Origin of the sequence: Phyllobacterium sp. 628 (genome assembly GCF_014189505.1) — a bacterium.
Taxonomy (GTDB): Bacteria; Pseudomonadota; Alphaproteobacteria; order Rhizobiales; family Rhizobiaceae; genus Phyllobacterium.
In genome coordinates this window covers 231,824-286,857 of the sequence record NZ_CP050301.1, presented here as the reverse complement: position 1 = coordinate 286,857, position 55,034 = coordinate 231,824, and the positions used below count along the sequence as shown (strand labels likewise).

General features: G+C 56.7%; 59 protein-coding genes, 2 pseudogenes and 1 riboswitch (2 of these 62 running past the window's edge). Of the genes and pseudogenes, 41 read left to right on the top strand and 20 right to left on the bottom strand.

Annotated features, from left to right (window positions below):
• On the top strand, positions 1-603 hold the 3' portion of the coding sequence (locus tag HB779_RS02965; protein WP_188345751.1) for an MFS transporter. Its footprint begins 570 nt before the window's first position; only the last 603 of its 1,173 coding nucleotides appear in the window; the start codon falls outside the window, past its left edge; the stop codon is at positions 601-603.
• Between the two features lie 132 nt (positions 604-735).
• Here HB779_RS02965 and HB779_RS02960 read toward each other — a convergent pair whose 3' ends face one another.
• Positions 736-1,854 (bottom strand): patatin-like phospholipase family protein, encoded by a 1,119-nt coding sequence (locus HB779_RS02960; RefSeq protein ID WP_188344328.1) that lies wholly within the window; start codon positions 1,852-1,854, stop codon positions 736-738.
• Positions 1,854-2,633 (bottom strand): 3-hydroxybutyrate dehydrogenase, encoded by a 780-nt coding sequence (locus tag HB779_RS02955; RefSeq protein WP_188344327.1) that lies wholly within the window; start codon positions 2,631-2,633, stop codon positions 1,854-1,856. Before HB779_RS02955 ends, HB779_RS02960 begins: the two co-directional genes overlap by 1 nt.
• 254 nt (positions 2,634-2,887) lie before the next feature.
• Between HB779_RS02955 and ispG the strand changes: the two genes are divergently transcribed.
• Complete coding sequence (gene ispG, locus HB779_RS02950) at positions 2,888-4,144, top strand: flavodoxin-dependent (E)-4-hydroxy-3-methylbut-2-enyl-diphosphate synthase (RefSeq protein WP_188344326.1); 1,257 nt, start codon at positions 2,888-2,890, stop codon at positions 4,142-4,144.
• A gap of 6 nt (positions 4,145-4,150) precedes the next feature.
• On the opposite strand, the gene HB779_RS02945 is transcribed toward ispG, so the two are convergent.
• Positions 4,151-5,068 carry a polyprenyl synthetase family protein gene (locus HB779_RS02945; RefSeq protein ID WP_371823907.1) on the bottom strand — a complete coding sequence of 306 codons (918 nt, stop codon included), beginning with the start codon at positions 5,066-5,068 and terminating at the stop codon, positions 4,151-4,153.
• A gap of 247 nt (positions 5,069-5,315) precedes the next feature.
• Between HB779_RS02945 and mtgA the strand changes: the two genes are divergently transcribed.
• The 3 genes from mtgA to HB779_RS02930 all read left to right on the top strand — a co-directional run bounded on the left by mtgA (position 5,316) and on the right by HB779_RS02930 (position 6,812).
• Complete coding sequence (gene mtgA, locus HB779_RS02940) at positions 5,316-5,975, top strand: monofunctional biosynthetic peptidoglycan transglycosylase (RefSeq protein ID WP_244642537.1); 660 nt, start codon at positions 5,316-5,318, stop codon at positions 5,973-5,975.
• Positions 5,976-6,143: 168 nt separating this feature from the next.
• A complete protein-coding gene (rpmF, locus tag HB779_RS02935; RefSeq protein ID WP_188344324.1) occupies positions 6,144-6,326 on the top strand; it encodes a 50S ribosomal protein L32 in 183 nt (60 codons plus the stop codon).
• 81 nt (positions 6,327-6,407) lie between these two features.
• Positions 6,408-6,812, top strand: a complete 405-nt coding sequence (locus tag HB779_RS02930; RefSeq protein WP_188344323.1) for a hypothetical protein — start codon at positions 6,408-6,410, stop codon at positions 6,810-6,812.
• Between the two features lie 55 nt (positions 6,813-6,867).
• On the opposite strand, the gene HB779_RS02925 is transcribed toward HB779_RS02930, so the two are convergent.
• Positions 6,868-8,382: an MFS transporter gene (locus tag HB779_RS02925; RefSeq protein WP_188344322.1), complete on the bottom strand. Its 1,515-nt coding sequence runs from the start codon at positions 8,380-8,382 to the stop codon at positions 6,868-6,870.
• A 124-nt stretch (positions 8,383-8,506) separates the two neighbouring features.
• Between HB779_RS02925 and HB779_RS02920 the strand changes: the two genes are divergently transcribed.
• A complete protein-coding gene (locus HB779_RS02920; RefSeq protein ID WP_188344321.1) occupies positions 8,507-9,406 on the top strand; it encodes a LysR family transcriptional regulator in 900 nt (299 codons plus the stop codon).
• A 48-nt stretch (positions 9,407-9,454) separates the two neighbouring features.
• Here HB779_RS02920 and HB779_RS02915 read toward each other — a convergent pair whose 3' ends face one another.
• Complete coding sequence (locus HB779_RS02915; RefSeq protein ID WP_188344320.1) at positions 9,455-9,892, bottom strand: heme-binding protein; 438 nt, start codon at positions 9,890-9,892, stop codon at positions 9,455-9,457.
• A gap of 93 nt (positions 9,893-9,985) precedes the next feature.
• Positions 9,986-10,597 (bottom strand): polyhydroxyalkanoate synthesis repressor PhaR, encoded by a 612-nt coding sequence (gene phaR, locus HB779_RS02910; RefSeq protein ID WP_188344319.1) that lies wholly within the window; start codon positions 10,595-10,597, stop codon positions 9,986-9,988.
• 270 nt (positions 10,598-10,867) lie between these two features.
• Between phaR and HB779_RS02905 the strand changes: the two genes are divergently transcribed.
• From HB779_RS02905 to HB779_RS02880, 6 genes are all read left to right on the top strand, one after another.
• Positions 10,868-12,052: an acetyl-CoA C-acetyltransferase gene (locus HB779_RS02905; RefSeq protein WP_188344318.1), complete on the top strand. Its 1,185-nt coding sequence runs from the start codon at positions 10,868-10,870 to the stop codon at positions 12,050-12,052.
• Positions 12,053-12,183: 131 nt separating this feature from the next.
• On the top strand, positions 12,184-12,909 hold the full coding sequence (locus tag HB779_RS02900) for a beta-ketoacyl-ACP reductase (RefSeq protein ID WP_188344317.1): 726 nt from the start codon (positions 12,184-12,186) through the stop codon (positions 12,907-12,909).
• A gap of 684 nt (positions 12,910-13,593) precedes the next feature.
• Positions 13,594-16,683 (top strand): helicase-related protein, encoded by a 3,090-nt coding sequence (locus tag HB779_RS02895; RefSeq protein ID WP_188344316.1) that lies wholly within the window; start codon positions 13,594-13,596, stop codon positions 16,681-16,683.
• A 2-nt stretch (positions 16,684-16,685) separates the two neighbouring features.
• On the top strand, positions 16,686-17,087 hold the full coding sequence (locus HB779_RS02890) for an RNA-binding S4 domain-containing protein (protein ID WP_188344315.1): 402 nt from the start codon (positions 16,686-16,688) through the stop codon (positions 17,085-17,087).
• Between the two features lie 527 nt (positions 17,088-17,614).
• On the top strand, positions 17,615-17,953 hold the full coding sequence (fdxA, locus tag HB779_RS02885; protein WP_188344314.1) for a ferredoxin FdxA: 339 nt from the start codon (positions 17,615-17,617) through the stop codon (positions 17,951-17,953).
• Between the two features lie 361 nt (positions 17,954-18,314).
• Entirely contained in the window at positions 18,315-18,929 is a 615-nt protein-coding gene (locus HB779_RS02880; RefSeq protein WP_188344313.1) for a CarD family transcriptional regulator, read from the top strand.
• A 67-nt stretch (positions 18,930-18,996) separates the two neighbouring features.
• Here the strand turns inward: HB779_RS02880 and HB779_RS02875 are convergent, their stop codons facing one another.
• From HB779_RS02875 to thiB, 4 genes and pseudogenes are all read right to left on the bottom strand, one after another.
• A complete protein-coding gene (locus tag HB779_RS02875) occupies positions 18,997-20,424 on the bottom strand; it encodes a M48 family metalloprotease (RefSeq protein ID WP_244642536.1) in 1,428 nt (475 codons plus the stop codon).
• Positions 20,425-20,660: 236 nt separating this feature from the next.
• The gene (thiQ, locus tag HB779_RS02870) at positions 20,661-21,413 is read right to left on the bottom strand and encodes a thiamine ABC transporter ATP-binding protein (RefSeq protein ID WP_188344311.1); all 753 of its coding nucleotides are present in this window, start codon (positions 21,411-21,413) and stop codon (positions 20,661-20,663) included.
• A complete protein-coding gene (gene thiP, locus HB779_RS02865; RefSeq protein WP_210302602.1) occupies positions 21,406-23,040 on the bottom strand; it encodes a thiamine/thiamine pyrophosphate ABC transporter permease in 1,635 nt (544 codons plus the stop codon). The genes thiQ and thiP overlap by 8 nt, the downstream gene beginning before the upstream one ends.
• 3 nt (positions 23,041-23,043) lie before the next feature.
• A pseudogene (gene thiB / locus HB779_RS02860) lies at positions 23,044-24,058 on the bottom strand (thiamine ABC transporter substrate binding subunit).
• 45 nt (positions 24,059-24,103) lie between these two features.
• A riboswitch (TPP riboswitch) is annotated at positions 24,104-24,219 on the bottom strand.
• 157 nt (positions 24,220-24,376) lie between these two features.
• Between thiB and HB779_RS02855 the strand changes: the two are divergent.
• The 5 genes from HB779_RS02855 to HB779_RS02835 all read left to right on the top strand — a co-directional run bounded on the left by HB779_RS02855 (position 24,377) and on the right by HB779_RS02835 (position 28,127).
• Positions 24,377-24,574 (top strand): hypothetical protein, encoded by a 198-nt coding sequence (locus HB779_RS02855; RefSeq protein WP_188344310.1) that lies wholly within the window; start codon positions 24,377-24,379, stop codon positions 24,572-24,574.
• Positions 24,575-24,628: 54 nt separating this feature from the next.
• Complete coding sequence (locus tag HB779_RS02850; protein WP_188344309.1) at positions 24,629-25,255, top strand: thiamine diphosphokinase; 627 nt, start codon at positions 24,629-24,631, stop codon at positions 25,253-25,255.
• 104 nt (positions 25,256-25,359) lie between these two features.
• On the top strand, positions 25,360-25,653 hold the full coding sequence (locus tag HB779_RS02845) for a hypothetical protein (protein ID WP_188344308.1): 294 nt from the start codon (positions 25,360-25,362) through the stop codon (positions 25,651-25,653).
• 132 nt (positions 25,654-25,785) lie between these two features.
• Positions 25,786-26,151 (top strand): YMGG-like glycine zipper-containing protein, encoded by a 366-nt coding sequence (locus tag HB779_RS02840; protein ID WP_188344307.1) that lies wholly within the window; start codon positions 25,786-25,788, stop codon positions 26,149-26,151.
• Positions 26,152-26,309: 158 nt separating this feature from the next.
• Positions 26,310-28,127 carry an ABC-F family ATP-binding cassette domain-containing protein gene (locus HB779_RS02835; protein ID WP_188344306.1) on the top strand — a complete coding sequence of 606 codons (1,818 nt, stop codon included), beginning with the start codon at positions 26,310-26,312 and terminating at the stop codon, positions 28,125-28,127.
• A 37-nt stretch (positions 28,128-28,164) separates the two neighbouring features.
• Here HB779_RS02835 and HB779_RS02830 read toward each other — a convergent pair.
• Positions 28,165-28,531: pseudogene (locus HB779_RS02830) on the bottom strand (cell division protein ZapA).
• 27 nt (positions 28,532-28,558) lie between these two features.
• Complete coding sequence (locus HB779_RS02825) at positions 28,559-28,831, bottom strand: DUF4164 domain-containing protein (protein WP_188344305.1); 273 nt, start codon at positions 28,829-28,831, stop codon at positions 28,559-28,561.
• 307 nt (positions 28,832-29,138) lie between these two features.
• Between HB779_RS02825 and tkt the strand changes: the two genes are divergently transcribed.
• The 5 genes from tkt to HB779_RS02800 all read left to right on the top strand — a co-directional run bounded on the left by tkt (position 29,139) and on the right by HB779_RS02800 (position 35,690).
• Complete coding sequence (gene tkt, locus HB779_RS02820; RefSeq protein ID WP_188344304.1) at positions 29,139-31,124, top strand: transketolase; 1,986 nt, start codon at positions 29,139-29,141, stop codon at positions 31,122-31,124.
• A gap of 56 nt (positions 31,125-31,180) precedes the next feature.
• Positions 31,181-32,188 (top strand): type I glyceraldehyde-3-phosphate dehydrogenase, encoded by a 1,008-nt coding sequence (gene gap, locus HB779_RS02815; protein WP_188344303.1) that lies wholly within the window; start codon positions 31,181-31,183, stop codon positions 32,186-32,188.
• Between the two features lie 225 nt (positions 32,189-32,413).
• Positions 32,414-33,607: a phosphoglycerate kinase gene (gene pgk / locus HB779_RS02810; RefSeq protein WP_188344302.1), complete on the top strand. Its 1,194-nt coding sequence runs from the start codon at positions 32,414-32,416 to the stop codon at positions 33,605-33,607.
• 231 nt (positions 33,608-33,838) lie between these two features.
• Positions 33,839-34,864 (top strand): class I fructose-bisphosphate aldolase, encoded by a 1,026-nt coding sequence (locus HB779_RS02805; protein ID WP_188344301.1) that lies wholly within the window; start codon positions 33,839-33,841, stop codon positions 34,862-34,864.
• A 79-nt stretch (positions 34,865-34,943) separates the two neighbouring features.
• Entirely contained in the window at positions 34,944-35,690 is a 747-nt protein-coding gene (locus HB779_RS02800; protein ID WP_188344300.1) for an SGNH/GDSL hydrolase family protein, read from the top strand.
• A 276-nt stretch (positions 35,691-35,966) separates the two neighbouring features.
• Here the strand turns inward: HB779_RS02800 and HB779_RS02795 are convergent, their stop codons facing one another.
• Positions 35,967-36,131 carry a hypothetical protein gene (locus HB779_RS02795; protein WP_188344299.1) on the bottom strand — a complete coding sequence of 55 codons (165 nt, stop codon included), beginning with the start codon at positions 36,129-36,131 and terminating at the stop codon, positions 35,967-35,969.
• 137 nt (positions 36,132-36,268) lie between these two features.
• Here HB779_RS02795 and HB779_RS02790 point away from each other — a divergent pair, with 137 nt between their 5' ends.
• The 6 genes from HB779_RS02790 (at position 36,269) to HB779_RS02765 (ending at position 41,164) form a co-directional block, all read left to right on the top strand.
• On the top strand, positions 36,269-38,185 hold the full coding sequence (locus HB779_RS02790) for a propionyl-CoA synthetase (RefSeq protein ID WP_188344298.1): 1,917 nt from the start codon (positions 36,269-36,271) through the stop codon (positions 38,183-38,185).
• A 43-nt stretch (positions 38,186-38,228) separates the two neighbouring features.
• Complete coding sequence (locus HB779_RS02785; RefSeq protein WP_188344297.1) at positions 38,229-39,014, top strand: SDR family NAD(P)-dependent oxidoreductase; 786 nt, start codon at positions 38,229-38,231, stop codon at positions 39,012-39,014.
• A 93-nt stretch (positions 39,015-39,107) separates the two neighbouring features.
• A complete protein-coding gene (locus HB779_RS02780) occupies positions 39,108-39,407 on the top strand; it encodes a DUF1127 domain-containing protein (protein ID WP_188346035.1) in 300 nt (99 codons plus the stop codon).
• Between the two features lie 27 nt (positions 39,408-39,434).
• Positions 39,435-40,013, top strand: a complete 579-nt coding sequence (locus HB779_RS02775) for a DJ-1/PfpI family protein (RefSeq protein WP_188344296.1) — start codon at positions 39,435-39,437, stop codon at positions 40,011-40,013.
• Positions 40,014-40,035: 22 nt separating this feature from the next.
• The gene (locus tag HB779_RS02770) at positions 40,036-40,443 is read left to right on the top strand and encodes a hypothetical protein (RefSeq protein WP_188344295.1); all 408 of its coding nucleotides are present in this window, start codon (positions 40,036-40,038) and stop codon (positions 40,441-40,443) included.
• 13 nt (positions 40,444-40,456) lie between these two features.
• Positions 40,457-41,164 carry a YafY family protein gene (locus tag HB779_RS02765; RefSeq protein ID WP_188344294.1) on the top strand — a complete coding sequence of 236 codons (708 nt, stop codon included), beginning with the start codon at positions 40,457-40,459 and terminating at the stop codon, positions 41,162-41,164.
• Here HB779_RS02765 and HB779_RS25355 read toward each other — a convergent pair.
• The 4 genes from HB779_RS25355 to HB779_RS02745 form a co-directional block, all read right to left on the bottom strand.
• Positions 41,161-41,451, bottom strand: a complete 291-nt coding sequence (locus HB779_RS25355; protein ID WP_244642447.1) for a hypothetical protein — start codon at positions 41,449-41,451, stop codon at positions 41,161-41,163. The genes HB779_RS02765 and HB779_RS25355 overlap by 4 nt on opposite strands.
• A gap of 370 nt (positions 41,452-41,821) precedes the next feature.
• A complete protein-coding gene (locus HB779_RS02755; protein WP_188344293.1) occupies positions 41,822-42,361 on the bottom strand; it encodes a GNAT family N-acetyltransferase in 540 nt (179 codons plus the stop codon).
• Positions 42,362-42,454: 93 nt separating this feature from the next.
• Positions 42,455-43,150 (bottom strand): DUF1013 domain-containing protein, encoded by a 696-nt coding sequence (locus tag HB779_RS02750; RefSeq protein WP_188344292.1) that lies wholly within the window; start codon positions 43,148-43,150, stop codon positions 42,455-42,457.
• Positions 43,151-43,335: 185 nt separating this feature from the next.
• Positions 43,336-44,340, bottom strand: coding sequence for an NAD(P)H-quinone oxidoreductase (locus tag HB779_RS02745; RefSeq protein WP_188344291.1), 1,005 nt, complete (start codon positions 44,338-44,340; stop codon positions 43,336-43,338).
• Positions 44,341-44,434: 94 nt separating this feature from the next.
• Here HB779_RS02745 and HB779_RS02740 point away from each other — a divergent pair, with 94 nt between their 5' ends.
• From HB779_RS02740 to HB779_RS02730, 3 genes are all read left to right on the top strand, one after another.
• Positions 44,435-44,620 carry a DUF1192 domain-containing protein gene (locus tag HB779_RS02740; RefSeq protein ID WP_188344290.1) on the top strand — a complete coding sequence of 62 codons (186 nt, stop codon included), beginning with the start codon at positions 44,435-44,437 and terminating at the stop codon, positions 44,618-44,620.
• Between the two features lie 107 nt (positions 44,621-44,727).
• A complete protein-coding gene (locus HB779_RS02735) occupies positions 44,728-45,969 on the top strand; it encodes an MFS transporter (protein WP_188344289.1) in 1,242 nt (413 codons plus the stop codon).
• Positions 45,970-46,085: 116 nt separating this feature from the next.
• The gene (locus HB779_RS02730) at positions 46,086-46,349 is read left to right on the top strand and encodes a helix-turn-helix transcriptional regulator (RefSeq protein ID WP_188344288.1); all 264 of its coding nucleotides are present in this window, start codon (positions 46,086-46,088) and stop codon (positions 46,347-46,349) included.
• Positions 46,350-46,483: 134 nt separating this feature from the next.
• On the opposite strand, the gene HB779_RS02725 is transcribed toward HB779_RS02730, so the two are convergent.
• Positions 46,484-46,663, bottom strand: coding sequence for a YdcH family protein (locus HB779_RS02725; RefSeq protein ID WP_188344287.1), 180 nt, complete (start codon positions 46,661-46,663; stop codon positions 46,484-46,486).
• Positions 46,664-46,889: 226 nt separating this feature from the next.
• On the opposite strand from HB779_RS02725, the gene HB779_RS02720 reads away from it, so the two are divergent.
• From HB779_RS02720 to HB779_RS02695, 6 genes are all read left to right on the top strand, one after another.
• Positions 46,890-47,093, top strand: coding sequence for a YdcH family protein (locus HB779_RS02720; RefSeq protein ID WP_188344286.1), 204 nt, complete (start codon positions 46,890-46,892; stop codon positions 47,091-47,093).
• Positions 47,094-47,196: 103 nt separating this feature from the next.
• A complete protein-coding gene (purE, locus tag HB779_RS02715; RefSeq protein WP_188344285.1) occupies positions 47,197-47,694 on the top strand; it encodes a 5-(carboxyamino)imidazole ribonucleotide mutase in 498 nt (165 codons plus the stop codon).
• 2 nt (positions 47,695-47,696) lie between these two features.
• On the top strand, positions 47,697-48,770 hold the full coding sequence (locus tag HB779_RS02710) for a 5-(carboxyamino)imidazole ribonucleotide synthase (protein ID WP_188344284.1): 1,074 nt from the start codon (positions 47,697-47,699) through the stop codon (positions 48,768-48,770).
• 169 nt (positions 48,771-48,939) lie between these two features.
• The gene (gene ykgO, locus HB779_RS02705; RefSeq protein ID WP_027231189.1) at positions 48,940-49,065 is read left to right on the top strand and encodes a type B 50S ribosomal protein L36; all 126 of its coding nucleotides are present in this window, start codon (positions 48,940-48,942) and stop codon (positions 49,063-49,065) included.
• A 60-nt stretch (positions 49,066-49,125) separates the two neighbouring features.
• On the top strand, positions 49,126-49,770 hold the full coding sequence (locus HB779_RS02700; RefSeq protein ID WP_188344283.1) for a hypothetical protein: 645 nt from the start codon (positions 49,126-49,128) through the stop codon (positions 49,768-49,770).
• Between the two features lie 44 nt (positions 49,771-49,814).
• A complete protein-coding gene (locus HB779_RS02695; RefSeq protein WP_188344282.1) occupies positions 49,815-50,855 on the top strand; it encodes an alpha/beta fold hydrolase in 1,041 nt (346 codons plus the stop codon).
• A gap of 9 nt (positions 50,856-50,864) precedes the next feature.
• On the opposite strand, the gene pyk is transcribed toward HB779_RS02695, so the two are convergent.
• Positions 50,865-52,301 carry a pyruvate kinase gene (gene pyk / locus HB779_RS02690; RefSeq protein ID WP_188344281.1) on the bottom strand — a complete coding sequence of 479 codons (1,437 nt, stop codon included), beginning with the start codon at positions 52,299-52,301 and terminating at the stop codon, positions 50,865-50,867.
• Complete coding sequence (locus tag HB779_RS02685; RefSeq protein ID WP_188345748.1) at positions 52,298-52,723, bottom strand: DUF1036 domain-containing protein; 426 nt, start codon at positions 52,721-52,723, stop codon at positions 52,298-52,300. The genes pyk and HB779_RS02685 overlap by 4 nt, the downstream gene beginning before the upstream one ends.
• A 390-nt stretch (positions 52,724-53,113) precedes the next feature.
• On the opposite strand from HB779_RS02685, the gene HB779_RS02680 reads away from it, so the two are divergent.
• The 4 genes from HB779_RS02680 to HB779_RS02665 all read left to right on the top strand — a co-directional run.
• Positions 53,114-53,917, top strand: a complete 804-nt coding sequence (locus HB779_RS02680) for an N-formylglutamate amidohydrolase (protein ID WP_188344280.1) — start codon at positions 53,114-53,116, stop codon at positions 53,915-53,917.
• Positions 53,910-54,215, top strand: a complete 306-nt coding sequence (locus HB779_RS02675) for a DUF1244 domain-containing protein (protein WP_188344279.1) — start codon at positions 53,910-53,912, stop codon at positions 54,213-54,215. The genes HB779_RS02680 and HB779_RS02675 overlap by 8 nt, the downstream gene beginning before the upstream one ends.
• A 114-nt stretch (positions 54,216-54,329) precedes the next feature.
• Positions 54,330-54,599 carry a DUF2312 domain-containing protein gene (locus tag HB779_RS02670; RefSeq protein WP_188344278.1) on the top strand — a complete coding sequence of 90 codons (270 nt, stop codon included), beginning with the start codon at positions 54,330-54,332 and terminating at the stop codon, positions 54,597-54,599.
• Positions 54,600-54,822: 223 nt separating this feature from the next.
• Positions 54,823-55,034 carry the beginning of an MFS transporter gene (locus HB779_RS02665; protein ID WP_188344277.1) on the top strand. The gene runs 1,129 nt beyond the window's last position, so only the first 212 of its 1,341 coding nucleotides appear in the window; the start codon lies at positions 54,823-54,825; its stop codon lies beyond the right edge, outside the window.

Sequence of the window (55,034 nt, the reverse complement as noted above, 5' to 3'; positions counted from 1 at the left end):
GCGCCTGTTGTGCATGAGAAGAAGCAGAAACTGGCTTTCCCGACCGATCCACTGATCTACCTGATCGGTATCATGGCGCTGTTTTCCATGGTGCCGGAGGGTTCGGTTCTCGATTGGGCGGCCTTGTATCTCAAGCAGGAGCGCGGCGCGGATATTGCCACCGCAGGCTTCGCCTTTGCCGCCTTCTCCGGTACCATGTCGGTTATGCGATTTCTCGGCGATGGCGTGCGCAACCGGTTTGGCGCGGTCAAAACCCTGCGGGTTTCTGCTTTGATCGGTGCGTCCGGCATGCTGGTCGCCAGCCTCGCCCCGACGCCGTGGATCGCCATTCTCGCCTTTGCGTTTTCGGGGCTCGGCATTGCCAATATGGTGCCAATTGCTTTCTCGGCGGCGGGCAACCAGAAGGGAACATCCTCGGGCGTCGCGCTCAGTCTCGTTACGCTGATGGGCTATTCCGGCATTCTCGTTGCGCCTTCAGCCATCGGCTTCGTTGGCGGGCGAACAGGATTTGGCCCGGTCTATCTGGTGCTTGCCGGCCTGCTCGTCGTGGTTTTCCTGATGGCTAATCTCGCATCAAGCGCCGACCGCAACGAGAACACCTGAGCCAGCGGTTGCTTTCAACCTCATGGCCAATAAGCCCGGTTATATTCGTGGTCCAGTCGAGATCGTCAAGAACTAAGTCGGCTATCGATCTCGCGATGTGACAACGGGCGAGCCTTGCGCCCGCCCGTTTTTTCAGGCCCGGCGTGCCCCGACACCCGGCTTCTTGCGATGGATAAGAAAGTCCGTAACGCGTCTGCCGGTCTTCTTGGTTCTTTCACCAAAGTTCATTTCCGGCGCCAGCTCGCCTGATAGATCCAGCGTGGCGTGTTCGCCGATGGCATCGAAATGTTCTTCCAGCCAGTCGTCGGCTGCCGCCTGACCCAAATCTCGCAGATATTCGAGGAAGGCCCATTCGGCATTGATCTTGGACGAGGCGGAAAGCCCTGCCAAAGCAACGTCCGCATCAATGCGATGCATGCGGATATGCTTGTATTCGGTGTGCTCGATCCGGCCGGAATCCAGCAGTGAATTGACGAAGGCAATCGAGCGGAATTCCCGAAGCAATGCGGCGTTGAAGGTGATCTCATCGATCCGGTCGGTGATTTCGCGGGCAGTCTTGGGTGCGCCGCGCCGCTCAATCGGATTGATCTGGATCAGCAGTACATCCTTGCTGATTGTCGAATAAAAGAACGGATAAAGCGCCGGATTGCCGCCATACCCGCCATCCCAATAGGGCTCGCCCTCAATTTCGACCGCCTGAAAAATATAGGGCAGGCACGCGGACGCCATGACGACATCTGCATTGAGTTCGGACTGCGAGAAGACACGCAGACGTCCGCTCTCGACATTGGTGGCCGAGATGAACAGTTTGAGATCAGAGCAGGCCTTTACGCGGTCGAAATCGATTTCCCTGTCCACCACATCCCGCAAGGGGTTGAGATTGAGCGGATTGATTTCATAGGGTGAGAACATCCGCGACATCTGCTCGAAGAAATTGTAACCGATGCCGTTTTCCACCGACCAGTTGCCGAAAAAACGGTCCCATGGCGTGCGCTGCACCGGGCTGAACTGCCCGCTGCGCGCCACGGCCCGCCAGAACTCCTGCAGCTTTTCGCGGGCGCCTTCGCGGCCGTTGCGGCTCCAGCCATCGGCCAGAGCAACGGCGTTCATGGCGCCGGCACTGGTGCCGGAAATGCCTTCAATGGTCAGCCGCCCGTCCTCAAGGATGCGGTCCAGCACGCCCCAGGTGAACGCGCCGTGGGAACCGCCGCCCTGAAGCGCGATGTTGATGACCTTGGGTTTGTGGTTCATCACTGAGCCGTCCAGCCGCCATCGACAGAAATGGACGTTCCGGTGATCTGCGCGGCAGCATCGCTGGCGAGGAAGACAACCGTTGCGCCGATCTGGTCAACCGTGGCGAATTCCTTCGTCGCTTGCCTGTCGAGCATGACTTCGCGAATGACCGTTTCGCGGTCCATGTTGTGTGCCTTCATCTGATCCGGGATCTGCGCCTCCACCAGGGGCGTCAGCACATAGCCTGGGCAGATGGCGTTGCTGGTGATGTGCTTTTCCGCCACTTCCAGTGCCACGGTTTTGGTCAGACCGAGAACGCCGTGCTTGGCGGCAACATAGGCGGATTTAAACGGCGATGCGCGCAGGCCATGGGCGGAGGCGATATTGATGATGCGGCCCCATCCGGCTTTTTTCATATAGGGAAGCGCTGCGGCAGTGGTGTGGAACGCCGAGGTGAGATTAATGGCGATGATCGCATCCCATTTTTCCGTCGGGAATTCGTCAACCGGCGCGACGAACTGGATGCCGGCATTGTTGACCAGCACATCGACGCTGCCGAACGTGGCTGCAGCCTGATCGATCAGTGCGCGGCATTCATCGCCCTTCGACATGTCGGCCTTGATATAGGCGCAGCCGGTGCCATGCTTGGCGGCGATTTCCTTGGCAAGGTTGTGATCCTCCGGCCGGTCGGTGAAGGAGTTGATCACCACATTGTAGCCCGCCGCTGCAAGGGCGTGAGCGGAACCCAGTCCAATGCCGGAGTTGGAACCTGTAACGACTGCGGTCTTCTTAGCCATGAGTTACTTCCTTTGGATTAGGGTCTGGACCCTATTAACCGTGTTGAAGGCGAGGGGAATATATTGCATTGCAGCAAAATTACCAGCTTTGGAACGTGAACACTTCGTCATGTGCTTCACTCTGCCGTGATCGAAATGCGCATTTGCTTTGAATTTGCCCTATTCATTTGTTTTGAATTTGCCGTGTTAATGTCACATGGTGTTGACACAGAGCATGCGCTGCGCCACGTGAAGGGAATATCTGGAGCTCGACGATGTCTGACTATTATTCGCAACCTTTTGCCCGCCGTCCGTCTGTTGGCGTCGATGTGGGTGGTGTCATGGTTGGCGGAGGCGCGCCCGTCGTTGTGCAGTCGATGACCAATACGGATACTGCCGATATTGACGGGACCGTTGCACAGGTTGCGGCGCTGTCGCGCGCCGGGTCGCAGATCGTGCGTATCACGGTTGATCGCGACGAGTCGGCAGCTGCCGTCCCGAAAATTCGTGAACGGCTGGACAGACTGGGATTGAACGTGCCGCTGGTCGGCGATTTCCATTATATCGGACACAAACTGCTGGCCGATCATCCGGCCTGCGCTGAAGCTCTGGCGAAATACCGCATCAATCCCGGCAATGTGGGCTTCAAGGACAAGAAGGACGCGCAATTCGGTGCGATCATCGAAATGGCGATCCGCTATGACAAGCCGGTACGCATTGGCGTCAATTGGGGTTCGCTCGATCAGGAATTGCTGACGGCGCTGATGGATCAGAACCATGCGGCTGGTGCGCCATTGACGGCTGAGCAAGTCACCCGCGAAGCCATTGTCCAGTCGGCGCTGATTTCCTCGCAGTTGGCGGAAGAAATCGGCCTGCCGCGCTCGAAAATCATCCTTTCCGCGAAGGTCAGTCAGGTGCAGGACCTGATTGCCGTCTATGCAGAACTGGCACGGCGCTGCGACCATGCGTTGCATCTGGGCCTGACTGAGGCCGGTATGGGCTCCAAGGGCATTGTTGCCTCATCGGCAGCGCTCGGCATTCTTCTGCAACAGGGAATTGGCGATACGATCCGTATTTCACTGACGCCGGAGCCGAATGGCGACCGAACCCGCGAAGTACAAGTGGCGCAGGAATTGCTGCAGACCATGGGGTTCCGCCAGTTTATCCCGATCGTTGCGGCTTGCCCCGGTTGCGGGCGCACCACATCAACGGTGTTTCAGGAGTTGGCGCAGTCGATCCAGACCGATATTCGCGACAATATGCCAATCTGGCGGGAGAAATATCCCGGTGTTGAAGCGCTGAACGTCGCGGTGATGGGCTGCATCGTCAATGGACCGGGCGAGTCGAAAATGGCCGATATCGGCATTTCACTGCCGGGTACCGGCGAAACCCCGACAGCGCCGGTTTTTGTTGATGGCAAGAAAGTTGCGACCTTGCGCGGTGCCGGTATCGCCCAGGAATTCCAGAAAATGGTTGCCGATTACATCGAGAACCGTTTTGGCCAGGGCGTGGACTCACACGCGGCGGAATAGACTGTTTTAGCTTTGCCTTTCGGCGATAAACCGTGCGGCTTCCTTAAGCAGTGATGCCTGTGGGCCAAAGGGTGCGAGCAGGTCTTCCGCTTGCGCAACCAATCCGCTCAGCTGCTGCCTTGTCCAGTCAATGCCGTGCATCGAGACCAGTGTGGCCTTGCCTGCTGCTGCGTCTTTGCCGGTTGCCTTGCCCATATGGCTGGCATCGGCGGTGACATCCAGTAAATCATCAGCCAGCTGGAAGGCGAGACCGATGGCCGAGCCATATTCGGCCAACCGTTCGCGGTCTTCGGGGTTGGCATTGCCGATAATCGCTCCGGCTTCGCAGGCAAAACGGATCAGGGCGCCGGTTTTCATGGCTTGCAGGCGGATAATACCTGCCTCATCTGGTTTGACCTTCTCGGCTTCCAGATCAAGGGCCTGTCCGCCGGTCATCCCGCCGACACCGGCAGCGCGGGCAAGGGCGGTGATCAGCGCGACCTTGGCCATGGCATCCAGTTCCGTTGCCTCCGAGGCGATCAATTCGAATGCATAGGTCAACAGACTGTCGCCAGCGAGAATGGCAGCGGCCTCGTCGAACTTACGGTGAACGGTGGGCTGACCACGCCGCAAATCGTCATTGTCCATGGCTGGCAGATCATCGTGGACCAGCGAATAGCTGTGAATGCATTCGAGCGCTGCGGCCACACGCAACGCTGCCAGACTGTCAGCCCCGAACAAAGCTGCGCTTTCCATGACAAGGAAAGGCCGCAGACGCTTGCCGCCATTGAGAACACCGTGGCGCATCGCGGCCATCAGGCGCGTCGGGCGGCTGATCTCACCACTATGCGGTTGATCAGAAAGCAGATCAGTCAGCAGCAGCTCGACCGAAGCGGCGCGCTGCTGCAAGGTCATCTGGAACAGGGAGGAGCCTTGGTCTGTCATCATGGAACTGGCAATGAACGAAAAAATCACCTTGGGTCAATGGCTAGATGTGAATAGCGGGCGATTTTGCATCTCTGTGGTTGCGGATACACAGAAGTACACGGAAACGGTTCCATTTGCGTGGCCGTTGCTCTATGTCCATGATGGGCTTTCAATGCAGGCGGTGGGTGTGACACGGGTTCTGGTCAGAAACAGAAAAGGCGGAGGGTATCTGGTTGATCCAGGCGGCTCGTTTTTGGGCCGGGCCATGCGCTATCTCATTCTTATCGGCATTGTCCTGATCATGCTGCCCATCATTCTGCTCAGCCTCTACCGTCTGCCTTTTGTGCATCCGGTTTCCACATTGATGGTGAAGGACCTCGTGACATTCTCCGGCTATGACCGGCGCTGGGTGTCGCTGGATGAGGTTTCGCCGGTGCTGGTGCATTCAGTTATGATGTCGGAAGATGCACGCTTCTGCTTCCATTCGGGTGTCGATTGGGATGCGATGAATTCGGTTGTTTCGGATGCCATGGATGGAGAGCAAACGCGCGGCGCATCGACGATTACGATGCAGACAGCGAAGAACCTGTTTCTATGGAACAGCCGCTCCTTTATCCGCAAGGGACTGGAAATGCCGCTGGCCTTTCTGTCAGAACTGATTCTGTCAAAACGCCGAGTGATGGAAATCTACCTTAACATAGCCGAGTGGGGACCGGGCATTTATGGCATCGAGGCGGCTGCTCAACACCATTTCAAAGTGAGCGCCTCAAGGCTTTCGCCGCGACAGGCCGCCTTTCTGGCGGTCACATTGCCCAATCCGATTGTGCGCAATCCGGCCAAACCGGGACGCGGTTTGCAGACACTGGCGCGGCTCAACGAGCGCCGTGCACGCGGGGCGGGTGCCTATATCGGTTGTGTGAAATAGACCTGATTCCGGTATTCCCGGCAGTTGCGACAAAAATATATGTGACTCATGCTGGTCAAAAGCTCTCAAGACGTGTATAGCCCCAGCCGAACTTTCCGGAATTTTGTCCATTGTGACAGGCTCGATCGGGCCACTGCCGGATTTTGACTGATTACTGGAGCAGGAACAATGGCTGTACCTAAAAGAAAAACTTCTCCGTCGAAGCGCGGCATGCGCCGCTCCGCCGATGCGTTGAAGGCCCCGACTTACGTCGAAGACAAGAATTCAGGCGAACTGCGCCGTCCACACCATGTCGATCTGAAGACCGGCATGTATCGTGGCCGTCAGGTTCTGACCGTCAAAGAAGGCTAATCCCTTCCTGGATTTCGTGATAAAGAGGACCGGCCTTGTGCCGGTCTTTTTTGTTTCGCTGCCGAGGAGGAGACTAACGCCGTGATTTCCAACATTCCATTGATGATCGTACCGCTGGTTGTGTTCAATCTGGTGATTGCCGGGTTGACGGGAATTGGTGGTGCTGACCCGTGGGCGGCCGAGCTCTACTCTATGCAGATGCTGTCAGGCGGGGTCTGGCGCATGACGCTGGGCGATCTGATGATCGTGCTGTCGCTGGCGCTGCTGTTCTTCGAGATCATGAAATCGACCCGAACCAGCAATGCCTCGGTGGTTGACCATCTGTTGTCGACCTTCGTCTTTGTGGCGTTTCTGGTGGAGTTTCTGCTGGTACCCAGTGCCTCGCATTCGCTGTTCTTCATTCTGATGGCAATGGCATTTTTCGATATTCTGGCCGGGTTTACCGTCTCGCTGCGTTCCGCAGGGCGCGACGTCAATTTCCGCTAGAAACGAAAAATCCCGGCAGAGGCGAACCTTTGCCGGGATTTTCTTTTGCCTGGAATCAGGCGGTAACGACGGACTTGTCCGGCATGCGCATGACCACAAAGATGGCAAGCGCTGTAACAACAGTGATCTCCGACAGAATTTCCAAGAGATGCCCAAAGGCATTGCCGTAAGCTTGCAGAATCACATCGCGGCCGACCGGACCGAGCTGCGTCATGGCTGAAGCTAGATTGCCTGTGGCAACCTCCTGCGCGGCCTGCGTGACGCCGGAACCGATTGGCAGGACAGCGCTGAGTTTCCAGCCAAGGAGCGCTGTCAGCAAAGCGCTGACAATGGCAAGGGCAATGCCTTCACCGGCAATGCGCGTGGTGCTGAAAATACCTGTGGCCATGCCTGCGCGTTCCTTCGGCACGACGCTGACGGCCAGACCGTCCATCAATCCCCACGGCAGGCTGATGCCGAAACCGATCAGGAACAGCGCGGGAAGTGTCAGTTCAACCGGCTGGCCGGGCATGCAGCGGCTGAGCCAGTACAGGCCGACGGCGGATATAAGCAGTCCGGCGCTGCACAGCACTGCGGCAGAGAACCAGCGGGTGAGCAATGCTGCAAGGAAAGGCACAATCAGCAACGGGCCCGACAGGGCGATCATCATCTGGCCGGTCTGTACCTCGCTGAAGCCTTCGACGCCGATATAACGGATGGGCAGGAGAATCAGCAACACCACGAAAGAATAGGCCGGTGCTGCGGCGAGAAGCTGGACGCCGACAAAGCGCGGATAGCGGAAGAGTGTCAGGTCCAGCATGGGGCGGGCAACGCGGCGTTCAATCGCCGTGAAGAGGCTGAAGATCAGCACGGAGCCAACCAGCATGCTGATAACAAGCGGATGGGTCCAGCCGGCTTGCGGCGCTTGCAGGATGCCACATGTGAGCAAGGTAAGCGCTACGGTGAAGCTGATCGCGCCGGGCCAGTCGATGCCGCTAGCATCCGGATCACGGGATTCGCTCATACATACGGCACCGAAGCAGAATGCGGTGAATGTTATCGGCACGACGAAGAGGATGGCAGCCTGCCAGCCGAAATGACTGATCAGAACGCCCGATAGGATCGGTCCGAAGGAAAGGCCGACCCCAAAGGTGATGCCGATCAGACTGAAGGCCCTTGTGCGGGCCTGGCCATCGAATTCCTGGGCAAGAGCCGCCATGCCACCGGAAAAGGCCAGTGCGCTGGATAGGCCCTGCGCGGCCCGGAGGATATCGAACCAGAACAGATTGGAGACGAGAGACAGCGCCAGCGAGAATACGGCAAAGAGTGCAAGGCCTGTCAGGAAGATACGCTTGCGACCGTAATTATCCGCAAGAGCACCGGCGGCCATGAGGCTGCTGCCGAAAGCCAGCATGAAGGCATTGGTGACCCAGTTGAGCTCAACCGGGGTGCCGCCAAGTGCGCGGGCGATGGCGGGAAGGGCTACAGCCGGACCGGTAAAGCTGATCGGCATGGCCAGTGCTGCCAAGCAGACGGCGGCCAAAATCATCAGCTTTTCCGCAGCGCTGTGCGGACGTGGAGAAGCAGTCATTTTTCACCTGCAATATCAAAATGTGGGAGGGAATGAACACTATTCATGATACAGAGGCTCTAATTGTTGGGAATAAGGGCGATTGTCCCGACATAGCGGACATTATTTCTCGAATGGACGAAGCATGGATAATCTCAACGGGCTGTTTGCCTTTGTCCGGGCTGCTGAAACATTAAGCTTTGCGGCGGCTGGGCGTTCGTTTGGCGTCTCTGCTTCGGCTGTGGGCAAAACAATTGCGCGGCTGGAACAACGGCTGGATGTGCGGCTGTTCCAGCGCAGCACGCGGCGCATCAGCCTGACGGCGGAAGGCGAGCTGTTTTACGAACGGTGCCGCCGTATCATCGACGATCTGGATGACGCGGAATCAATGCTGTCCCAGACCAAGGAAACGCCGCGCGGGCGTTTGCGGGTTAGTCTGCCGACCATCGGCTATCGTTTTCTGCTGCCATACCTGCCGGAGTTCGAACGGCTTTACCCCGATATCGAGCTTGATCTCGATTTCAACGATCAGATGGTCAATGTCATTGAAGAAGGCTTTGATGCGGTTATCCGCAGTGGAGACTTGCCCGATTCCACGTTGATGGCGCGGCGGCTCGGGCCGTTCCGGCAGGTGCTTGTGGCATCCTCGGCCTATCTCAAGCGCAAAGGCACACCCAATAATATACGCGATCTGCAGCAACATGCATGCCTGCGTTACCGCTTTCCGACCAGTGGCAAACTGCAGGACTGGGTGTTGGCGGGGACCGCGATGGGCGCTGACCCGCGGCTGCCCTCGGTGCTGACATGCAACAATATGGAAGCCCTGTTCGGCGCAACAATGAGAGGCCTCGGGATTGCCTATATGCCGGACTTCCTGGTGGCCGATGCGGTAAAGTCAGGGGAACTGCAGACCTTGCTGGATGAATGTCTGGTTCAGACCGGCCAGTTCTGGGTGTTGTGGCCATCCAACCGGCACCTGTCGCCGAAACTGCGGGTGTTTGTGGATTTTATCGTGCCCAGGTTGTTTATCGGGCCGAGTTTATAAGCAGGTATTCCCGGACCAGCCGGGAATACCATTGGCTTTTAAAGTTGATCAGCTCTGACCGCCATCCGCGACGAAGCCAGCGGCTTCGATGCCCGCGATGGCAGCGATCTCGTCATTGTCGGATGTATCGCCGGTAACGCCGACAGCGCCAAGGATTTCACCTTTTGCATTCTTGATCAGAACGCCACCGGCAACCGGGATGACCCGGCCGCCGGACGCGGCAACCAGACCTTCAACGAAATGCGGACGGTCCTTGGCAAACTTCTCGACGGTGCGCGAGCCGGTACCGATGGTCAGACCGCCAAATGCCTTGCCGAAGGCGATTTCAAAACGCAGCATGGACGCGCCATCCTGCTTCTGGAACGCCTTGAGGTGGCCGCCCGCATCGAGGACTGCAACGGAAAGCGGGCGCATGCCTGCATCGGTGCCCTTGGCGAGAGCGGCTTTGATAATCGTGTTGGCTTTGGAAAGTGTGAGTAGGGGCATGATATCCTCTTTGGGGCTTGTGTGGATTTTAGAATAGAAAAGCCTATCCGCGCGAATGCCGGATGCTTGAGCCTTGGCTGAAACTGGCTTGGATTATTTGTCGAGAGAGTCCAGCTTGCGCTGCATGGCTGCGATTTGCTCTTTCAGCTCATCCAGCCCGGTATCCTTTTTAGCGGTTTCGGCAGCGGGTGCTTCAGCCGCCTCGGCTGCTCCGGCTGTCTTGTTGAGCGGGAAGGGCGTGAACATGCGCATGGCATGCTGCAGCATTTCCGTGTTGCGGCGCACCTGTTCCTCGACAAGCTTCATCGGCGAATTGATGTTCATCATGTCGATGGGCGATTTGCCGAACGCCGTGGACAGCTGCTCGCGCATACGCTCCTGTTCCTTGACGAAGGCGCTCATCGACTGCTCTAGGAATGTCGGCAGCACCACCTGCATCTGGTCGCCATAATAGGCAATGAGTTGGCGCAGGAACGGGATTGGCAGCATGGTCTGGCCGTCCTTGTTTTCCAGCTCGAAAATGATCTGGGTCAGGACGGAGTGGGTGATATCTTCGCCGGTCTTGGCATCCTGTACGGTGAAATCCTCATTCCGCTTTACCATTTCGGCCAGGTCTTCCAGCGTCACATAGGTGCTTGTGCCGGTATTATAGAGACGCCGGTTGGCATATTTTTTAATGACGATGTCACCGGTTTTTGCTGCCATCTGAAAACTCCCCACCTCTTAATTACCAGACTCGAAAGGCGTGAATTAGCCTGCCTGCTTCCTGATAGACCTGTGAAGATAGGGGCAAAGCGACACAATTCAAAGTGATTTGTGCAGCGCATCCAGTGCGCAGATTATTCTGTTCCCCTCGTAGCGCTGACGATAAATTTGCGTTCGTGGCAAATGCCCCTTGTCAAACCGTCGCAGGGAGGGAATTCTGTTCAGGAAGCGTGCTGACGAAATCAGCAAACAAAATTTGAGGAGACGTCTATGACCCAATCCATCGTTATCGCCAGTGCGGCACGGACCGCTGTCGGTTCGTTCAACGGCGCCTTTGCCAATGTTCCGGCACACGAGCTTGGCGCGGCTGTGATCAAGGAAGTCCTGAGCCGTGCCGGAGTTGATGGAGCCGATGTCGATGAAGTGATCATGGGTCAGGTGCTGAGTGCAGGCGAGGGTCAGAACCCGGCGCGTCAGGCCGCCATGGAAGCCGGCATTCCCCAGGAAGCCACTGCCTGGGGTCTCAACCAGCTCTGTGGTTCCGGCCTGCGCGCGGTAGCGCTGGGCATGCAGCAAATCGCAACCGGCGATGCGGATATCATTGTTGCAGGTGGTCAGGAATCCATGTCGATGGCGCCGCATTGCGCACATCTGCGCGGCGGCGTGAAAATGGGCGACTTCAAGATGGTCGATACCATGATCAAGGATGGTCTGACCGACGCGTTCAACGGCTATCACATGGGCAATACCGCTGAAAACATTGCCCGCAAGTGGCAGTTTACCCGCGATGATCAGGACAAATTTGCGCTCGGTTCGCAGAACAAGGCGGAAGCCGCGCAGAAGGCGGGAAAATTCAAGGACGAAATCGTTCCTTTCACCATCAAGACCCGCAAGGGCGATGTGATCGTTGCTGACGATGAATATATCCGTCACGGCGCAACGCTGGATTCCCTTGCCAAACTGAAGCCGGCCTTCGACAAGGAAGGCACAGTCACCGCAGGCAATGCATCGGGTCTGAATGACGGTGCAGCCGCCGTTGTTCTAATGAGCGAAGACGAAGCCAAGCGCCGCAATGTCAAGCCGCTGGCTCGCATCGTGTCATGGGCAACCGCCGGTGTTGATCCGGCAATCATGGGTACGGGTCCTATTCCTGCATCGCGCAAGGCATTGGAAAAAGCCGGATGGAAGGTGGAGGACCTCGATCTGGTGGAAGCCAATGAAGCGTTTGCGGCGCAGGCGCTTTCGGTCAACAAGGATCTCGGGCTCAATCCTGACATCGTCAACGTCAATGGCGGTGCCATTGCCATCGGACATCCGATCGGTGCGTCGGGCGCCCGCGTGCTCAACACGCTGCTGTTCGAACTGAAGCGCCGTAACGGTACCAAGGGTCTTGCCACGCTGTGCATCGGTGGCGGCATGGGCATTGCGCTCTGCGTCGAGCGCATCAAGGATTAGTCCTGTAAAACAGGGCGCCGGTTCAGTTTTATTGAGCCGGCGTTCCGGCGGCACTAAATTTCACAGGTGCTGCCACGTCTCTTTTTCAACAAACCTTACTTTGAATCCAACATGCATTAGGGAGGGGAAATATGACCAAAACGGCAATCGTTACGGGTGGAACACGTGGTATTGGCGCAGCCATCTCCGTGGCTCTGAAAGCGGCAGGTTACAAGGTCGCGGCAAATTATGCCGGCAATGATGATGCGGCAAAAAAATTCACGGAAAAAACCGGCATTGCTACCTACAAATGGGACGTTTCCAATTATGAGGAATGCACCGCCGGTATTGCTAAAGTTGAAGCAGATCTTGGGCCTGTTGCAGTGCTGGTCAACAATGCGGGTATCACCCGCGATGCCATGTTCCATAAGATGACTCCGGGTCAGTGGGGTGAGGTGGTCAATACCAACCTCACCGGTTTGTTCAATATGACCCATCCGGTATGGACCGGTATGCGTGACCGCAAATTCGGCCGTGTGATCAATATATCCTCAATCAACGGGCAGAAGGGTCAGGCCGGGCAGGCCAATTATTCCGCCGCCAAGGCGGGTGATATCGGCTTTACCAAGGCGCTTGCCCAGGAAGGTGCCCGTGCGGGCATTACCGTCAATGCCATCTGCCCCGGTTATATCGGGACGGAAATGGTTCGGGCCATTGATGAGAAGGTTCTCAACGAACGTATCATTCCGCAGATTCCGGTCGGCCGTTTGGGTGAGCCGGAAGAAGTGGCACGCTGCGTTGTGTTTCTCGCCTCCGACGATGCCGGTTTCATCACCGGATCGACTCTATCGGCCAATGGCGGACAGTATTTCAGCTGATCCGAGCCCTATTCAGCGGCGACGCGGTTCCAGAAATGGACCGCGGCGTCCGCTTTTATGGCCTGCTGATTCCCGTGATTTTTGGCCAAAAGTTAACAGCCCCGCCTGAATCTTGTCCTATTCTGATACCCCGTTCCGGACGATTGGTGCGACTCGTGTGTTCTTCGCACAAGATGTAGCGGTGAACAAAACGGGAAAGCACATAAAGCGCTGATTCGTCGCTGATTCGTTCTGCCTTTGATCGGAGTGTTAACGAAAACGGTGGTTGGAGCGCTTTACTGCTTAACTAAGTGTAAGGAAATATTACGATTTTCTTAAAGTGACGTGAGGTGGTGACCCGTCGCTTGACTCCTCAAACGCCGGAAATGGCAAAGGTTAACGCCGGGACGAAGATTCGAATGAATCCTTTCATCGCTGATTCAGCATGTAGTGCGACTCAGGCAGCAGAAAGCTAGATATGGCCGTGAACAAAGCAGGAATCTGGTCCTATAGCTGATTCGTCGCTGATTCGTTCTGCTCGCGTTCTATTTCTTAATGGAACACTCCGTGAATCCATGCATGATTGTTTATCTTGAGGTCGCCGCATACTTTCTGTCTGATACCGATAATGCTATCGGATCATGCATGCCCGGCATGCCTTGCTGGTTTTGGTAAGGCCGTCGTGCCGGTGTTGGATTTTATTTGATGAATGTTATGCCCACTCCCGAACTTCCTCTGATCTTGAGCGGCCGTGATGTCACGGCTGTGCTGGGGCCGACGAATACGGGCAAGACCCACCTCGCCATCGAGCGGATGCTTGCGCACCAGAGCGGCATGATCGGCTTGCCGCTGCGTCTGCTGGCACGGGAGGTGTATAACCGTGTGGTCGCGCGGGCAGGGCTGGCCAATGTTTCGCTGATTACCGGCGAGGAAAAGATCATGCCCCCCGGCGCGCGCTACGCGGTGTGCACAGTCGAGGCAATGCCGCGCCAGACCGACATGGATTTTGTCGCCATTGACGAAGCGCAGCTCGCCAATGATCTGGAACGCGGCCATATCTTCACCGACCGCATCCTGCATCTGCGGGGACGTCAGGAAACCCTGCTGCTTGGCGCCGCCACCATGCGCGGCATTCTCGAAAAGCTGCTGCGCGGCATTTCCGTTGTCACCCGGCCGCGCCTGTCAAACCTCACCTATGCGGGTTCCAAGAAGATCACGCGCCTGCCGCCACGCACGGCCATCGTCGCCTTCGCGGCTGAAGAGGTCTATTCCATAGCCGAACTGATCCGCCGTCAGAATGGTGGTGCTGCTGTGGTCATGGGCGCATTGAGCCCCCGCACCCGCAATGCACAGGTTGAACTTTATCAGTCGGGCGATGTGGATTATCTGGTGGCAACCGATGCTATCGGCATGGGCCTTAATCTTGATGTCGATCATGTGGCCTTTGCCCAGGACCGGAAATTTGACGGCTATCAGTTCCGCGACCTGTCGCCCGGCGAAATCGGCCAGATTGCCGGCCGCGCGGGGCGGCATTTGCGCGACGGAACGTTTGGCGTCACCGGGCAGATTTCCGGTTTCTCCGAGGAACTGGTGCAGCGGGTGGAATCGCATGCTTTCGATCCGGTCAAAATCCTGCAATGGCGCACGGCGCGATTTGATTTTGCCAGCATCGATGCCCTGAAGCGCTCGATTGACACGCCAGCACCGGTTGAAGGTCTGACACGGGCGCTGCCTGCGGTTGATCAGCAGGCGCTCGACTCCTTGTCAAAGGATCCGGACGTTGCGCGGTTGGTGACGACGCCGGAGCGTGTGGCACTTTTATGGGATGCATGTGCCCTGCCGGACTATCGAAAGATTGCGCCGGCGCAACATGCGGATATTATCGCGTCGATTTATTCCGACCTTGTCAAACATGGTCATGTTGACGAAACCTATATGGGTGAACAGGTCCAGCGGGCCGACACGACAGACGGCGATATTGATGCCTTGTCGCGACGGATCGCCCAGATCAGAACCTGGACTTTTGTGTCTCATCGGCCCGGTTGGCTGGCAGATCAGGCACATTGGCAAGAAAAGACGCGTGAAATTGAGGACAGATTATCCGATGCACTGCATGAACGGTTGACGAAACGCTTCGTAGGCCGCAGGACAAGCGTGCTTATGAGGCGCCTGAGAGAGAATACAATGCTAGAAGCCGAAATTAGCCCTGCCGGGGACGTCGTCGTCGAAGGGCACCATGTTGGACGTTTGGATGGATTCCGTTTTACCACGGACAGCCAGATTGATGGAACCGATGCCAAAGCCGTAAAGGCCGCCGCGCAAAAAGCCTTGGCGACGGAGTTCGAAAATCGCGCCGAGCGTTTTTCCGCTTCGGCGAATGGCGACTTTGCACTCGCATCGGACGGAACGTTGCGCTGGATCGGCGCGACGATCGCCTCTGTCGTTTCGGGTGAACAACCCCTGAAGCCCCGTGCGGTGCTTCTGGCCGACGAACAATTGACCGGTCCGGCACGCGACAAGGTCGCGGCCCGTGTCGACCGTTTCTTAGCCCATCACGTCGATACGGTTCTGAAGCCGCTGGTCGATCTTGCCAATGCCGACGCGCTGGTGGGGATCACCCGCGGACTGGCATTCCAGCTGGTCGAAAACTTCGGTGTGCTGCAGCGGCGGGATGTAGCCGAGGACGTGCGCGGTCTCGATCAGGATTCGCGCGCTGCCCTGCGCCGTCTGGGCGTGCGTTTCGGCGCCTATCACGTCTTCCTGCCCGCATTGCTCAAACCCGCGCCTGCGGGGCTGTTGACCCTGCTGTGGGCTCTTAAGGAAGATGCCAAGGACCGTCCGGGTTATGGCGATGTGGTTCAGGTGCTTTCGGCAGGACGTACATCGGTTGTTACTGACGCAACGTTCGATCCGGCCTTCTATCGCCTTGGCGGTTACCGATTGCTCGGACGCCGCGCAGTGCGCATCGACATTCTCGAGCGTCTGGCCGACCTTATTCGTCCGGCACTGGCATGGAAGCCAGGGACCGGTACACGGCCTGATGGCGCTTATGATGGCACACGGTTCGTTGTCACACCGGCAATGATGTCCATTCTCGGCGCAACCGCCGACGATATGGAAGAGATCCTGAAGAACCTAGGCTATCGTTCGGAAGCCACAGATGTGGCTGTTGTGACAGCAAAGGTTGCGGAACTCGATGCCGCCGCACAGGCTCCTGCACCAGAGGCTGTTGAAGCTGTAGCAGCCGAAACGGTTGAGGCGGCACCCGAAGCCACTGAAACCGAAGCTGCGGCAGAGCCGGTTGCTGAAACCGCTGTCGAGCCAGCCACCGAGGCTGTGGAAGTGGTTGCTGCGCCTGTGGTTGAAGAGGTTTCCGAACCCGTGGTTGAGACGCCAGCAGCGCCCGCTGCAGCCGAAGAAGCACCCAAGCCGGTTCTTCTCTGGCGTCAGGCTCCGCGTTTTGAAGGGCGTAACAACAATCGCCGTCCGGAACGCCGTGACAACCAGCGCGCACCACAGGCCAACAATGGCAATAGTGAGGGTGAAGCCCGCCGCCCGCGTCCGGAAGGCCGTCCTGATCGCAATGCAGGCCAGCAGAACGAGCGGGGCGAGCGCAAGGATTTCCGTGGCAAGGGCAAGCCGGGGGGTAATGACCGGTTCAAGCAGGATGGCGGCAAGCCATCAGGCAACAAGCCCGAGCACAAGCGGCCGGAACGCGAAGAACGCCCGGTCAAGATCGACATGGACTCTCCCTTCGCCAAATTGCTGGCGCTCAAGGAGCAAATGAAAAAGTAGTCATGACGGGAACGGACCGGCAGCGCATCGATAAATGGCTGTTCTTCGCACGGGTTGTCAAATCCCGTTCCCTGGCGGCAAAACTGGCATCGGGCGGCAATGTCCGGGTCAACAAGGACAAGATCGATCAAGCGTCACACGGGGTCAAACCCGGTGACGTGCTGACGATTACACTGGACAGGCGCATCCTCATTTACAAAGTACTGGCTGGTGGTACCCGGCGTGGCCCGGCTGAAGAAGCCCGCATGCTTTATGAGGACATTTCTCCACCCCCTCCACCCAAGGATGCCTTGAGCCGGCTGGATACGCTGCCGCGCCGTGACGCGGGCAGTGGCCGCCCCACCAAACGCGAGCGGCGGCAAGTAGACAGGCTGATGCAGGGCGACGGCGAGCGGGAAGATTAAAATATTCTCTCTGTTCTATGGCATTAGCAATGTTCGTGGTTCGACAAGCTCACCATGAGGGAGAGGGTTTGATTGCAGGGCACTAAATATTTCGATCGGTCTTGCAGCCACCGTTTCCCTCATGGTGAGCTTGTCGAACCATGCGCAGCTGTGTCAGCCACTGTCTCGTTTGATTTGAGAGTTCATTCCGCCCAAATTCAAAGGTCCAAATTCTCGTTTTGACGGTGAAATCACTGAACCGGCGAATTTATCTCCCATTTTTACCAGAGGACTAAAATACTATTCCGCTATAGCCTATATGAGGAGAGTATCGTTGCTTGCTGGCGGGTCATCGCGATGCGATGAATGGCACTCTGCGGACTTGAACATTGGCTCCGGTCCTGATGTGATGAAGACAAACCTTTGCACGCCGGGATTTTTCGGGCCGCGTTCTGGTGCCGCAGTCCGTTTTTCCCCTCTTGTCAGCCCGCTGCCAAATCGTTACCTCAACCGCTGACACGCTGCTATGGTGTCTCAGGAGCCAGTAAATGACATATGTTGTGACCGACAATTGCATCCGCTGCAAATATATGGATTGCGTTGAGGTCTGTCCCGTCGATTGTTTTTACGAAGGTGAGAACATGCTCGTCATCCATCCGGATGAGTGCATCGACTGTGGCGTTTGTGAACCGGAATGCCCTGCAGAAGCCATCAAGCCGGATACCGAGCCGGGGCTGGATAGCTGGTTGCAGCTGAATTCCGAATATTCCGAGAAATGGCCAAACATTTCTGCCAAGAAAGATGCGCCTGCCGATGCCAAGGATATGGATGGCGTGACAGGCAAACTGGAAAAGTTCTTTTCACCGGAGCCCGGCGAAGGCGATTAAAGAACGGAAGATGATTATCGGGTCTGACCCATGGGCGGCGAGACTGATTTGCTCTGAAAATCAAGTCTTGTAATGCGTCTATTTTGAGCATGTGCAGCAAAAAGTTGATTCTGATCACTTTTCGTGTTATGGTGACGGAATATGATGATCATTGGACGTCAACTTCGTGGCGCTAAAGCTTAAATCACCAATTGGCTAGATTTTTTCCGAACTTAACAACGCAGGTTAAGGTTATCGTACTGTGACCCTGTCCTGCTGTTGGTTCGGATTGCTTTGCGTGAAAAATTGACGGCCGACAAACCGGGGTCCCGGTTTCCAGTGGTTGGTTTAACCGGTGCGTTGCCGGGCGCAGCAGGGAGTAATGAAGCGTATGACAGCAGTTCCGCAGAAGAAGACCGCCCAGCGTATCGGATTTAAGACGGGCGAGTTTATTGTATATCCGGCTCATGGTGTAGGACAGATCGTCAATATCGAAGAACAGGAAGTTGCAGGCCACAAGCTTGAACTGTTTGTTATTGATTTTCAAAAAGACAAGATGCGCCTCAAGGTTCCGGTTGCCAAGGCAACCGCTATTGGTATGCGCAAGCTCTCTGAAACTGATTATGTCGAACGTGCTCTGAAAGTTGTTCAGGGACGTGCCCGTATCAAGCGCACCATGTGGTCCCGCCGTGCGCAGGAATATGATGCGAAGATCAACTCGGGTGACTTGATCTCGATCGCAGAAGTTGTTCGCGATCTTTTCCGCGCTGACAATCAACCGGAACAATCCTATTCAGAACGTCAGCTCTATGAAGCCGCACTCGACCGCATGGCGCGCGAGATTTCTGCCGTCAACAAGATGTCTGAAACCGAAGCTGTTCGCCTGATCGAGGTCAATCTCGCCAAGGGTCCAAAGCGCGGTGCGAAGACTGAAGAAGCGGAAGCTGATGCTGACGCAGATCTGGTTGTTGAAGACGAACAGGAAGAAGCCGCATAAGAGCGGGTTTATTCTTTCCAGCAAAAAGCCCGGCATTGCCGGGCTTTTTTGTGACGTCGCTCCGGTGTTATTCGGCGATGATCTTGACTTTGTCCCCGGCAGAGACAGTACCGCCGGGCGGCAGCGCGTTGATCAGGCGGAAGAGATCGAGCTTGCGGTCCGTGCCGATAATCTGGCTTGACAGACTTGCCAGCGTCTCACCCGGTTTGACCGTGACAACGCGGATTCGCAGCGGTTTGATATCGGCCTTTTCCTGTGGCGTCAGCAGATGGAAACTCTGGGTGACGGTCTGTGAAGCGGGCATCAATGCGGTGCTGCCAGTTGGCGCTGCCGTTAGGAAGCGGTAGATACGGTCGCCGGAATTCACGACAAAAATATCGAATTCCCAACGGTCGGCTTTGGCTTTTGCCGTGGCTGCGGGCATGCCATTGAAGGTTGTCGCCTTGACACTGGCATCATCAAGGCCGGTGACCCAGCCGCTGCGCATATAATCCGTCATCGACGTCTTGCCGGAGATCTGCGTGCCGTCAAAACGGATTGCAACTTCGCCGGGGCCTGTCGCCATGACGGCGGCGGCTGAGTTGTCGATGGTAAAGCCGTCGGGCACGGTGAAGCTGACGCCGAGCAATGGATGCACGAAGGTGCGGCCGCGCACATAGCCTTCTTCCGGCGTGTCGCCATAGAGCAGACCGTCAACGCCCTGCAGGAATGAATCGCGATCGGTGGTGCCGACACCCGGCGCGCCGATCTTGCGGGCGTGGCCGCGCGCCAACTCAATACGCTGCGGCGCCGATGGGTGGCTCGCAAGGAAGTCGAGGCTGGCGTCGGTGGCGCCGGAGACATTGCGGAAATCCGCATAGGCGGCCATGGATTGCAGCAAGCGTGCGGCGGCAAAAGGGTCGTACCCTGCTTCGCCGATCATTTTGATGCCGATCGCGTCCGCCTGCAATTCCTGATTGCGCGAGAACTGGGCCATACGCAACTTGCCGCGAATAAGCGCTTCGCGTCCGGCCACATCATCCTGCAGCACCTCAGAGACAACACGTCCGGCAATCTGCGCTTCCTGCTCGCGCTGCTGACGCTCAATACCGTGATTGGCGATAACGTGGCCCATTTCGTGGGCAATAACCGCCGCAAGTTCTGCACTGTCATTGGCCAGCGCCAGAAGTCCGCGCGTGACGTAGAGATAACCACCCGGCAGCGCAAAAGCATTGATATTGGGCGAGTTCAAAATGGTGATGCGGTAGGTATGCGTCGGGTTATCCGACACTGTTGTCAGTTTGCCGACAACCTTGGCCACCATGCGCTCCAGCTTGGCATCCTTGTATTCACCACCATAGGTGGCAAGAATACGCGGATGCTGTTCGGCGCTGAGCTTGGCAAGCCGGTCATTCTTTGAGACGTTATCGACGATCACCGGGCTTGATGAAGGCCCAAGCGCATCTTCCTTGGTCACGTTCAGAACCTGGCATCCGGACAGAAAGGCGAGCAGCAGCGTTGCCGATACCAGACCTGTACGCCGGGTTGCCGGATAAAGCCGCGTTGTGCCAATCGGGAGTACGTGTGAGCCCAGAATCATGTCCTCATGTCATCTGACGCCATCGCTAAAACCAAGTTCTCACTCGTCTTTTGCCTGCGGAATCGGCATCGTTGCTTTCTAGCTAACCCGTTGAGCAGGCTTGAGCAAGAATTTCATTGATTTCTTATGAGGGGCATTGAGTACAAAATATGTCAAACCGATAAGTCTTGCGAGCCGAGATATTTTCGCAACAGCGAGGGGCTTTTATCCGAGAGCAGTTCGCGCGCCGGACCAGAGGCCGCAACCCGGCCATTTTCAAGAAAAAACAGCGTGGATGGCAGACGTAGGGCATCTTCCGGATGATGCGTGACCATGACAATGGTCATGCCGGTATCGTTTTGCAGCTGACCGACAAGATCGAGCATTTCATGGCGCAGGGCAGGTCCGAGCGATGCGAAGGCTTCATCGAGCAAAAGGACGGGCCGGTTGCGCACCAGGGCGCGGGCGATGGCCACGCGCTGACGCTCGCCGCCCGACAGAGCTGCCGGTTTGCGCTGTTCCTTGCCTGCAAGACCGACCTTGGCAATCGCATCATTGACGGCCGCACGATCAGCCTGGGTGAGGCGCAGGTTGGGTTTGCGGCCAAGACCAACATTGGCGACCACATCGAGGTGAGCGAAGAGGTTGTTTTCCTGAAATACCATCGATACCGGGCGCTGCGATGGTGCGACCCCGGTTATATCATCGCCGTCGATCAGAATTTTGCCGGACAATGGCGTCTCAAAGCCAGCTATGAGGTTGAGCACAGTGGATTTGCCCGCGCCGCTTGGGCCAATGATGGCCGCGACGGATGAGGGCTCGATGGTAAAATCGAACAGCATGGCCATATCGCCATAATCAAAACGAACGGTATCGAGCAGAATCGCCGCGCCGCCTCTTGCTGATTGTTTCACGCGTTCAGTCATCCGCTCCATTGTCCTGTCTTGCCAGACTTGCTGCCCCGCGATCCGCTGCAAACATCAACAGCAGGCACAATGCGCCAAGAATAAGCGCCAATCCTGCCGCATCCTGTGTGCGGTAACTTCCCATACGCTGCAAGAGGAGGAACGGCAGGGTCTGGATGGAATCATTGCCATAGAGCGCTATGGTTCCAAGATCGCCAAGCGAGAGAGCCATGGCAAAGGCAAATGCCACGCCGATGGAAAGGCGCAGCACCGGCCAGTCAATGAGATGCAGGCGGCTCCAGCCGGAGACGCCAAGCTGCAGGCACAGCCGGTTGTGATTGCTGGCCGCCGTATCCCAGACCGGGCGGAGAATGCGGAAGGCAAAGGGCACGGCCATGGCGGCATTGACGCAGATCACCATGACAGGCGCGAGACTGAACGGATCAACGGCGTGGCGCGAAAGGATGAACCAGCCTGCGCCGATGACAATGGGTGGCACCACCATGATCAGGCTTGCACCAAGATCGAGCGCGCGTTCGAACAGGCCGGCATTGGCCGTTTGACGTTGGCTTTGCATATATTCGCGTGCCATGACCAGCGAGAGTGAGATCGTAACGGAGAATGCAGCGGCGCTGGCGCCAAGCACGATGCTGGTGAGAATAGCGCGCCAGACCAGATATTCTGCGAGCAGTCGTGAGAGATCGGCACCAAGGCCGGATACGACGATGCCAGCCATGGGCAGACCGACGAACAGCACGCCTGCAATGATCAAAGCAATATTGGCAAATTTTTCCATACCTGCCGGCCTGTCAAACCGGCGTGTTGTCGTTTGCAGACTGAAACCTTCTTCCGCCGGCCTGCCGGTCAAGCTGAGCAAAAGCAGTATGGCCACGGTGAGTCCGAGTTGCAGCAGTGTCAGCGACACGGCACGGGCAATGTCGAAATCAAAATGCAGGGCCTGATAGATTGCCACTTCCAGCGTCGTCGCGCGCGGACCGCCACCAAGGGTGAGCACGATGGTGAAGGACGTGATGCACAGCATAAAGATCAACCCGGCGATCCCGGAAAGATTGCGCAGGATCACCGGCCACTCAATCAACCGGAAGCGTGCCCAGCCGCCCATGCCAAGCTGTGACGACAATTTCCAATAGTCTGCGGGGATGGAATCAAGGCTGGACAGAATGAGCCGTGTTGCCAACGGCAGATTGAAAAAGACGTGGGCAAGCAGAATGCCGGTCAGGCCATAGATATTGGGCGCGACATCAATGCCGACTGCACTGAACCCGAAGGCGAGCAACCCGTTGCGGCCATAAATACTGGTAATGCCAAGCACCGCAACAAGTGCTGGCAATGCCAGCGGCAAGGCAAACAGGCGCAGAATGAACGCGCGGCCTAGAAAAGCTGGATGAGAATGCAGCGCGCGGGCCAGAGGAATGGCAAAAACCACGGCGAGCAGCATAGAGAGCAGAGCCTGCATAAGAGTGAAGCGCGCGACCCGCCAGAGATAGCTGTCAAAGGCTGCAAAACCTGCCGCACTGCCGCGCAGCGCCTCAAAGGCGAGACTGAACAATGCGCCGCCCGCAAGCACCACCAGAAATGCGAGGGCCAAGGCCCCAGCCCATGGTTTGAGCGTGCGAACGGCGATCACCGATTATAGGCTCATGGCCGCAAGCCATTCATCGATCCACGCCTTGCGGTTCTTGGCAACATCTTCCGCCGGGAAGATCAGAGTCTTCACGGGCTGCACCAGCGTTTCAAACGCAGGATTGAGCGCATCAGTGGTTTTCGCGGCCGGGTACATCCAGTTATTTTCCGGGATGGCATCCTGAAACGCCGGACTGGTCATGAAGGTCAGAAACTGTGCCGAGAGCGGGTTTTTTGCGCCGCTCACGGTCTGTGCTGCCACTTCCACCTGCAGGTAATGGCCTTCACTGAATGAAGCGGCCTTGTAACGGTCCACCCGCTCCGCAATCAGATGATAGGCAGGCGACGTGGTGTAGGACAGGACGAGCGGCGCTTCACCTTTGGTAAAGAGGCCATAGGCTTCCGACCAGCCGGGTGTGACAGTCAAGACGCGGTCTTTGAGCTTGGCCCAGGCCTCGCTTGCCTTGTCGCCATAAACGGACTTGACCCAGAGCAAGAGGCCCAGACCCGGCGTTGAGGTGCGCGGGTCTTCGATGACGATTTTTTGCTTCGGGTCACCCTCCACCAGCTCTTTCAGACTTGTGGGCGGGGTCTTCAGCTTGTCGGAATCATAGACAACAGCGAAATAGCCGTAGTCATAGGGAACGAAGATATCGTCCTTATATCCGCCGGGAATGGTGATGGCGCTGCTATCAATACCGTGCGGAGCAAACAGGCCGGTTTCTTTCGCCTCATAGGTGAGGTTCGTATCGAGGCCAAGAACCACATCAGCCTTGGTCGATCTCGCCCTCAAGCTTGATGCGGTTGAGCAGGGCAACGCCGTCGGCAACGGCGACAAATTCCACGGTGCAGGCGCACTGCTTTTCAAAGGCCTGCTTGACCTTTGGTCCCGGACCCCACTCGGCTGTGAAGCTCTCATAGGTGTAAACGGTCAGTTTGCCTTCCGCCTGCGCGGCGCTGGCGAAGCCCACGATCAGAGCAAGAACAGCTGTTGTTTTCAAAAGTGTAGAAAATGGCCGCATCGGCGCCTCCTATTCTTCATTGTTCAAAAGGATCGGTGCGCCGGCAGGTGTGCCGCGTCTAATCCCTCCGCCGGTACAAACCGGATCAGGTTCCGCGGGTTGGCAGGATTTCTCCTTGTGCCTCTCAGCCGGTTCGAAGACCGGCACCCCGTTAGAGCGGTTCGAGAATAGAGGTTCGGCTGGAGCGGCGCAAGCGGCCGATGCTTATGAAATCTTTATGTTTTGCCGTCTTTGCCAAATCGAAAGCTGACTTTTGTCCAATTATCTTCCGCCGCGAAAACATCCGGTGCGGGTGGTTTCCAAAGAAAGGATCAAACAATGTTTCGCGGTCAGGGCTTTTATCATTCGAGCGTCAGGTTGCAGGAGAACAGGTCTGCACGGGTTTCCCGTCATAGTCCGTTGCGTTTGCGGCCACGCCGCCAAAAATTCATTCCGACAATGTATCCAAGCCTGTTTCTCGCCATGGGTGTGGCGATCGCCGGTATTGCCGCGATTGCACTTGGACGTCTCGTGTAATTTCAAATCAGAGATACTCTGTGCGACCGGCTTTGGGCATGCTATGGCCGGTCCATGAGCAAATTCGTTCTTCTTCTTGGCGGAACCGTTCACGTCACCGAGCGCCTGCGGCATCTGGTGGCCGGAGCGCGCGTTCTGGCGGCTGATGGCGGCATGGCCCATGCCGAACCCTTGGGTCTGGAACCGGAACTGTGGCTGGGTGACTTCGATTCGACATCGCCTGAACTTGCCGAGCGCTATGCCCATGTGCCGCGTTCGGTCTTTCCCGCCGCCAAAGATATGACCGATGGCGAACTGGCGCTGAATGAAGCTTATCGCCTCGGCGCAACGGAAGTCATCCTGTGCGGCGCTTTCGGCGGCGAACGCACCGATCACACCCTGCTGCATCTGACCATGGCGACCCGATACGCTGCCGAGGGCAAGAAGCTTATTTTGTCGAGCGGGACCGAAGAAGCACACCCCTTGGTTGAGGGAACGTATGCGTTCGATTTTGCCGATGGAACTGTCTTCAGCATTATTGCATTTACGACACTGCGCGGATTATTTATCCATGGTGCGCGGTGGCCGTTAGAAAATATGGAACTTTCTTTCGGTTCATCGCTTACAGTGTCGAATGCCGTGTGTGGAAATCTCCACGTATCGCTTCGTTCGGGCAATGCAATCCTTATTGCTGCACCCTAAAAATTGCGAAACGCTTGTAAAACAACGCGGAAAATGCAATTCTTGGTGCACAGCATTGGGGACGCAAGCTGGTTAGTTTAGTTTTGAAACGGGAGAGGTCTTCTATGTTGAAAAGTTTGTCGACAGTAGCAGTAGCCGCACTTCTGGCACTTTCAGTGGCCGGTTGTACAACAAGTGAACAGCGTACGGCAGGTTATGGCGTCGGCGGTGCAGCACTTGGCGCGTTGGCTGGTGGTGCAATCGGTGGTGGCCGTGGCGCGCTTGCTGGTGCAGCAATCGGCGGCGTCGGTGGTGTCGCTGTTGGTGCCGCAACGGCCAATGATGGCGGCAGCCGTCGTTATTGCACATATGAAAACCGTTATGGCGAGCGTTATCGCGCTCCTTGCCGCGGTTATTGATCCTTCGATCAATTATAAATTACAGGACAGGCCGGGAAACCGGCCTGTTTTGTTTTTGGCCCCTCCAATCTTTCTTCTGCCGTATTGAGCCAGCAGGGTATGAGCTGACTTCATATGTTGAGAGGATCTGAAATGAGTTTTCGTTTGACCGCAATTGCGGTTTCCGCGCTTCTGGCCATGTCACTGGCGGGCTGCGAAACAAGCGAGCAGAATCAGCGTGCCGGGACGGGTGCATTGATCGGCGGCGGTGTTGGTGCATTGGCAGGGCAGGCGCTCGGGCATAACACCAAGAGCACAGTGATCGGTGCTGCCGGTGGCGCGCTTCTGGGCGCGGCTGTTGGTACAGCTACCACGCCAAGCGGCGGCGGCAATGGAAATCTTTGCCGTTATCAGCGCCCGGATGGCAGCATCTACAATGCGCCATGCGAAGGCAATGGCGGTCGCGGCGCACCCTATGGCGGTGGCGGCTACAATGATGGTAACAACGGCGGTTACTAAGCAGCCGACTGCTGAATGGATACAAACAGGCCGGATTTCCGGCCTGTTTTCGTTCCTGGCGCTTAAACGCATTTGACAGCGGCGCTATTCTCGCCGACAAGCGCCCGTCGGCACAAATGTCCGGCGATTGCGCTCATTTTCCAGAACTGAAAAACCCCATGGCTCCTCCTCTTCTTCGTCTTGACCGGATTGCATTGACCTTTGGCGGTACACCGCTTTTAAGCGATGCAGCCATTTCCGTCAGCGAAGGCGACCGTATTGCCCTTGTCGGCCGTAACGGTTCGGGAAAATCGACACTTTTAAAGATCGCAGCGGGATTTATCACGCCGACCGACGGTGAAGTCTTCCGTCATCCGGGCGTTACGATACGCTATCTCGCGCAGGCCCCTGACATGGAGGGTTTCGCCAATGTGCGTGACTATGTCGAAGCGGGGCTTGGACCCGCGGACGATGTCTACCGTGTCAGCTATCTGCTTGAACATCTTGGCCTGACTGGTGAGGAAAAACCCGATAATCTTTCGGGCGGCGAGTCGCGGCGCGCTGCCTTGGCCAAGGTTCTGGCACCGCAGCCTGACATCCTGTTGCTCGACGAGCCCACCAACCATCTCGATCTGACGACCATCGAATGGCTGGAAGGCGAGCTCCGGCAAATCCGCTCCAGCATCGTCGTCATTTCCCATGACCGGCGCTTTCTGGAAAACATCAGCCGCGCGACAGTCTGGCTGGATCGCGGCGTTACGAAACGGCTTGATCAGGGCTTTGGCGCATTCGAAGAATGGCGTGACAAGGTGCTGGAGGAAGAAGAGCGCGATCTGCACAAGCTCGGCCGCCAGATCGTGCGCGAGGAGCATTGGTTACGGTACGGCGTTACGGCACGGCGCAAGCGCAATATGCGCCGCCTGGGCGAATTGCAGACCATGCGCGGCGAATTCCGCAATCATCGCGGCGCGCAGGGAAAAGCGGTTCTCAAAGCCAGTGATGCCAAAGAATCCGGCAAGCTGGTCATTGAAGCGGAACATCTTGTCAAAGCCTATGACGATCTGGTTCTGGTGAAGGATTTTTCCACCCGCATCCAGCGCGGAAATTGTGTCGGCTTTGTTGGTCCGAACGGTGCGGGCAAGACGACGCTCCTATCAATGTTGACCGGGTTGCTTGCGCCTGACAGCGGCTTTGTCCGGCTCGGGACCAATCTGGAAATAGCGGTGCTGGACCAGAAGCGCGACAGTCTCAACCTCGAGCAGACCCTGTCGGATTATCTGACGGACGGACGGGGCGAAAATGTCATCGTCAATGGCGAGCAGCGCCATGTGGCTTCCTATATGAAAGACTTTCTGTTTCAGCCGGAACAGCTGCGCACGCCAATTCGCGAACTCTCTGGCGGCGAGCGAGCACGGCTGATGCTGGCCCGCGTGCTGGCGCGTCCGGCCAATCTTCTGGTGCTGGACGAGCCGACCAACGATCTCGATATGGAAACGCTCGACCTGTTGCAGGAACTGGTTGCCGGGTTTGCGGGAACCGTCCTTCTGGTAAGCCACGACCGTGACTTCCTTGACCGGACGGTGACGTCGGTCATCGCGCCTGAAGGCGATGGACGCTGGCTGGAATATGCTGGCGGCTATACGGACATGCTGGCGCAGCGCAAGGAAGCCATCGCGACCCGCAAAGAACTGAAGAGCGCCAAAACGCAGGCTTCATCGGATAATTCGGCAGAGAAACCGGCGGTGCAGCGCGAGGAGAAGCGCAAGCTTTCCTACAAGCAGAAATTTGCACTGGAAAGCCTGCCGGGCAAGATGGAAGCGCTGCACGCTGACGTGCACAAGCTTGAGGCAAAGCTTGCCGATCCGAACCTATTTGCCAAAAACCCGCAGCTTTTCAACAAGACTGTCGAAGAGATCAGCAAGAAGCGCCACGAGCTCGAGCGATTCGAGGAAGAGTGGCTGGAGCTCGAAATGCTGCGCGAGGAAATCGAGGGCTAAGGCATTCGGTTTCGAAGGGCCTATCAATCAGCCAGCTTCAGTTTGCTTTGGGGGCAATCTTTGCCGCAAGAGTTTCGATGCGTGCGGTTACTTCCAGACAGGACGCCGGTGATGGCCGTGTCGTTCTTGTCGGCTTTGAGCAGTGCCTCGTCGCGGCTCTTGCGTAACGCATCGGCCTCGTTTTCAAGGCCTTTGACGCGCATCTGCAATTCGTTGAGCTCGTCCGTGATCATGATCCCGGCCATGACGGTTAGGCGCAGGTCACCGATCTCTCCGAAAGATGACTTGAGATGGGCCACGTAGCGGTCGAACCGTTCGGCCAGCCCCGTCAGATGCTGTTCCTGACCTTCGTCACAGGCCATCCGGTAAGCTTTGCCATCAATCGTAACTGTTACAGTGGCCATGCTTGTCTCTTTCAACTGATATCGGTTTTACCGGTCCAGTACGGTGCGAATAGATTCCATCGCCGTCACAAGGCGGCGGGAGACTTCCTTGTTTGCCGCTTCCAGACGTTCCGCGCGTCCTTCGGATGCATCCAGCTCCTGAGCCAGCCTGCGCCGGTCCATGTTCATGCGCTGGACTTCTTCCTCGGCTTCAGCAAAATCGCCTTCCTGTTCGAGACGCAGATCAACTGCATTCTCAAGATGGGCCAAGGCTTTTGCCAGTCTTTCCAAAACCTGTTTGAGGGTGGCTTCCGGTGCCATTTTCGCGTTTCCCCTGTATGTCGCTCTTTTACGCGAATCGCAAAAAGAAGAACAGCTTATGCGCGGAAGTCTAGAGGGCACATCAACACCGCGTCAATCAATCCGCGTTGTCACAGTTCAGTCATGCACCGATAATAAAGCAAAGAATGACCAATGCGACGAAACAGCCCGCTTTCCCAAAGTCCCAATTTAGCCTAGGTTTTATTGACTCCCTCATGACACCTGCTATGTGTCGCGTGCCTTTTGGATATTGTCTGAACCGGCGTCCAGAAACGGCATTTCCTATCCTCTTCGAAAGACGGTACACATGACCAATTCTGAAAAATCGAACCAAATGGCCAATGCAATCCGCTTTCTCTCGGCAGATGCAGTGGAGAAAGCCAATTCTGGCCATCCCGGCCTTCCCATGGGCGCAGCTGATATTGCGACCGTTCTCTACACCCGTTTCCTCAAGCACGATCCGAAGGCCCCGCATTGGCCCGACCGCGATCGCTTTGTCCTTTCTGCCGGACATGGCTCGATGCTGCTTTATTCGGTGCTTTATCTCTCCGGTTACGAAGATATCACCATCGACCAGATCAAGAATTTCCGCCAGCTTGGTTCGCGGACCGCTGGCCATCCGGAATACGGCCATGCCGCCGGTATCGAAACAACCACGGGCCCGTTGGGTCAGGGCTTGGCCAACGCTGTGGGTATGGCGCTCTCCGAGCGCATCCTGAATGCCCATTACGGCGATGCTCTGGTTGACCACAATACCTATGTGATCGTCGGCGACGGCTGCCTGATGGAAGGCATCAGCCAGGAAGCCATCGCGCTTGCCGGTCACCTCAAGCTGAACAAGCTGATCGTTTTCTGGGACCACAACAATATCTCCATCGATGGCCCGGTTTCGCTGGCTGATAACACTGACCAGTGCGCCCGCGTTGAAGCCTCCGGCTGGAACTCGATCAATGTCGATGGTCACGATCAGGATGCGATTGCTGCCGCGATTGAAAAAGCCCAGAAATCCGACAAGCCAACATTGATCGCCTGCAAGACGACCATCGGTTTCGGTGCGCCGACCAAGGCTGGCACCAACAAGGTTCACGGTTCGCCGCTGGGCGCGGAAGAACTCGCCGGTGCACGCAAGGCATTGGGCTGGACGTCAGAGCCATTCGTTGTTCCGGCTGATATTCTGGATGCATGGCGTGTTTCGGGTCTGCGTTCGGCCAAGGAACATGCGGCGTGGGATCAGCGCCTTGCCGCTGCCGATGCTGAAATCCGTTCGGAGTTCGAGCGCCGCGTGCGCGGTGATCTGCCAAGCAATTTCGAGGCAACAATCACCGCCTACAAGAAGAAGCTGTCGGCAGACAAGCCGAAAGTTGCCACACGCAAGGCTTCAGAAATGGCGCTTGAGGTCATCAATGGCGTTGTGCCCGAAACCATTGGCGGCTCCGCTGATCTGACCGGCTCCAATAATACCAAGACGAGCCAGACCCAGAATATCAGTCCTGAGGATTATGGTCAGCGTTATGTGCATTATGGTATCCGTGAGCACGGCATGGCCGCAGCCATGAATGGTATCGCCCTGCATGGCGGTCTCATTCCCTATTCCGGCACGTTCCTCACCTTCTCCGACTATGCTCGCGGCGCGATGCGTCTTTCGAGCTTGATGGGTATCCGGGTCATTTATGTCATGACGCACGATTCCATCGGTTTGGGCGAAGATGGTCCGACGCACCAGCCGGTTGAGCATCTCGCCGCATTGCGCGCCATTCCCAACAACTACGTGTTCCGCCCTGCGGATGTTGTTGAAACAGCCGAATGCTGGGAAATTGCGCTGAAGTCGCGCAGGACACCATCGACCATTGCACTGACCCGCCAGAACCTGCCAACCGTTCGTACCGAACATGTCGACGAGAACAAGTGCGCCTATGGTGCCTATGAACTCGCACCGGCAAGCGGCAAGGCTGAGGTAACAATCTTTGCAACCGGTTCGGAAGTGGAAATCGCACTGGCTGCCCGTGCGAAGCTGGAAGCCAATGGCCATCCGGCCCGCGTTGTCTCCGTGCCTTGCTTTGAACTGTTCGAACAGCAGAGCGGCGACTACAAGCGTGCGCTGCTCGGCGATGCACCGGTGAAAGTTGCTGTGGAAGCGGCAATCCGCATGGGCTGGGATCGCTTTATCGGTGTTGACGGTATCTTTGTCGGCATGACCGGCTTTGGCGCCAGCGGTCCAATCGAAGAGCTGTACGAGCATTTCGGCATCACCGCAGACGCTATCGTTGCCGCGGCCGAAGGCAAGTTGAAGTAATCGGCGGGTTTACCGCTTAATCAAGGGTTCCTAATTCTCCAAGGAGAAGCTAAAAAATGACTGTTCGCGTTGCTATCAACGGATTTGGCCGCATTGGCCGCAATGTTCTTCGCGCTATTATCGAGTCGGGCCGTACCGACATTCAGGTTGTCGGTATCAACGATCTGGGTCCGGTCGAGACCAATGCCCATCTGATGCGTTACGATTCCGTGCATGGCCGTTTCCCCGGCACCGTCACGGTTTCCGGCGACACTATCGACGTTGGTCAAGGCCCGATTAAGGTAACTGCTGTGCGCAACCCGGCTGAATTGCCGTGGAAAGAGCTGAATGTTGATATTGCTCTGGAATGCACGGGTATCTTCACGGCCCGTGACAAGGCTGCGGCGCATCTGGAAGCTGGTGCCAAGCGCGTTATCGTTTCGGCCCCTGCCGATGGCGCTGATCTGACGGTTGTGTTCGGTGTGAACCATCACAAGCTGACCAAGGAACATCTGGTCATCTCCAATGCGTCCTGCACCACCAACTGTCTTGCTCCGGTCGCCTTTGTGCTGAACGAAGCCGTTGGCATCGATCATGGTTTCATGACGACGATCCACAGCTATACCGGTGATCAGCCAACACTCGACACGATGCACAAGGATCTTTATCGCGGCCGTGCAGCAGCACTGTCGATGATCCCGACATCAACCGGTGCGGCCAAGGCTGTTGGCCTGGTTCTGCCGGAGCTCAATGGCAAGCTCGATGGTAGCTCGATCCGCGTTCCAACGCCGAACGTCTCGGTCGTGGATTTCAAGTTTGTTGCCAAGCGCGCGACAACCGTTGCCGAGATCAACGATGCCATCAAGTCGGCGGCCAATGGCAAGCTGAAGGGCGTCCTCGGCTATACGGATGCGCCGAACGTCTCGATCGACTTCAACCACGATCCGCATTCATCGATTTTCCATCTCGACCAGACGAAGGTTATGGATGGAACATTCGTGCGTGTCCTGTCGTGGTACGACAATGAATGGGGCTTCTCGAACCGCATGGCCGATACGGCTGTTGCGTTCAGCAAGGTCATCTAAGTAGCATTGCTTTGATGTGATTCAAACGGCAGGCGTTTACACCCCCTCTGTCCTGCCGGACATCTCCCCCACAAGGGGGGAGATCAGCTTCCAGAACTGTTGATGCAAATTGTCTAATTGGATGATTGGTGACAACGCTCATGCCAATATGATCTCCCCCTTAGGGGGAGATGGGCGATAGCCCAGAGGGGGGTGCTGGCACGTTCAGATTAGAGGTAAACACCCATGCCAGCTTTCAAGACAATCGATGATGCCGACGTTGCGGGAAAACGCGTTCTTCTGCGTGTTGATCTGAACGTTCCGGTTGCCAATGGCCACGTCACTGATGCAACCCGGATCGAGCGTGTCGCGCCAACCATTCTCGAACTGTCTAAAAAGGGTGCCAAGGTCATTCTGCTCGCGCATTTTGGCCGTCCGAAAGATGGCCCGACGCCGGAATTCAGCCTGAAGCCGATTTCCCATGCGGTTGCCAAGGTGCTCGATCAGCACGTGCATTTCGCTGAAGACAGCATTGGCGAGAAGGCGGCGGAAGCCGTAGCCAAGCTGAACAACGGCGATATCCTGCTTCTGGAAAACACCCGTTTCCACAAGGGCGAGGAAAAGAACGATCCGGCCTACGTCAAGGCGCTGGCTGCCAATGGTGATATCTATGTCAACGACGCCTTCTCGGCCGCCCACCGCGCCCATGCTTCGACTGAAGGTCTGGCCCATGTTCTGCCTGCTTATGCCGGCCGTACGATGCAGGCTGAACTGGAAGCACTGGAAAGCGGTCTTGGCAATCCGAAGCGCCCGGTTGTGGCTGTGGTTGGCGGGGCAAAGGTTTCATCCAAGCTCGATCTGCTCGGCAATCTGGTTCAGAAGGTCGATGCGCTGGTTATCGGCGGCGGCATGGCCAATACATTTCTGGCGGCGCAAGGCGTCAAGGTTGGCAAATCGCTGTGCGAACACGAGCTTGCCGGTACAGCGCGCGAGATCATGGCCAAGGCACAGGCTGCCAATTGCACGATCATTCTACCGGTTGACGCCATCGTCGCCTGGCATTTTGAAGCCAATGCGCCGTTCCACGCTTATGGGCTCGATGCGATCCCCGAGGATGGCATGATCCTCGACGTTGGCCCGCAATCGATCGAGCGCATCAAGGGTGCGATTGATGATGCGGCCACACTGGTGTGGAACGGTCCGCTCGGCGCGTTCGAACTCAATCCTTTTGACAAGGCAACGGTGGCTGCTGCCCGCCACGTGGCAGAGCGCACCAAATCCGGTCATCTGGTGTCGGTTGCAGGTGGCGGCGATACGGTGGCTGCGCTCAACCATGCGGGGGTTGCCGACGATCTGACTTATGTCTCGACAGCCGGCGGTGCTTTCCTGGAATGGATGGAAGGCAAGCCGTTGCCGGGTGTTGATGTTCTGAAGCGATAGGATTTCAGCGGTTGGCTGCTCTTACCCTCCCCCACGAGGGGAGGGTAAGAGGTGGCACTGGCGGGGCTAGCGATTGACCGTTTATTGTCGGCCGGATTAACAATGAACAGAAAATGTTATCCGGTTAAATCGGTTGAAAAAATTTCAATCGTTTCAAAGGCTTGAACTGCCATTTCGTTTGTTATGTGCTTCTGATATGGGCCAGACCACTAGAAACGGAGTGAATATTCTATGAGCGAACGCCTCGAAGATATCGCAATTGCAATGGTTGCCAACGGCAAGGGCCTGCTTGCTGCGGATGAAAGTTCCGGAACGATCAAGAAGCGGTTCGATACAATCGGGCTTGAATCGACAGCTGACAGCCGCCGCGACTACCGCGAAATGCTGTTCCGCTCCGACGATGCAATGAAGAACTGCATTTCCGGCGTCATTCTATACGACGAAACCATCCGTCAGAATGCCAAGGACGGAACACCTCTCGTCCAGTTGTTGAAGGCCAATGGCAGCATTCCCGGTATCAAGGTCGATGCTGGTGCCAAGGACCTCGCAGCGTTTCCTGGTGAGACCATTACCGAAGGTCTCGATGGCCTGCGCGACCGTCTGGCTGAATATTACAAACTCGGCGCCCGCTTTGCCAAATGGCGCGGTGTGATCAGCATTTCCGACACGCTGCCAACCTGGGGCGCTGTCAAGCAGAATGCGCAGGCGCTGGCCCGCTATGCATCGCTCTGTCAGGAAGCTGGCATTGTGCCAATCGTCGAGCCGGAAGTGCTGATGGATGGCAAGCCCGGTACGCATTCGATCGAACGCTGCTATGAAGTGACCGATCTTGTGCTGCGGACTGTTTTTGCCGAACTCTACGACGCCCGCGTCGTGCTGGAAGGCATGATCCTCAAGCCGAACATGATTATCGACGGCAAGAATGCCCGCAAGGCTTCGGTCGAGCAGGTCGCCGAGATGACTGTTCGCGTGTTGAAGTCCACGGTTCCTTCGGCTGTGCCGGGGATTGCTTTCCTCTCAGGCGGCCAGTCGGATGAAGAAGCTACAGCGCACCTGTCGGCAATGAACGCGGCGCATGATCTTCCATGGAAGCTGACATTCTCCTATGGCCGCGCCCTGCAAGCTGCTGCACTCAGCGCCTGGAATGGCAAGTCGGAAAATGTTGCAGCCGGTCAGCGCGCTTTTGCGCACCGCGCCAAGATGAACAGCCTTGCCGCCACCGGCGGCTGGAAAAAGGACCTGGAAAAGGCCGCTTAAGCGTTTTTTATCCAAAAGCGTCTCTCATGGAGCCCGGACCGGAATCAGGTCCGGGCTTTTTGTTGGAGACTATTCCGGATTGACCAAACCTTCGGCCTTTCATCCGCTTGTCAGCTGGCTGCTGTTTCCCGTCTATGCGTGGCAGGGTATTGCCGTGCGCCTGAAGACGGAGCGCATGCTGCCGCCCGGTGCCTTTCCAGTGGGCGAGATTGCGGGCAAAGACCCGGCCATTCGCCTCCTGGTGCTGGGCGATTCGTCATCTGCCGGTGTTGGCGTCAGCGATGTCTGGCAAAGTCTGTGCGTGCGGCTCGCCGTGCATCTGCAGAGCCGTACGGGCCGCAAGGTCATTTGGCGTGCCGCCGGTTTCAATTCGGCTACGTCAGGGCAGCTGCGCGATTATGTAGTGCCCAATCTCGAGCGGGGGATGTGGACCCATATCGTGCTGACGACAGGGACCAATGACACCAAGAATTTCCATTCTGTCGGCCGCTTCAAGAAGGAATTTGGCGGACTGCTCTATGCGCTGAAAGCCAAATGGCCTGAAGTAACCATCGTCTGGTCGCCGGTGATCGATTTTCGCGATGTCCCTGCCATGCCGCCACTGCTTGGCCGGATACTGGAGGGCCGTGCCGCTGCGATCAACGCCATGGGCGAACGGCTCTGCCGCGAACGCATGGCCATTCCTGCGACCCGATTGCCAATTGAGGACCCGGAAGGCTTTTCCAGCGACGGTTTCCATGCGTCGGCGCTCGGATATGATATCTGGGCCAAACATCTCGTGCCCTATGTGCTCAATCAGACGAATGGCGAGAAGGCGGCGGGCTGAGCCTGCTCTATGCTTAGGGTTTGTCCTTTCTGCCCATGAGACCAAAAGAGGGTTGCTGGCATTTTCATTGCGCTTGGTTCGACAGGCTCACCATGAGGGAGAGGGAGGATTGCAGGGAGCTGTATTTTCGCAACATCTCCGATTGGCTTTGCAGCTACACTCTCCCTCATGGTGAGCCTGTCGAACCACGATCCAACGGTTTTGCAGAGTGAAACATCGAACCCGGTTTAAGGCAGGCGGCATCGAATATCGTCATGGTACTAACTGAAGTAGGTGTCACAGCCCGCTATGGCTTAACAGCACGATCGCCATCATCGCGAAAATAGCGCCAGCAGCGATTTTCCAGAAATCGCTGCGTTTTTTCATACCCGGCCAACCCAGCGGTTTGATCAGGTGAAGCACCATCATCAGGATCAGCAGAAGCGGCAGGGCTTTGGTCATTTGCTGGTAAAACCTGCCGGGTGTGGTGTGCGGGATGGTTGTGATTTCGACAAGTGTGCGATCCGCAACCGATTGTCAAATCGGCCTTTGACTCTGCCGCTGACATTGCGGAAAGTGCACCATCTGGGAGGACATTCATGACATCACGCTATGCACAGGTCTATCAGGATTGGCAGTCCGATCCGGAGGGATTTTGGGCCAATGCCGCCAAGGCAATTGACTGGACCAAGCCATGGGACAAGGTTTTTGATCCGGCACAGCAGCCCTATGGGCGCTGGTATGCGGGCGGAGAATGCAATACCTGCTACAACGCTGTGGACCGGCATGTGGAGCGGGGCCGGGGTGAACAGGTTGCTTTGATCTATGACAGTGCGATCACCGGAACGGGACGCAATATCACTTATGCCGCGCTGCTTGAAGATATCAATGCGCTGGCGGCGGTGCTGACGGACAAGGGTGTCAAACAAGGCGACCGCGTTATCATCTATATGGCCATGGTGCCGGAAGCCGTGGTGGCCATGCTGGCCTGCGCACGCATTGGCGCGGTTCATTCGGTGGTGTTTGGCGGATTTGCTCCGCATGAATTGGCGACGCGCATTGATGATGCCAAGCCCGTCATGATCATTGCAACGTCCTGCGGGCTGGAACCGGGCCGGGTGGTTGCCTACAAGCCGATGCTGGACAAGGCAATTGAACAGGCTGCGCACAAGGTCAGCACCTGTCTGGTGCTGGTGCGGCCGCAACAGCCGCATGAACTGGTGGCGGGGCGCGACTACGACTATGCCGATGCTGTCGGCGCTGCCAAGGGCCGCAAGGTGCCCTGTGCCACAGTCAAGGCAACAGATCCGCTTTATATCCTCTATACGTCGGGCACGACTGGCCAGCCCAAAGGTGTCGTGCGTGACCATGGCGGGCATCTGGTGGCGTTGGCCTGGTCAATGGGTGCCATTTACGACACGGCGCCGGGAGACGTGTTCTGGGCAGCGTCCGATATCGGTTGGGCCGTCGGTCATTCCTATATTGCCTATGCACCGCTGTTTGTCGGCGCAACGAGCGTGCTGTTCGAAGGCAAGCCTGTCGGCGCGCCCGATGCCGGAACCTTCTGGCGGGTTATCTCGGACCACAAGGTCAAAGTGCTGTTTACGGCACCCACGGCATTCCGCGCCATCAAGAAGGAAGATCCGCAAGGCGAATTCATCGGCAAATATGACCTTTCCTCGCTCAAATACCTGTTTCTGGCGGGCGAGCGTGCCGACACGGACACGATCAAATGGGCTGAGGAAAAGCTTGGCGTGCCGGTTATCGATCACTGGTGGCAGACGGAAAGCGGCTGGCCGATGGCTGCCAATCCCGCAGGTCTTGGCATGCTGCCGGTGAAATATGGTTCACCGACAGTGCCGATGCCCGGATATGACGTGCAGGTGCTCGATGATGCAGGGCACCCGGTCGAACGGGGCGTGCTTGGCAACATCGTCGTCAAGCTGCCGCTGCCGCCCGCATGTCTGCCAACTCTATGGAATGCCGATCAGCGGTTCCGCGATGCCTATATGGCGGAATTTCCCGGCTATTACAAAACGGCGGATGCCGGGATCGTCGATGAGGACGGCTATATCTATATCATGAGCCGCACCGACGACATCATCAACGTTGCCGGACATCGTCTCTCTACGGGGTCCATGGAAGAGGTGCTGTCGAGCCACCCTGACGTGGCTGAATGTGCGGTGATCGGTATTGCTGATCAGGTCAAAGGGCAGGTGCCCTGCGGCTTTATTGTGCTGAAATCGGGTGTAACCCGGGCTTCCGACGATATCGAGAAGGACTGTGTGGCGCTCATGCGCGAGAGAATCGGCCCGGTTGCGGCATTCAAGATCGTGCTGACGGCCAAACGCCTGCCAAAAACCCGATCCGGCAAAATCCTGCGCGGGACGATGCAGAAGATCGCCGATCAGGAGCCGTGGAACATGCCGGCGACGATTGATGATCCCGCCATTCTCGACGAGATCAAATCGGTACTCAACGCCAGAGGGATTGGCGTTCCGGCGGTTGACGGTTGATGCGTCGGGGTTAAGCTTCGATTCCCAATCAGGAGAATCGAATATGGCTTTGGATGGCAAAATCGCGATTGTAACCGGCGGTGCGCAGGGTATCGGTAATGCCATTGTCCGGCGCTATCTGCAGGATGGCGCCAGCGTTATGATTGGCGACAGCAATGACGAACGCGGACTGGCGGCAGTGAAGGACCTGTCTGCCTTCGGCAAGGTCCGGTTTACCTCGGCAGATGTCAGCAGCAAGCTCGACGTGCACAATCTGGTTGCGGCAACGCTTGATGCATTCGGCGATATCGATGTTCTCGTCAACAATGCCGGGATCGTGCATCGCGCAGAATTCCTCGATCTCAAGGAAGAGGACTTCGACCGCGTGCTGAGAATCAACCTGAAAGGTTCATTCCTGTGCGCCCAGGCGGTTGCCCGCCATATGGTCGACAAGGTGGAGAAAGGCGGTTCGCCCGGGTCCATTATCAATCTGTCATCCATCAACGCGCTCTTTGGCCTGCCCGATCAGGTGCCGTATTCGATCTCGAAAGGCGGCGTGAATCAACTGACACGGGTTATGGCAGTGTCATTGGCCACGTATGGCATCCGCGTGAATGCAATCGGCCCCGGCTCGATCAATACGGACATGCTCCATGCGGTGAATTCCGACGCAGCCGCCAAGCAGCGGATGCTGTCCCGCACGCCCATGGGGCGGGTGGGGGAGCCCGCAGAAATTGCCGCCATTGCTGCATTTCTGGCCTCCAATGATGCCAGTTACATCACCGGCCAGACCATCTATGCGGATGGCGGCCGCTTGCCGCTGAATTACACCGTTCCTGTCAAATCATAGACTGCATTTTCTTTGTCCTGCTGACAGGCTCCTGACAGAAGGTTGTCAGTAGGGGTGTGCGATGGTGTCTTCGTAAGCAAAGGAGATACGATCATGAATATGGTTGATTATGGTATCGTCGAAACGGTGAAGCGTCTGTGGACTGACTTTGCCCGTACCCGCGAGGAAATGCGCACGGAGCGTTCCATCAATGGTCTTCCGGAATACCTGTTGAAGGATATCGGCTGGCCTGATGCCTATGCGGAGCGTCTGGCTCAGCGCAATTCAATGAAAGATGGTGAAGCTGGCAATGATAATGCCGGCTCTGCCCTCCAACCGCGCGCGGTTATCCATCCAACTGTCCATCAGGGCAAAAAAGTCAGTCAAACCGGTCATTTTCGTCTAGAATACTGATAGTTTGTCAAAGCGGAGGGATTAGCCATGAACCAGAAAAAGACAATCGGTCTCGTCTTCATTGACCAGTTTGCCGACTGGGAGTTTGGCTTGCTCTCCGGATCTGCCGTCGAATGGTTTGGCGCGCATATTGTTTCGCTCGCGCCATCGAAAGGCCCGCTGAAATCCATCGGCGGGTTGCATCTGGTGCCGGATCGCGGTCTCGACGTGGCGGAAAACGCCGATCTCGATGCCATTGCGGTGATTGGTGCGAACACATGGCCGTCACAGGACGCTCCTGACATTTCGCAGCTGTTGCGGTCGGTTTTGTCACGAGGCGGGATCGTTGGCGGGATTTGCGGCGGCACGCTGGCGCTGGCCCGCGCCGGGCTTTTTGAAGGCGGCAAGCATACCAGCAACGGCGCCGGCTGGATCGAAGCCAATATCGGCGGCTATGCCGGTTCTTCGCTCTATCAGGATGTACCGCATGCGGTGCATGACGGGCATATTATCAGTGCACCCGGCACATTTGCAGTCAGTTTTCTCGGTGCGATTTTGCCGGATAAGGCAGCCGAAATTGCCGAAATGCGCGGCTTTATTGCGCGCGAATATGAAATCGCAAGTTGAGCGAGTGGAGAAAGGACGGGCGATGAAAACGTGGACAGACAAGCTGGACTCCGGTGCACCCTCGCAGGTCAAACCAGCACCGATCAATATTGCCGGGATGAAAGCTGGCGAGATCATGCTGGTGCCGACAGCCCGGCAGGTCGATGATTTCATTCGCGCGCTGCCGAAGGGTAAGCATATGGACGTGAAAGTGCTGCGTCAGACCATGGCAAAACAGCACGGCGCCGAAGTGACATGTCCGATCACGCTGGGTTTTCATTTGCGTACCGTGGCCGAGGCTGCATTCGAAACCTATCAGCAGAATGGCGACATCGCTGCGATGACGCCATTCTGGCGAGTGCTTGACACCAATACGCCCACCATCTCCCGGCTTTCTTTCGGGACGGCTTTTGTAACCGAACAGCGCCTGAAAGAAGGCCTGAAAGACTAAGCAAGGATGAACCATGCGACGCGCAGACCGTCTCTTTCAGATTGTGCAGAAACTCCGCGGCGGGCGGCTTGTCACCGCGCGCCAGTTGGCCGAAAAGCTCGAAGTTTCCGAGCGCACAATCTATCGCGATATTGCTGACCTGCAATCGACCGGTGTGCCGATTGATGGCGAGGCGGGTGTTGGCTACATCCTGCGCGAAGGTTTCGACCTGCCGCCGCTTATGTTCACCCGAGATGAAGTGGTGGCGCTGGTGGCAGGTGCAAGGCTGATCACGGCATGGGGCGGTGCATCGATGGCACGCGCAGCGGAAGAGGCCATCATCAAGATTGGTGCGGTGCTGCCGAAGGATGATCGTCCGCGCATTACCAACACGCATATTCACTCGTCCAGCACCAATATCAGTACCCATGACCGGACTATGATCGATCTGGCTGAAAACGCCGCCGATCAATGTCAGGTCCTGTCGATCCTTTACCGGGACCTCGACGGCAAGGAAAGCGTACGGGATATCCGGCCGCTCGGCCTCTGGTTCTGGGGTAAGGTATGGACGGTGATCAGCTGGTGCGAGCTGCGCAATGATTTCCGTACGTTCCGTATCGACCGGATATCAAAAGCGGAAAAGGCACAGCGTATTTTCCGTCAAGAACGCGGCAAGACACTCGCCGATTTCTATCGCCGGGTGGAGCTGAGTGAAGCACCGGATACTAAAAAGGCGTCTTAGGGTTTTGCGAGCTGTTCCATAGCAGCCGTCAGACTTGCCTCGGGGCTGGTGAGTGGTTGCGGCAGATGCCTGACAAATGTGGCTGCATCGGTCATGGATGCCTGCGCCAGTGCAACGACGAACGCGCCATAGGCATAGGCTTGGTCAGCAGCGGCGGCGATGAGAGCGAGATAACCATCGCGGTCTCCGGCCCTGAATTTTCCCCATGCCCCAGCAACGAGCCGAACCTCTACCTCTGAACCCGTATGGCTTGCCGCTTCGTTGAAGAGCTGTGATGTTGGAACCATTGATGTTTCCACGGTGCACAGCGCGACGATTTTTCCCCGGATGCAGCCGCCTTGTGTGCCAGCGCCGCATCGACCCGCAAAACCGGAACAGGCAACGCATCCGCCAGCACTACAGCGCTGGGACCTAGTGTCGAGCAATTCAGGATGACGGCATCCGCGGTCTGGCTGAGCTCGCGCAGAACTGACTGTGTTTCCCCGGCTATTTCCTCGGTGACATAGCCAGTCTTCTCGGCCGCCAATAGGAGATCTGCCCGCACCGCGTGCCGCAAAGTTCCCACCGGCAAGCCAAGATTGGCGGCAGCCTTTTCAAAAACCGCTATGTTACTTTCGGCGGTATGCAGGCAGGCAATGCGCATGAGGTGATCTTTCGTCACGTGTTCAAGGCTTGGGAGGATAGAAAATCCACCCTATTGATCGCGTAGGTCTGATAGGGCGTTTCGTCGTGGATAGTATCCCTCTCGGGTCTGAGGCCAATCTTTTTGGCAACGTGAATGGACGCTGCATTGTCCGGATGAATACTGGCGACCACGCGTTCGATGCCGAGGAAAAGAAAAGCATGATCAACGAGCGGCCGCGCGGCTTCTGTCGCGTAGCCCTTACCCCATGCATGCCGGTTGAGCCGCCAGCCGATTTCGATGTCGGGTCCAATTGCATTGTCTGGAATAAGCAAAACCCAACCGAGAAACAGCTCCGGCTGCGCCTTGGCAAAGATGGACCAGTAGCCAAGACCCGGCGCAAACTCAGCTTCGATCCTTGATATCACGAAGCGGCGATGCTCCTGTGGATTGTGCCACGGTCCCGGAACGTACTTCGTCACTTCAGGATCGCGGTCCATTGCCATGCAGGCATCAATGTCCGCCATGGTGCGTGGACGCAGGAAAAGCCGTTCCGTTTCAAATGCTGGCAGCACGTCCGTTTACTCCTTCCACCAAACAAAAAAGCTCCGTCGATGACGGAGCTTTCTCTATTGCCGACTTGCCCGTCAAGCGGGCAGCCCAACAGCCTATTCTTCTTCGTCTTCGTCCGCATTGCGGCCCTTGAGCGAAGACAGCTTGGCGAAAACCTTGTCCGCATCCAGCTCTTCGTCCTCTTCGCGAACGATTGGCTTGATGTCGAGGTTTTCCGTTGCCGATGCTGGCAGCAATGTATCGCCACCTTCACCTGGCTGAACCGGACGGTTGCGGGACGAACGCTCAACCTCAAGATCCAGATCAATCTGCGAGGACAGGCCAAGTGTGACCGGGTCCATCGGCTGGAGATTGTTGGAATTCCAATGGGTGCGGTTGCGGATCTGTTCGATGGTCGACTTCGTGGTGCCGATCAGACGCGAAATCTGTGCATCTTTCAATTCCGGATGGTTGCGCACCAGCCAGAGAATGGCGTTCGGACGATCCTGACGCTTGGACAGCGGCGTGTAGCGCGGGCCCTTGCGCTTGGCTTCCGGCACGCGAACCTTTGGGTCGAGAATTTTCAGCTTGTGGTTGATATCGGCTTCGCCCTTGGCGATTTCATCGCGCGACAACTGGCCGGTGATCAGCGGGTCGAGCCCCTTGATGCCCTGAGCCGATTCACCGTCAGCAATCGCTTTCACCTCAAGCGGGTGCAATTTGCAGAATGCAGCAATCTGGTCAAAAGACAGAGCGGTGTTGTCGACAAGCCAGACGGCCGTTGCCTTTGGCATTAGAAGCTGGGTGGCCATTAGATATAGTCCTCTCGTTCGTCCGCTCCGGTGAGGCGGGACGTGGGTTCAACCACAATTTCCGGGAATTCGAGGCGTTATATAGCGTTAAATTCCCCGTTGGGCAAGAATCGGTTTTGCTGGGCCTTCTGTATGATCACTGGTTTCGGCGAATGGCCTGAAACTGATGCTGCATTGCTGGCAGATCAACTGACATCCAGCATGATCTTGCCGATGTGCTGGCCATCCTCAATGCGTTCATGCGCGCGCCATGCCTCGTGCAGCGGGTAGATCATATCGATAACCGGTGCGACGCGGCGCTCGACCAGCAATGGCCAGACTTTCAGCTCCAGTTCGCGGGCAATACCCGCTTTAAACTCGATGGGCCGGGTCCGCAGCGTGGAGCCGGTATGGGTCAGCCGTTTGACCATCAGTTTCGACACATCGGCATTGCTTTTCGCGCCGTTAAGATGGGCGATCTGCACGATCCGTCCATCAACGGCCGCCGCATCATAGTTGCGCTCGACATAGTCACCGCCGACCATATCGAGGGTAAGATTAACGCCCTTGCCGCCGGTTGCATCTTTCACCGCATCAACGAAATCATGGGTACGGTAGTTGATGGCCCGGTCTGCGCCGAGCTTCACGCAGGCCTCGCATTTCTCCTCGGAGCCCGCAGTGGTGATGACATAAGCACCAAATGCACTGGCAAGCTGGATTGCCGTCGTGCCAATGCCAGAGGTGCCGCCATGCACAAGAAAGGTTTCCCCGCTTTTCAGGCCGCCACGTTCGAAAACATTGTGCCAGACGGTGAAGAAGGTTTCCGGTAGAGCAGCGGCTTCGATGAAGCCATAGCCAGCCGGGATGGGCAGTGCGGAGCTTTCATGCACGGTACAATATTGCGCATAGCCGCCGCCTGCGACCAGTGCCGTGACGCGATCGCCGATACGAAAGCGCGTCACGCCCGCCCCGACAGCGACCACTTCACCGGCAATTTCCAGCCCGGGAATATCAGATGCTCCGGCAGGTGGCGGATAGTGACCCTGCCTCTGCAAAACATCGGGCCGGTTGACGCCGGCGGCACGCACCTGCACCAGAAGTTCGTTCTGAGCCGGTTCCGGCACACCGCGCTTTCCCGGCTTGAGAACCAGCGGACCGCCCGGCTGGGTGATCTCGATCGCGGTCATCGTTGTCGGAATTTTGCTGGCCATACTCATGTTCCTTCAGTTGATTCGCTTGAATGATTTGCAATTCGAAGCGTGGCGACTGTATCCTTTCGGCACAAAGCGACAAGTGGAGGATGCGATGTCACTTTTCGATGAGGAGCCAAAACGCAAGATTGCCCACGAAATCGGGCAGGAGCTATCCCTGCTTTCCGTCGCCGAACTGGATGAGCGGATTGGCGTGCTGCGCGGGGAAATTACCCGGCTGGAAGAAGAACGCGCACGCAAGGGCGACAGCAAGGTGGCGGCCGAAGCACTTTTTCGCTGAAACGGAACGTAAATGATGCGGATGCCATGATGTCTCCGTATTGCTGACTGAGACGAATTTATTGTCGGTGTTTTTGCCGGTTCCTGCCAAGCATTGAGGGTATTGCTGTGTTCCGTTCGTTCGTACAGGTCTTTGCCCTTTTGTGCGGCACTTCGTTTCTGGTCATGGCATCCGGCCTGCACGGGCTTCTGCTGCCGTTGCGCGGTGGTGCGGAAGGCTTCTCGACGACATCGCTGGGTCTTCTCGGAACCGCCTGGGCGGGCGGGTTCATCACGGCCTGTCTGCTGGCGCCGCGGCTGGTGCGCCGTGTCGGTCACGTGCGTGCATTCAGTGCTTTTGCCGCCATTGCCGCCATCGTTGCATTGATGACCGGTATTCTCGTGCATCCGACCGCATGGATCGCCCTGCGCGCCCTGACCGGTTTCGCCATGGCCGGTGCGTACATGGTCATTGAAAGCTGGCTGAATGAGCGCGCAACCAATGCCAATCGCGGGCAAATCTTCGGTCTTTATATGGTGGTCAACTTTGCCTCGATCACTGCGGGGCAGATGATGATCGGTTTCGGCGACGTGCGTTCCGGCACTTTCTTCATGCTCAGTGGCATCCTGTTCTGCCTGGCATTGATCCCGACCGCTATCTCCACGGCCAGCAGTCCGAAGCCGCTCACTGAAGTGCAGCTTGATCTGCGGGCGCTGTATCGCAATTCACCTGTTGCCTTTGTCGGCTGCATGCTGATCGGCGTGGCCAATGGTGCGTTTGGTACACTTGGCGCGGTCTATGGTGCAGCGACTGGCATTTCCACCACGGAGATCGCTTTGATGATGAGCGCCTCGGTGATGGGCGGTGCGCTGATGCAGATCCCGGTCGGGCGCATGTCCGACCGCACGGACCGGCGCTATGTGCTGGCCTTTGTCGCGGGTGCGGCGGCCATTATTGGCATGCTGATCTTTTTGATTGGCTCGCGTCAGGCCACGGTCATTCTGTTCATGACGGCGATCTATGGCGGATTGGCCTACACGCTTTATCCAGTCGCCGTTGCCCATGCCAATGACTATTCGGATACACAGAATTTCGTCAAGGTTACCGGCGGTCTGCTGCTGCTCTATGGTTTTGGTACGATGATGGGTCCTATCCTCGGTGCCTGGTCTATGGAATACATTGCGCCGGAAGGCTTGTTCGCTGTCACGGCGCTGGCGCATGTTTCGATCATGACCCATGCCATCATCCGCTCACGCATGCGGGCAGCGATGCCGATTGCGATGAGGGATAATTTTCAGACAGTGCCATCGGAACGGGCAACGCCTGAAGGAATCAAGCTCGATCCGCGTGCGGAAGCCCAAACAGATTGACAGGGCCTGACCCTTAAGTGGTGCTGCATCCGTTAAATAAAATTTACTTCAAATTTTAGTGACGCTTTCTGTACAAATGCGTTGACATTGCCTGTGGTTTAAAATGACTATTCAGTATGGCTGAAACAGACGCATTTGCTGCCATTTCTGATCCGAATCGCCGCTATTTGCTGGAAGAGTTGCGACGCGGGCCAAAGACCGTAAACGAGTTGGCGATTGGCTTGCCGATCTCGCGCCCTGCAGTTTCTCAGCATTTGAAAACGTTGCTCGATGCGCAATTGGTCAAGGTCAAATCTGAAGGTACCCGCCGGATTTATGCCGTGGATGACAGCGGCTTCTTTCATCTCAATTTGTGGCTGGACCAGTTCTGGAGTGAATGAACTCCAGCTTGGGACACACTTGAAGTGCCCAATAAAAAACCCGGCTGCGAGCCGGGTTTTGATTTTTAACTCTGCCAGATCGATGGCCTCTTCGGCGATCGGCTGGAATTCTTTTTAAAGTCGGCCAGGGCGGCTTAGTGGCGCGTGGCGGTCGATCTCAGTTTTACGATCTGCTCTTTCAGCATGAGCTTGCGGCGTTTCAGGTCGGTGATCTTCAGGTCGTCAGTTGCCGGGCTTGCCAGCGCTTCGGAAATTTCCTTTTCGAGTGCACCATGCTTACGTTCAAGCGTTTCAAGATGAGACTCAATGGCCATTCGGCTTCTCCCTTGGTTGGTTTCGTACCCGTTCATGCTCTGCCAGCCAGAAGGCGAGATTATGACAGAGCCGTGACACTCTGCCACCTCTTTACGCAATTGTCGAATTTGTTTCGTAGGATTTTCTTGTCATGTAAAATATGCTATTGGCACGTGCTGATCCGGTATTCTTCAACGCCGGACCAGACATTGGATTCTTCTATAACAAAATACCGGGAATCACTGCATGTCCGACCAGGATCAGGCTGACGTTCGATTGGCAGTCGCACGACTAAAACAGGAGCATCTGGATTTTGATGCCGCCATCCAAGCGATGATCCAAGTTGGTTGTGACCAGCTGCGTGTCCAGAGAATGAAAAAGAAGAAACTCATCATCAAAGACAAGCTGCTTGAGCTTGAAGACAAGATCATCCCAGACATTATAGCCTGAGATTCCATAGGCAGAGATGAGCGGCCGCGCATAACTTGCGGCTTCCGCGCTTTTCCTTTAATCCCTGCAAATTCCGCATACCTGGCCGATCAGAGGATGTTTTATGGCAGACAAACGCGCTGACGTCGCAATTATCATGGGAAGCCAGTCCGATTGGGCGACCATGCGCCACGCCGCTGAAACACTCGATGCCCTTGGTATTTCCCACGACGACCGCATCGTTTCCGCCCACCGGACGCCGGACCGGCTGGTCACATTTGCCAAGGGGGCACGTGCTGCCGGATTCAAGGTGGTGATTGCCGGCGCAGGTGGAGCAGCGCATCTTCCGGGCATGGCCGCTTCAATGACGCCTCTGCCGGTTTTTGGTGTTCCGGTCGAGTCAAAAGCCTTGTCGGGACAGGACTCGCTTTTATCCATTGTGCAGATGCCTGCCGGTATTCCCGTCGGCACCTTGGCCATTGGCCGCGCGGGTGCAGTGAATGCTGCGCTGCTTGCCGCGGCCGTTCTGGCGTTGAACGATGCCGCATTGGCAAAAAGACTGGATGACTGGCGGTCGGCCCAGAGTGAAAAGGTCGCCGAACGGCCATCTGACGAGGCATAAAGATGATTGCTCCAGGATCGACTATCGGCATTATCGGCGGCGGACAGCTTGGCCGGATGCTTGCCATGGCTGCGGCCCGTCTCGGCTACCGCACAATCATTCTCGAGCCGCAGAAAGACTGTCCTGCGGCGCAGGTGGCCAACGAACAGATCGTGGCGGCCTATGATGATCCCAACGCTCTGGAACAACTGGCGGAACTCAGTGATGTCATTACCTATGAGTTCGAAAATGTGCCGGTCGATTCGGCGGAGATGCTGAATGAGAGCATCGGGGTTTTCCCGCCGCCGGAAGCATTGAAGGTTTCACAGGACCGGGTAACGGAAAAGCGTTTTCTCAACATGGCAGGTATCCAGACGGCGCCATGGCGCATCGTCGAGAATGAAGGCGATCTGGAAGCCGCACTTTTGGCCTTTGAAGGCAAGGGTATCCTCAAGACCCGCCGCTTTGGCTATGACGGCAAAGGACAGGTCAGGTTTTCCGGCAAAAAGGGCGAAAGCGCCAAGGCCGGGTTTGCCGCCATTGGCAGTGTCCCTTCGATCCTTGAAGGTCTCGTTGATTTCACCCGAGAGATTTCGGTGATTGCAGCGCGCGATGAGACAGGCAATATCCGCATTTACGATATTGCCGAGAACGTGCACAAGGACGGCATTCTGGCGACGTCCACCGTGCCGGCCTCTGTCTCATCAACGATTGCCGGTCTTGCCGCCGATTCGGCCCGCAAGCTGCTAGAAGCCCTGAATTATGTCGGTGTACTCGGCATGGAATTCTTCGTGCTGGCCAATGGCACGCTGCTGGCCAATGAATTCGCACCGCGTGTTCACAATTCCGGTCACTGGACTGAAGCGGCCTGTGCGGTCTCGCAATTCGAGCAGCATATTCGCGCGGTGGCGGGGCTGCCGCTTGGCGATACGCGGCGTCATTCCGATTGCATCATGGAAAATCTGATTGGTGATGATATCGAGAAATTGCCGGCGATTCTTGCCGAAAATGGTGCTGTGCTGCATCTCTACGGCAAGGCTGAAGCACGTGCGGGCCGCAAGATGGGCCACGTGACCCGCATAACAAAGCGGCTGTAAGTGCAAATAAAATCGCTGCCGGCTCATGAATCTCCATATGAATCATGAGTCGGGAGTTGACAATCGGGGCATTCCTTGGCTATTTCCCCGCAACGTGTTTCCGGCGCGCTTTTTGAGGCGCGCTTTATTATTGGTGCCCGGTTTCGGGCGTAAACCTACCGGTGCTGAAATGAAGATCAAGAATTCGCTTAAGGCCCTTAAGGCCCGTCATCGTGACAATCAGCTGGTGCGCCGTAAGGGCCGCATCTACATCATCAACAAGACTGCTCCGCGTTTTAAAGCGCGCCAGGGCTGATTTACCGTTTCACGGTTATTTGCATTTGACGTTTCGCTGATACGGATTACGATCCGTATCATGCGGAGCGTTTTTGCTATTTTATTCGGGACATTTTTGTTGGCGTTGCCTGCCGCAGCGCTGGCGCAGGATAATTCCGGAGCGCAAGCTCCCGCTGCTGCTTCCCCGCAGGCGGCGTCATTGCCCGACCAGACACCAGCCAATCAGACCCAGGCGGAAAAACGCGCCACGCGGCTCAATGAGCTATTCTCGCAGTTAAAGCGCGAGCGCAATGAAGTGAAGGCCAAGCGCCTTGCCAGCCTCATTCAGACGCAGTGGGAAAATTCCGGCAGCGCGAGTATCGATCTGATGATGCAGTGGGCCGCTTCTGCCATGGCTGAGAAGAAGTATTCAATTGCGCTGGATTTTCTTGATCAGGTCACCGTGCTCAAGCCTGAATATGCCGAAGGCTGGAACCGGCGCGCCACGGTCAATTTCCTGATGAATGACTATGGGCGGTCCATGGCCGATATCCAGAAAACTCTCGCGCTGGAACCGCGGCATTTCGGAGCGCTTGCCGGGCTCGCGGCGATTTTGAAAGATACGGGAAATAAGGAAGGTGCTTTGCAGGCGTTTGAGCAGGTGCTCAGTGTGTATCCGATGATGCGGGAAGCGCAGACGCAGGCAGGCGAACTGGCTGATGATCTGGCAGGCCAGCGCACGTAATTCAATTTATTTCCCATCTTTTCTCAGCGGAAATCCCCTTGTTCATGAATCTGTTTCTGGCGCTTATTGCCTTTGTGATCTTTTGCGTCCTTGGGATGGCGGGAGCGACTTATCTGGGTGTACAGGCTATTGAGCGGCGCAATCCACCGGTCGGGACCTTTGCGGACATTGGCGGCACGCATATGCACTATGTCTACGTCAAAGCGGGTCTAAAGGCTGATCTGCCGCCTATCGTTTTTATCCATGGTGCGAGCAGCAACCTAAAAGACCTGATGCTGCCGCTGCGTCCGGCGCTGGAGGGGCGGGCTGATCTTCTGTTCATCGACCGTCCGGGGCATGGCTGGTCCGGGCGCGGTAATGGCAACAATGAAAATCCTGCGGGGCAGGCTGCCACGCTGGCCGCGCTGATGGATAAGCTTGGCATCGGCCCAGCCATCATCGTCGGGCATTCCTTTGGTGGTGCGATTGCCGCGACCTTTGCCGTCAACCATCCCGATAAGACAAAGGGCGTGCTGTTTCTGTCGCCCGCAACGCATCCGTGGCCGGGCGGCGATGTCTCCTGGTACTATACTCTTGCAAGTACACCGCTGGTTGGCTGGCTGTTTACCGAGACGCTGGCGCTTCCGGGTGGACTGTTGAGTATGGATGCCGGAATTGCCGGTGTATTTGCACCCAATGCCGTGCCGCAGAATTATGCGCGCGATGCCAGCATTGAGCTTGTGCTGCGGCCGCAAACCTTTCGGGCCAATTCACGCGATGTGGCGGGGCTGTTTGCCTATGTCAGCAGTTTTTCCCCACGTTATAAGGAGATCAAGGCGCCGACCGTGATCATCACCGGCGACCGTGATGACGTGGTGCTGGCAGACGTGCATTCCACGGGGCTCGAGCGTGATATTGCCGGGTCGGAACTGGTTTGGGTCAAGAATATGGGACACAGGCCGGATTTTGTAGCGACGGCTCTGGATGTGATGGCTATCGAGAAAATTGCCGGTTACGACCGGGATTTGGAAGGCGCCGCACGAGCGCTCGAAGCCCGGATTGCCGGGGATAATTTCGGGTCGGCGGCCGATCGCCGCCAACCCTGATAGTCAGGTCTAGATACCTGTCAGCCCGTCCGAGCCGATATAGGCAATGCGCAGCATATTGGTCGAACCAGGCGTGCGCAGCGGCACACCGGCTGAAATAATGATGCGGTCGCCCGGATTGCCGAACTCTTCCTGATAGGCAATGTGGCAGGCACGATCGACCATATCATCAAGATCCGTTGCATCTTCCGTCACCACGCAGTGCAAACCCCAAACGAGGGAGAGCTTGCGGGCTGTCTCGACAACGGGCGACAGGGCGATGATCGGGAGCAATGGCCGTTCGCGTGCAGCACGCAAGCCGGTTGTGCCGGATGCCGTGTAGGTGACAATGGCGGACAGGTTCAGCGTCTCGGCGATCTGCCGGGCAGCCAGCGAAATCGCATCTGCGCCGGTGGCATTTGGTTCAGGGCGCTGGGCGTGGATGATGCCGGGATAGTTTGGATCGCGTTCGACTTCTTCGGCGATGCGCGCCATGGTGGATACGGCTTCGACCGGATAGTCACCGGCAGCTGATTCTGCTGAAAGCATGACAGCGTCGGCGCCTTCGAACACGGCTGTCGCAACGTCGGAAACTTCAGCGCGGGTCGGGACAGCTGCTGTGATCATCGATTCCAGCATCTGCGTGGCAACGACCACCGGCTTGCCTGCCCGGCGGCAGGCGCGGATGATCTGCTTCTGAATGCCGGGGACGGATTCCAGCGGCATTTCAACACCGAGATCGCCGCGCGCCACCATCAGCGCATCGGAAAGCTCAATGATTTCCGCAAGACGGGTAACGGCCTGCGGCTTTTCGATCTTCGACAGGAGGGCAACGCGGCCGCGCGAGATCTTGCGTACTTCGGCAAGATCCTCCGGCCGCTGAATAAAGGACAGGGCGACCCAATCCACTTCTTCCTGCAGGACGGCATCGAGATCGCGGCGATCCTTTTCGGTCAAAGCGCTGACACCAAGCGTGGTATCGGGCAGGCTGACGCCCTTCTTGTCGGAAATCTTTGTGCCGGAAACAACGCGGCAGGTGATGGACTTGCCGTCGGATGCTTCTGCAACGAGTGCCAGCTTGCCGTCGTCGATCAGCAGGCGATGGCCCGCTTCCACAGCTTCCAGAATTTCCGGATGCGGCAGGAAAACGCGCGTGTTGTCTCCGGGCGCCTCATTGTTGTCGAGCGTGAATATCTGCCCGGGAACGAGGTCAACCTTGCCCTCAGCGAATTTGCCGACGCGCAGCTTTGGTCCCTGCAGATCGGCGAGGATGCCGATGGGGCGTCCCACTGCCTTTTCGACATTGCGCAGGCGGCGCACAAGCTCGCGCATCAATTCATGGCTCGCATGGCTCATGTTGATACGGAACACATCCGCACCGGCTTCGAACAATTTGCAAATCATCGCTTCGTCGGATGAAGCAGGACCCAGGGTGGCGAGGATTTTGACCTTACGGCGGCGTCTCATCGAGGTGGGGTATCCGTTACAATTGGAGCTGAGGGAGGATTTTCTTCCGTAAGCTGGACCATCCAGCTTGATTGTTCGCCGGTATCATACTCCTGAAATCCAGCGCGCTGAAATCCGCGCGCAAAACAGTCATTGATGCCGGTAATTTTAAACTGGTTTTCCGCAACACACATATTCACCTTGCCATCCCAGCGGCCGCCGCTCTGGGCATCCTCCGCGTAGAGGTAATAATACCGTGATGTCAGCGGGCCGACGACCAGCGTGGTGCAGGAGGAGGCGTTGACGTGCCACCAGCCCTCTGTGATCCAGCCGGTTTTCGCCCGGTACCCCAATGCAACGCCAACGAGATTTTGCGTGGTATTGCATACGCGGAAATCGGCATGGGCTTTTTCAGGTGCGAAGACACTGCCTGCTACGAAAATGAATAGAAAAGCCGCTAGAAAGCTGCTCAATCGCGTCCGCTGATGCTGGTCAGCGCGGAAAATGATGCCCCTGCGCAATATTGCCTCCGTCCGTCTTTTAACCTCTTTTCGGCAGTTTCACGTGCATTGTCAACGCGCTAATCGTTTGAATGCAAAGTTCGATGGCGAGTGCGGCAAAAGAACGATAGTTGCGTTGACAGGTCGCCTGCGAAACGGAAAAAAACAAGCGCGGTTTGTGTTGAAAAAGCTTCGCGCAAAAGGGCGAACATCGCGCAGTTTCCCAGAGGATGGATCAAGCCGGCCTTTTTGCCCACAACTCTGGTTGCATTCCCGGTCAGGGCGTGAAAAACAAAAAGCTCTCCACGAATAATTGCACAAGAGAACGTTCGCATGCCGTTTTCCCCCTTTCACACCGTTGATGGCGACAAGGCAAAGAGCCTGGTCCTGCTGGCTGATCACGCACGGCGGGATTTGCCGGAGGAGTATGGATCGCTCGGTTTGCCGCCAGCGCAGTTTGAACGGCATATCGCCTATGATATCGGCGTGGAACAGCTGACACGGAAGCTGGCTGCGATGCTGGATGTCCCTGCGGTGCTTGGTGGTTTTTCACGCCTTCTGATCGATCCGAACCGTGGCGAGGACGATCCGACATTGATCATGCGCCTGTCCGATGGGGCAATCATCCCCGGCAACAATCCCATGCCGGTGGAAGAGCATCAAAACCGTGTAGAAGTGTTCTACCGGCCCTATCACGAAGCCGTGGCGCAGACGATAGCGGCTGTAACCGACGCAAGCGGCAAGGCGCCTCTGGTCATTTCCATTCATTCCTTCACAGCTTTCTGGAAGACAACACCGCGTCCGTGGCATGCGGGTATCCTGTGGGACATGGATCCGCGCGCGGTTGTGCCGCTGATTGCAGGCTTGCAGGAAGACCCGCTTCTGGTGGTCGGTGACAACGAGCCCTATGACGGGGCGCTGCGCAATGACACCATGTTCAAACATTGTATCGTGCCGGGACTGGCCCATGCGCTGATCGAGGTACGGCAAGATCTGATTGCCGATGAAGCCGGGATTGAACAATGGGCGGACCGTCTCGCGCCGATCCTTGCAGCCATCAATGCCAACCCCGATATGCATATAGCCAGACAATATGGCTCGCGGACGGGTCCGCTGGAGGAGATTGACCATGAGTGAATTCACCGAAGAGCAACGCATCGCTTTTGAAGCCGCCGCTTTTCGCCGTCTGGTGGAACATTTGCGTGAGCGCAGCGATGTACAGAACATCGATCTGATGAACCTTGCCGGTTTCTGCCGCAACTGCCTGTCCAACTGGTATCGCGAAGCAGCGGAAGCGGATGGCGTTGCGCTTTCCAAGGAGGAATCACGCGAAATCGTTTATGGCGAACCCTATGCGCAATGGCAGGCCAAGCATCAACGCGAGGCCAGTGATGCACAGAAGGCTGCATTCGATGTGAACAAGCCGTCCCATTGAGGCCACAGACGTCCCGCATGGGTCTATTGGCTTGACTCTGGATGCATGGGTCGGGCATCGGAACGGCAGAGGCGGCGTTTCCGAGTCGCACAATCAATTTTTACGGAGCGAAGTATGAGCATGGATGAAGTAGCGCCGCAGGGTGGTGTCGAAGGTGTTGCGGCTGCGGAATTGCGGCAGTTTATCGAACGTATCGAGCGTCTTGAGGAAGAAAAGACAACACTTCAGGACGATATCAAGGAAGTAATGGCCGAAGCCAAAGGCCGTGGCTACGACACCAAGATCATCCGCACGATCGTGCGTCTGCGTAAGAAGGACGCCAACGAGCGCAAGGAAGAGGAAGCGATCCTCGAACTTTACATGAACGCTCTCGGCATGGTCTGAGACAAATCTGAAAACGCAGCCGTGAGGCTGCGTTTTTGTTTTTCGGCGGCATCAGCCGCCGAATCCCAAGGCCGGAATATTGCTTGAACTGCCTGTGCGGCCGATATATTGGTTTTTGCCTGCAACCAAGTATTCCTTCATGATCCCGGTTCTCATTTCAATAGTCTAATCCGCCAACAAGCGCGTTGAGGAAACAACCTCAGCCGTCAGGGAGCAATTTTCAATGTCAGCAACAGCGCAAGCTGGCGTAATCGCCAATCCGCGTTCCCGCGTTATTCTCGCCAGCCTTATCGGTACGACGATCGAGTTTTACGACTTTTATGTTTATGCGACCGCTGCGGTCTTGGTTTTCCCGCATCTGTTCTTTCCGCCCGGCAATGAAACCACGGCTCTCTTGTCGTCCTTTGCCATTTTCGGTGCGGCGATGGTGGCACG

Bases quoted from the DNA above. Each gene is read 5' to 3' on its own strand.
- HB779_RS02960 (WP_188344328.1), bottom strand. From the start codon at position 1,854: ATGAACCACAAACCCAAGGTCATCAACATCGCGCTTCAGGGCGGCGGT.
- HB779_RS02955 (WP_188344327.1), bottom strand. From the start codon at position 2,633: ATGGCTAAGAAGACCGCAGTCGTTACAGGTTCCAACTCCGGCATTGGA.
- ispG (WP_188344326.1), top strand. From the start codon at position 2,888: ATGTCTGACTATTATTCGCAACCTTTTGCCCGCCGTCCGTCTGTTGGC.
- HB779_RS02945 (WP_371823907.1), bottom strand. From the start codon at position 5,068: ATGACAGACCAAGGCTCCTCCCTGTTCCAGATGACCTTGCAGCAGCGC.
- mtgA (WP_244642537.1), top strand. From the start codon at position 5,316: ATGCGCTATCTCATTCTTATCGGCATTGTCCTGATCATGCTGCCCATC.
- rpmF (WP_188344324.1), top strand. From the start codon at position 6,144: ATGGCTGTACCTAAAAGAAAAACTTCTCCGTCGAAGCGCGGCATGCGC.
- HB779_RS02925 (WP_188344322.1), bottom strand. From the start codon at position 8,382: ATGACTGCTTCTCCACGTCCGCACAGCGCTGCGGAAAAGCTGATGATT.
- HB779_RS02920 (WP_188344321.1), top strand. From the start codon at position 8,507: ATGGATAATCTCAACGGGCTGTTTGCCTTTGTCCGGGCTGCTGAAACA.
- HB779_RS02915 (WP_188344320.1), bottom strand. From the start codon at position 9,892: ATGCCCCTACTCACACTTTCCAAAGCCAACACGATTATCAAAGCCGCT.
- phaR (WP_188344319.1), bottom strand. From the start codon at position 10,597: ATGGCAGCAAAAACCGGTGACATCGTCATTAAAAAATATGCCAACCGG.
- HB779_RS02905 (WP_188344318.1), top strand. From the start codon at position 10,868: ATGACCCAATCCATCGTTATCGCCAGTGCGGCACGGACCGCTGTCGGT.
- HB779_RS02900 (WP_188344317.1), top strand. From the start codon at position 12,184: ATGACCAAAACGGCAATCGTTACGGGTGGAACACGTGGTATTGGCGCA.
- HB779_RS02895 (WP_188344316.1), top strand. From the start codon at position 13,594: ATGAATGTTATGCCCACTCCCGAACTTCCTCTGATCTTGAGCGGCCGT.
- HB779_RS02890 (WP_188344315.1), top strand. From the start codon at position 16,686: ATGACGGGAACGGACCGGCAGCGCATCGATAAATGGCTGTTCTTCGCA.
- fdxA (WP_188344314.1), top strand. From the start codon at position 17,615: ATGACATATGTTGTGACCGACAATTGCATCCGCTGCAAATATATGGAT.
- HB779_RS02880 (WP_188344313.1), top strand. From the start codon at position 18,315: ATGAAGCGTATGACAGCAGTTCCGCAGAAGAAGACCGCCCAGCGTATC.
- thiQ (WP_188344311.1), bottom strand. From the start codon at position 21,413: ATGACTGAACGCGTGAAACAATCAGCAAGAGGCGGCGCGGCGATTCTG.
- HB779_RS02855 (WP_188344310.1), top strand. From the start codon at position 24,377: ATGTTTCGCGGTCAGGGCTTTTATCATTCGAGCGTCAGGTTGCAGGAG.
- HB779_RS02850 (WP_188344309.1), top strand. From the start codon at position 24,629: ATGAGCAAATTCGTTCTTCTTCTTGGCGGAACCGTTCACGTCACCGAG.
- HB779_RS02845 (WP_188344308.1), top strand. From the start codon at position 25,360: ATGTTGAAAAGTTTGTCGACAGTAGCAGTAGCCGCACTTCTGGCACTT.
- HB779_RS02840 (WP_188344307.1), top strand. From the start codon at position 25,786: ATGAGTTTTCGTTTGACCGCAATTGCGGTTTCCGCGCTTCTGGCCATG.
- HB779_RS02835 (WP_188344306.1), top strand. From the start codon at position 26,310: ATGGCTCCTCCTCTTCTTCGTCTTGACCGGATTGCATTGACCTTTGGC.
- HB779_RS02825 (WP_188344305.1), bottom strand. From the start codon at position 28,831: ATGGCACCGGAAGCCACCCTCAAACAGGTTTTGGAAAGACTGGCAAAA.
- tkt (WP_188344304.1), top strand. From the start codon at position 29,139: ATGACCAATTCTGAAAAATCGAACCAAATGGCCAATGCAATCCGCTTT.
- gap (WP_188344303.1), top strand. From the start codon at position 31,181: ATGACTGTTCGCGTTGCTATCAACGGATTTGGCCGCATTGGCCGCAAT.
- pgk (WP_188344302.1), top strand. From the start codon at position 32,414: ATGCCAGCTTTCAAGACAATCGATGATGCCGACGTTGCGGGAAAACGC.
- HB779_RS02805 (WP_188344301.1), top strand. From the start codon at position 33,839: ATGAGCGAACGCCTCGAAGATATCGCAATTGCAATGGTTGCCAACGGC.
- HB779_RS02795 (WP_188344299.1), bottom strand. From the start codon at position 36,131: ATGACCAAAGCCCTGCCGCTTCTGCTGATCCTGATGATGGTGCTTCAC.
- HB779_RS02790 (WP_188344298.1), top strand. From the start codon at position 36,269: ATGACATCACGCTATGCACAGGTCTATCAGGATTGGCAGTCCGATCCG.
- HB779_RS02785 (WP_188344297.1), top strand. From the start codon at position 38,229: ATGGCTTTGGATGGCAAAATCGCGATTGTAACCGGCGGTGCGCAGGGT.
- HB779_RS02780 (WP_188346035.1), top strand. From the start codon at position 39,108: ATGAATATGGTTGATTATGGTATCGTCGAAACGGTGAAGCGTCTGTGG.
- HB779_RS02775 (WP_188344296.1), top strand. From the start codon at position 39,435: ATGAACCAGAAAAAGACAATCGGTCTCGTCTTCATTGACCAGTTTGCC.
- HB779_RS02770 (WP_188344295.1), top strand. From the start codon at position 40,036: ATGAAAACGTGGACAGACAAGCTGGACTCCGGTGCACCCTCGCAGGTC.
- HB779_RS02765 (WP_188344294.1), top strand. From the start codon at position 40,457: ATGCGACGCGCAGACCGTCTCTTTCAGATTGTGCAGAAACTCCGCGGC.
- HB779_RS25355 (WP_244642447.1), bottom strand. From the start codon at position 41,451: ATGGTTCCAACATCACAGCTCTTCAACGAAGCGGCAAGCCATACGGGT.
- HB779_RS02750 (WP_188344292.1), bottom strand. From the start codon at position 43,150: ATGGCCACCCAGCTTCTAATGCCAAAGGCAACGGCCGTCTGGCTTGTC.
- HB779_RS02745 (WP_188344291.1), bottom strand. From the start codon at position 44,340: ATGGCCAGCAAAATTCCGACAACGATGACCGCGATCGAGATCACCCAG.
- HB779_RS02740 (WP_188344290.1), top strand. From the start codon at position 44,435: ATGTCACTTTTCGATGAGGAGCCAAAACGCAAGATTGCCCACGAAATC.
- HB779_RS02730 (WP_188344288.1), top strand. From the start codon at position 46,086: ATGGCTGAAACAGACGCATTTGCTGCCATTTCTGATCCGAATCGCCGC.
- HB779_RS02725 (WP_188344287.1), bottom strand. From the start codon at position 46,663: ATGGCCATTGAGTCTCATCTTGAAACGCTTGAACGTAAGCATGGTGCA.
- HB779_RS02720 (WP_188344286.1), top strand. From the start codon at position 46,890: ATGTCCGACCAGGATCAGGCTGACGTTCGATTGGCAGTCGCACGACTA.
- purE (WP_188344285.1), top strand. From the start codon at position 47,197: ATGGCAGACAAACGCGCTGACGTCGCAATTATCATGGGAAGCCAGTCC.
- HB779_RS02710 (WP_188344284.1), top strand. From the start codon at position 47,697: ATGATTGCTCCAGGATCGACTATCGGCATTATCGGCGGCGGACAGCTT.
- ykgO (WP_027231189.1), top strand. From the start codon at position 48,940: ATGAAGATCAAGAATTCGCTTAAGGCCCTTAAGGCCCGTCATCGTGAC.
- HB779_RS02700 (WP_188344283.1), top strand. From the start codon at position 49,126: ATGCGGAGCGTTTTTGCTATTTTATTCGGGACATTTTTGTTGGCGTTG.
- HB779_RS02695 (WP_188344282.1), top strand. From the start codon at position 49,815: ATGAATCTGTTTCTGGCGCTTATTGCCTTTGTGATCTTTTGCGTCCTT.
- pyk (WP_188344281.1), bottom strand. From the start codon at position 52,301: ATGAGACGCCGCCGTAAGGTCAAAATCCTCGCCACCCTGGGTCCTGCT.
- HB779_RS02680 (WP_188344280.1), top strand. From the start codon at position 53,114: ATGCCGTTTTCCCCCTTTCACACCGTTGATGGCGACAAGGCAAAGAGC.
- HB779_RS02675 (WP_188344279.1), top strand. From the start codon at position 53,910: ATGAGTGAATTCACCGAAGAGCAACGCATCGCTTTTGAAGCCGCCGCT.
- HB779_RS02670 (WP_188344278.1), top strand. From the start codon at position 54,330: ATGAGCATGGATGAAGTAGCGCCGCAGGGTGGTGTCGAAGGTGTTGCG.